This window comes from Pseudomonas sp. NPDC086278 (assembly GCF_050280905.1).
Classification (GTDB): Bacteria; Pseudomonadota; Gammaproteobacteria; order Pseudomonadales; family Pseudomonadaceae; genus Aquipseudomonas.
The window spans coordinates 1-57233 of record NZ_JBNNWE010000004.1; the positions used below are offsets into that span (position 1 = coordinate 1).

A 57233-nucleotide genomic window follows, 5' to 3' on the forward strand; every position below is an offset into this window, starting at 1 on the left:
ACCATGATCCGAGGAATCCGTACCATGTTGCTCTTTAGGAACTGTGGCGACTGATCTGACGCGCCAACGGCCTCGCTGTTGGCTGGCGGGAACCTGTAGCGCCCACGACAGCCCAACCCGCTGTCGCGAAGAATTAAGAAGAGGCAGGACCCATGGCAAACGTGCAAAGCGGGAAAATGATCGTCGGTCTCGATATCGGCACCTCCAAAGTGGTGGCGCTGGTCGGCGAGGTCTCGGACGACGGCACGCTGGAAATCGTCGGGATCGGCACTCATCCGTCCCGTGGCCTGAAGAAAGGCGTGGTGGTGAACATCGAATCCACCGTGCAGTCGATTCAGCGCGCAATCGAAGAAGCGCAGCTGATGGCCGGTTGCCGGATCCACTCGGCGTTCGTCGGCGTTGCCGGCAATCACATCCGCAGCCTGAACTCCCATGGCATCGTCGCGATTCGTGATCGCGAAGTCAGCGCCGCCGACCTCGAGCGCGTGCTCGATGCGGCCCAGGCTGTGGCGATCCCGGCTGACCAGCGCGTGCTGCACACCCTGCCGCAGGATTACGTGATCGATAACCAGGAAGGCGTTCGTGAGCCGCTGGGCATGTCGGGCGTGCGTCTGGAAGCCAAGGTTCACGTGGTGACCTGCGCCGTCAACGCCGCGCAGAACATTGAAAAATGCGTGCGTCGCTGCGGCCTGGAAATCGACGACATCATTCTTGAACAGCTCGCTTCCGCGTACTCGGTCCTGACCGACGACGAAAAAGAGCTGGGCGTTTGTCTGGTGGACATCGGCGGCGGCACCACCGACATCGCGATCTTCACCGAAGGCGCGATCCGTCACACCGCCGTGATCCCGATTGCGGGAGATCAGGTGACCAACGACATCGCCATGGCGTTGCGCACGCCGACCCAGTACGCCGAAGAAATCAAGATTCGCTACGCCTGCGCCCTGGCCAAACTGGCCGGCGCCGGCGAAACCATCAAGGTCCCAAGCGTCGGCGACCGGCCGCCGCGCGAGCTGTCCCGTCAGGCCCTGGCCGAAGTGGTCGAGCCGCGTTACGACGAGCTGTTCACGCTGATCCAGGCCGAACTGCGTCGCAGCGGCTACGAAGACCTGATCCCGGCCGGCATCGTGCTGACCGGCGGTACCTCGAAGATGGAAGGCGCGACCGAACTGGCCGAGGAAATCTTCCACATGCCGGTACGCCTGGGCGTGCCGCACGGCGTCAAGGGCCTGGACGATGTGGTCCGCAACCCGATTTATTCCACTGGCGTTGGCTTGTTGATGTACGGCCTGCAAAAGCAGTCCGACGGGATTTCGTTCTCGGGCATCAGCAGCCGTGACAGCTACAGCAATGAAGAACCGAAAGCCGCCTTGCTCGATCGCATCAAGAGCTGGGTACAAGGCAATTTCTAAAGATTTACCGTAGTACCGCTTCACATGCAGTAGGCGAAAAAAACTAGAGAACGTAAAGGAGAGGGAACATGTTCGAGCTCGTAGACAACATCCCCGCAAGCCCGGTTATTAAAGTTATCGGTGTTGGCGGAGGCGGCGGCAACGCTGTCAACCACATGGTCAAGAGCAACATTGAAGGCGTCGAGTTCATCTGCGCCAACACTGATGCCCAGGCGCTGAAAAGCATCGGCGCGCGGACCATCCTGCAACTGGGTACTGGCGTGACCAAAGGTCTGGGCGCTGGTGCCAACCCTGAAGTAGGTCGTCAGGCCGCTCTCGAAGATCGTGAGCGCATTGCCGAAGTCCTGCAGGGCACCAACATGGTGTTCATCACCACTGGCATGGGCGGCGGCACCGGTACCGGCGCGGCGCCAATCATTGCTGAAGTGGCCAAGGAAATGGGGATCCTCACCGTTGCGGTGGTGACTCGTCCGTTCCCGTTCGAAGGCCGCAAGCGCATGCAGATCGCCGACGAAGGTATCCGTCTGCTGTCTGAAAGCGTTGACTCGTTGATCACCATTCCCAACGAGAAGCTGCTGACCATCCTCGGTAAGGACGCCAGCCTGCTGTCGGCTTTCGCCAAGGCCGACGATGTACTGGCCGGTGCCGTTCGCGGTATCTCCGACATCATCAAGCGTCCGGGCATGATCAACGTCGACTTTGCCGACGTACGGACTGTCATGAGCGAAATGGGCATGGCGATGATGGGCACTGGCTGCGCCAGCGGTCCGAACCGTGCACGCGAGGCCACCGAAGCGGCCATTCGCAACCCGTTGCTCGAAGACGTGAACCTGCAAGGTGCACGCGGCATCCTGGTGAACATCACCGCCGGTCCTGACCTGTCCCTGGGTGAGTACTCCGACGTGGGTAGCATCATCGAAGCCTTCGCTTCCGAGCACGCGATGGTCAAGGTCGGTACTGTTATCGATCCGGACATGCGCGACGAGCTGCACGTAACCGTGGTTGCCACCGGTCTGGGCGCAAAAATCGAGAAGCCTGTGAAGGTCATCGACAACACCATGCACACGTCCGTGGCATCGCAGCCGCAGCAACAAGCGCCTTCGCGTCAGGAAGCGCCTGCTGTGAATTACCGTGACCTGGACCGTCCGACCGTCATGCGCAACCAGGCTCAGGCCGGTGCTGCGACTGCCGCGAAGATGAATCCACAGGATGATCTGGACTATCTGGACATCCCGGCATTCCTGCGTCGCCAGGCCGATTGATGGAATGTATCAGGGCGATGAAGGTGATTGGTGTTCAGCAAAGGTCTGGTCTGCTATCATCGCCAGCCTTTGTTGATACCAGTTCGCAATTTGCGCTGAAGCGGCCCAAGCCATGATTAAACAACTCACACTGAAAAATATTATCCGTGCCACAGGTGTAGGCCTGCACTCCGGGGAGAAGGTATACCTGACCCTCAAGCCAGCACCTATCGACACCGGCATTGTGTTTGTTCGTGCCGATCTGGACCCTGTGGTGCAGATCCCTGCCCGCGCGGAAAACGTTGGTGAAACCACCATGTCGACCACGTTGGTCAGTGGTGACACCAAAGTGGATACGGTGGAGCACTTGCTCTCGGCCATGGCTGGCCTGGGCATCGATAACGCCTACGTCGAGCTCTCCGCGTCCGAAGTCCCGATCATGGATGGTAGCGCTGGACCTTTCGTATTCCTGATTCAATCGGCCGGCCTGGAAGAACAGGACGCAGCCAAGAAGTTCATCCGGATCCTGCGGGAAGTGACAGTGGAAGACGGCGACAAGCGCGCCACTTTCGTCCCTTTCGAAGGTTTCAAAGTGAGCTTCGAGATCGATTTCGATCACCCGGTTTTCCGTGACCGCACACAAAGTGCAAGCGTGGATTTTTCCAGTACTTCGTTCGTAAAAGAAGTCAGCCGCGCCCGTACCTTTGGTTTCATGAGTGATATCGAGTACCTGCGCAAGCACAACCTCGCACTCGGCGGCAGCGTTGAAAACGCTATTGTGGTCGACTCGGATGGCGTACTGAACGAAGACGGTCTTCGCTATGAAGACGAATTCGTGAAGCACAAGATCCTTGATGCAATTGGTGACCTCTACCTGCTGGGCAATAGCCTGATTGGTGAGTTCAAGGGCTTCAAGTCCGGACATGCATTGAACAACCAGCTGCTGCGCAAGTTGATTGAGCAGACAGATGCTTGGGAAGTCGTGACTTTCGAAGACGCCAGCACTGCACCGATCTCTTACATGCGTCCCGTCGCGGCCGTGTAAGTAAAAACCTCTCTAGTTTTTAAAGGCTGCCTTCGGGTGGCCTTTTTTTATGCCTGATCCGCTGTGCCGCCACACCCATTAGCTCAATGCGCAACCACTACCCGATTCCGCCCGCCTTCCTTGGCCTGATACAACGCCTTGTCCGCCATAAACAGCAACTGCTCCAGGCTGATTTCCTTGTCTGTCGTCCAGGTGCTAATGCCGATACTGACAGTAATCGGCGTTTCGTCGCCGGCCACCAACGGTAACTGTTCCACCGCAACGCGAATGTTCTGCGCAATCTGCTGCGCACCCGCGTCGTCCGTTTCCGCCAGAATGACCGAAAACTCCTCCCCGCCGTAACGCGCCACCAAGTCACCGGGTCGGCGCACGTTGGCGTTGATGACCTTGGCCAACGCCCGCAAGGCCTCATCGCCGCCCTGATGGCCATGGCGGTCGTTGAATGCCTTGAAGTGGTCGGCGTCGATCATCATCACCGATAACGGCTTGCCGGAACGCTGGGCCCGAAACCACTCATGGCGCAGGGTCTGGTCCAGGGTCCGGCGATTGGCCACACCGGTCAGGGCATCGGTGGCCGCCAGTTGCGCCAGTTCCTGCTCGGCGTTATGGCGCAGGCGCAATTCGCGGCACAGCAGCCAGGTCAACCACAGCAGGCCGATGCACAACACCCCGGTGGCGCCGCTGATGACCACCGCTGTGCGCTTCCAGGTGGCGAACACTTCATTGCCGGAAAGGGCGACGATCACCGTCAATGGCAAGTTGCCGACTCGGGTAAAGGTGTACAGGCGTTTCTGATGGTCGATGCTCGACACACTGCCGAAGCTGCCACTGCCCTCGCGCAAGATGCGTACGACATTCGGCCGACTGGCGAAACTCTTGCCGATCGATTCATTTTCCAGGTAAGGCTTTTGTGCGAGCAGAATGCCGTCGTCGTTGATGATGTTCAGGATGCTGCCGTTGCCGATGTCCAGGCTGTTGAACAGTTGCTCGAAGTACGCGAGGCGCATCGATGCCACGGCCACCCCCAAAAACTCACCGCTCGACGAGGAAATGCGCCGGCTGAAACTGATGCGCCATTCGTCGCTGTCGTCGCAGTCGCAGCGCGGCTTGAACGGACGGCTGATGAACATGCCGGTGTCGCGGTTGGCGACATGCGCCAGGAAGTAGTCGCGGTCTGCGAAGTTGCCAGGCTTGGGCTCCACCAGCGATGAATCGGCGAGCACGTCGCCGTGTTTATCCAGCAACAGAATGTCGCCCTTGAATCGCGCGGTGGTGGAACGATCAAACAGCACCAGATGGCGGATTTGTGCCGAGACCTGTTTCAGGTCCTCGCGCTGCGACGCGGCAATCAGGCCCTGGAGGGTCAGATCGTAAAGCTCGACGGTGCGTAACACATCCGCGTCGATCAACTGCGCGACGGTCGTCGCGCTGCGAGTAGCAACCTGCTGGGCGTTGGCGTGTTCGCGGATCAGCAGAAAGGCGACGATGCTGACAATCGCGATCACCGTCAGTGAGCTGCCGAGAATCACCATCAACTCGGGGCGGCCGGTCTTGCCTGAAAGATGTGCGGGGTGGCTCGCGGGCATGGGGCTGAGATCTGCTTGAGGCGCATCCAAAAGGTCAGCGAGGTGCGCTGGCCTTTACTGATTCAAGCGTAGAAGACATTGGGCGGGTAGTCGACGCTCACCCCGTATCCGACGGGATGCGTGTTCGCATCAGACAGGCAGGTGGATGCCGAATGTGTTCATCCCGTGATCACTGCGCACGAACACGTCCCCGCCATGCATCAGCGCAATGGCTTTAACGATGGCCAACCCCAGGCCATGGTTATTGCCGCTGTTGCTGCGCGAGGCGTCCACCCGATAGAAACGCTCGAACAATCGCGGCAGGTGTTCGCTGGCAATCGGCGACCCCGGGTTCGCGACGCCGATGCTGACCTGATGCGCCTCGACCTCGATGTGCACCTCAATCACTTGCCCAGGCTCGGTGTGCTGCACCGCGTTGCTCAGCAAGTTGATCAGCGCCCGGCGCAGGTGTGCGATCTCGATCCGCACCTGGGCATCGCCACTGACCCGCACCTGAACCTGTGCATCCTCAAGAATGAAGTCCAGGTATTCCAGGGTCGTCGCCACTTCATCGGCCAGCGAGGTCGCCGTCAGTTTGGTGGCCTTGCTGCCCTGGTCGGCGCTGGCCAGGAACAGCATGTCGTTGATGATCGAGCGCAAGCGTTCCAGCTCTTCAAGGTTCGATTGCAGCACCTCGAAATAGTGTTCCGCCGAGCGCCCGCGTGTCAGGGCGACCTGGGTCTGGCCGATCAGGTTGGTCAGCGGCGAGCGCAATTCATGGGCGACATCGGCGTTGAATGACTCCAGCCGCGAGTACGCCTGCTCGACGCGCTCGAGCGTGGAGTTGAACGAATTGACGAACTGATTCAGTTCCGGCGGCAGCGACGACAGGCGCAAGCGCCCGGAACGCAGGGGCGGCGCCAGACGCTGGGCTTCCTGCGACAACTTGATCAGCGGCTTCAGGCCGATTCGTGCCACCCAATACCCCAGCGCCGAGGCCAGTAACACCCCAACAATCGCCAGGCTGATCAGCGCGATCAGCAAGTGATGCTGAGTCTGCCGAAACGTCTCGGTGTCGATGCCGATCATGAAACGTAGTGGCGGACGCTGGTCCTTGGCCGGGAACTGACTGACCAGGACTTTCAGCGGCGAAGCATGGTCCGGCAACTGCAAGTCGCGCCGACCCAGCGGCCCTTCGGCAAACGCGCGGATCTGCGGGGTGATGTGGCCGTATTCGTACTGCGCATCGCCGCTGATGATCCAGAAACTGATGCGCTTGTCTTCTTCGCCCAGCAGCTTGAGCTTGTTGTTGATCTTCACCCAGTGCTCGGGCGTGCCGTAACGGCCGATGGTGGATTCGAGCACGCTGTAGCGCGCGTCCAGTTCGGCTTCGGGCAGCAGACCCAGGCCTTTGTCGACCTGCTGATATAACGCCCAGCCGATCAACAGGAACACCAGCAGCGCCACCAGCGTGAACATTCCACTGAGGCGCAGGGCAATCGAATTACTGGACACCACGGCTCTCCAGCACATAACCCATGCCGCGAATGGTGTGCAGCAGTTTCTCGTCGAACGGTCCGTCGAGCTTGGCGCGCAGGCGTTTGATCGCGACTTCGACGACGTTGGCGTCGCTGTCGAAGTTGATGTCCCAGACCATCTCGGCGATGGCGGTTTTCGAGAGAATTTCACCCTGGCGCCGCGCCAACACGCTGAGCAGCGAGAACTCCTTGGCGGTCAGGTCCAGCCGCGTGCCGGCACGGGTTGCCTTGCGGCTGATCAAATCGATCCACAGGTCGGCGATGCTCACTTGCACCGGTTCATGGCCGCCACTGCGCCGGGTCAGCGCTTGCAGGCGCGCCACCAGCTCAAGGAAGGAAAACGGCTTGCCCAGATAATCGTCGGCGCCGTCGCGCAGGCCCTTGATACGGTCTTCGACCCGCTCGCGGGCGGTGAGCATGATCACCGGGGTCTGCTTGCGCGCCCGCAAGGCACGCAACACGCCGAAGCCATCGAGGCCCGGCAACATGACGTCGAGGACGATCACCGCGTAGTCGCTTTCCAGCGCCAGGTGCAGGCCTTCAACGCCTTCGCGCGCCACGTCCACGGTGTAACCCTGTTCCGTCAGACCGCGGTGCAGGTAATCCGCGGTTTTTTCCTCGTCTTCGATAATCAGAACGCGCATGACCCCGCCTCAGTCTGTGGTCGCCAGCGCCGGCACGGGCGCAGGCGCTGGTGGGTGGGAGTGTCTGTGGAACAGTCGCTCGAGCCACAAGTATATGACCGGCGTGGTAAACAGCGTCAGCGCCTGGCTGACCAGCAAGCCGCCGACCACCGCGATGCCCAATGGCTGGCGCAGTTCGGCGCCGGTGCCGTAACCGAGCATCAGCGGCAACGCGCCGAGCAGCGCGGCGAGGGTGGTCATGATGATCGGTCGGAACCGCGTAATACAGGCCTGGAAAATCGCCTCTTCCGGTGGCAGGCCACGGTTGCGCTGAGCGTCGAGCGCAAAGTCGATCATCAGGATGCCGTTCTTCTTCACGATCCCGATCAACAGCACCAGCCCGATCAACGCCATGATCGAAAAGTCCTGCCCGCAAATCCACAGCATGATCACCGCCCCGAGCCCGGCCGAGGGCAGCGTCGAGATGATGGTCAGCGGATGGACAAAGCTCTCGTAGAGCACGCCGAGAATGATGTACACCGCCACCAGCGCCGCCAGAATCAGCCACGGCTGACTGGCCAGCGAACTCTGGAACGCTTGCGCCGCGCCCTGGAAGTTGCCGCTCATGGCGGCCGGCATGCCGATGTCGACCTTGGCTTGATTGAGCATGATCACCGCATCGCCAAGTGCCACGCCGGGCGCCAGGTTGAACGACAGGTTGGCCGCCGGGAACATGCCGTCATGGGCAATCGACAACGGACCAATGGTCGGCGCATCGAACTTGGCCAGCGCCGACAGCGGCACCATTTCCCCGCTCAAAGGTGAGCGCAAGTAGAAATAGTTGAGGCTTTCGGCTTTGCCGCGCTGCTTGGTGTCCAGTTCCAGAATCACGTTGTACTGGTTGATCTGGGTCTGGAACTCGTTGATCTGCCGCTGGCCGAACGCGTCGTACAGCGCTTCATCGACATCACTGGCGGTCAGGCCGAAACGCGCGGCGGCGCTGCGGTCGATGCTGATGTGGGTAATGCTGCCGCCCAGTTGCAAGTCGTTGGAAATGTCACGGAACGCCGGGTTGCTGCGCAGTTTTTCCGTCAGGCGTTGCGTCCAGGTGCTGAGCGTCGCGCCGTCGTTGCTCTTGAGCACGTATTGATACTGCGCGCGGCTCGGGCCGGAGCTGAGGTTGATGTCCTGACCGGCGCGCAAGTACAGGACGATGCCCGGCACCTTCATCAGTTTTGGGCGAATCCGGTCGATGAACTGGCTGGCCGAGACGTCGCGGTCAGCGCGTTTTTTCAGCGAGATCCAGAACCGGCCGTTGGCGATGGTCTGGTTGCTGCCCGAGACGCCCACTGAGTGGGAAAACGCTTCGACCGCCGGGTCCGCAGCGACGATTTCGGCCATCGCCAAGTGTTTTTTCACCATGTCGCCGTAGGAAATATCGGCAGCGGCCTCGGTGGTGCCGAGGACAAAACCGGTGTCCTGCACCGGGAAGAAACCCTTGGGGATGAAGATGTAACCGGCAATCGCCAGGCCCAGTGACAGGCAGAACACCCCGATCATCAGCTTCTGGTGGGCGAGGGCGCGGCGAAGCAGTTTTTCGTAGCCGGCCAGCAAGCGCTCGCCGAAACCCGGTTTGTCGTGGGGATGGTGAACCGGCGCACGCATGAACAGCGCGGCGAGGGTCGGCGCCAAGGTCAGCGAGACCACCACCGAAATCATGATCGTCGAAGTCGCGGTCAGGGCGAATTCCTTGAACAGCCGCCCGACCACACCGCCCATGAACAGCAGCGGAATGAACGCCGCCACCAGCGAGAAACTGATCGAGACCACGGTAAAACCAATCTCGCCGGCGCCCTTGATCGCCGCCTCGCGCATGCCGTCGCCGGCCTCCAGGTGGCGGTGGATGTTTTCGACCACCACAATCGCATCGTCGACCACGAACCCCACGGCCACTACGATCGCCACCAGCGTCAGGTTGTTCAGGCTGAAACCCATGATGTACATCAGCGCGAAGCTGGCGGTCAGGGAAACGCCCAATACCGCGGACACAATCATCGTTGCCGACCATTGGCGCAGGAACAGCGCCATCACCGCCACCACCAGCATGATCGCGATCAGCAGGGTGATTTCCACTTCGTGCAGCGAGGCGCGGATGGTTTGCGTGCGGTCGACCAGCACCTTGACCTGCACCGAGGCCGGCAGCATGGCTTCGAGGCCGGGCAGGGCGGCCTGAATGCGGTCGACCGTTTCGACAATGTTGGCGCCCGGTTGCCGCGAAATCACCAGGTTCACCCCGGGTTTATCACCGGCCCAGGCTTGCACGTAGGCATCTTCCGAGCCGTTGACGACTTTGGCGACGTCCCTGAGGTGAACCGGTGCACCGTCCTTGTAGGAAACGATGAGTTGGCTGTATTCCTCGGGGTGGAACAACTGATCGTTGGTCGACAGCGTCGAGATGCTCGACTCGCCGTACAGCGCACCTTTGGCCAGGTTGAGGCTGGTTTGCTGGATCGCCAGACGGATGTCCGCCAGCGTCAGGCCGATGGCCGCGAGTTTGTCAGCCGAGGCTTGAACACGGATCGCCGGACGTTGCTGACCGGTGATGTTGATTTGGCCTACACCGTCGATCTGACTGATCTGACGCGAGAGCAGGGTTTCCACCAGGTCACTGAGTTCGGTGCCGGGCATTTGCGTCGAGTTGACGCTGAGGATCAGCACCGGGCTGTCGGCCGGGTTGACCTTCTTCCAGGTCGGCAGGGTCGGCATGTCCTTGGGCAGCTTGCCGGCGGCGGTGTTGATCGCCGCTTGTACTTCCTGGGCGGCGGTGTCGATGCTTTTGTCGAGGGTGAATTGCAGGGTCAGCAGGCTCGAACCCAAGGCGCTGCTCGACGTCATCTGGGTCATGCCGGGGATGGCGCTGAATTGCACTTCCAGCGGCGTGGCCACCGACGACGCCATGGTGTCGGGGCTGGCGCCGGGCAATTGCGCGGACACTTGAATGGTCGGGAATTCCGCTTCCGGCAACGGCGCGACGGGCAGGCGCGGGAAGGCAATGACGCCCAGCAACACCAAGGCAAAGGTCAACAGGATGGTGGCGACCGGGTGATCGATGCACCACGCGGACGGGCCTCTCATTGTTTCGGCTCCGTTTGCACCACTTGCGGCGGCTCAGTCAGTACCTGCACGGTCGAACCGGGCTTGAGCCGCGACTGGCCATCGCTGACCAACACATCGCCGGGTTTCACGCCGGTGATGATGTCCTGACCGCTGCCCTGATAAACCATCTGCACCTGGACCACCTCGACCTTGTCGCCGTTGACCCGGTAAACGAAATGTTGATCGAGGCCGCGCTGTACGACAGTGGGCGGCACCACCAGCGCATCTTTATCCAGCGCTGTCTGAATTTTTACCGTCACCAACAGGCCCGGCCAGAGCTTCTGGCTTGCGTTGTCGAATTCAGCCTTGGCCCGGATGGTCCCGGTGTTGGCGGCAATCTGGTTATCGATCAGCGTCAGGTGGCCTTCGCCCAGCAGGTTGCCGGTTTCGCCGTCGGTGTCGGCACCAATGTAGGCCTTCACTTGCGCGTGTTGCGGGTCGTTGATCAGGCCTTGCAGGGTCGGCAGCATTTGCTGGGGCAGGGAGAACTCAACGGCAATTGGGTCGATCTGGGTCACGGTGAACAGGCCTTGGGCGTCGGCCATGCGCAGGAAGTTGCCTTCATCGACGGTGCGAATACCGACGCGACCGCTGACGGGGGAGTGAATCTGTGTGTAGGAAAGCTGCACCTGTGCCGCGTCGATTGAAGCCTGATTGCCTTGGGCGGTGGCTTTGAGCTGGTTGACCAGCGCTTGCTGCTGGTCGTAAGTCTGCTTGGAAATGCCGTCGTCGACGGTCAGCAGTTTGTAGCGCTTGAGGTTGACCAGTGCCACTTGCAGCTGGGCCTGGCTTTCGCCGAGTTGCGCGCGGGCCTGGTCGAGGCTGGCGCGGATCGAGCGGTCATCGATGGTGGCCAGCAGGTCGCCCTGTTTCACCAGTTGACCTTCCTTCACCAGGATTTTGGTGAGAATGCCGTCGATTTGCGGACGCACCACTACGCTGTGCAGCGACAACACCGAGCCGATGCCGCTGACGAAGCGCGGCACGTCTTTTTCGGTGACGTTGACCACCCGAACCGGGATTGCCGTGGGCGCGGCGAGTTTGGCCGTCGCGGGCTTGCTGGCGTACCACACGCCCAGCGCTGCCAAAACGATCAGAAGGGCTGCAAGCAGGGCGGGTTTTTTCTGAATTCGCATGCGAGTGGGGCGCCAGGGCTGGGGTGGTCGGAATTGTGTCAGGTTTATACCGTCCTTTATAAACCCGCGCGCGGGTCAGGAAGGTGACTGCTAACTGACGGCGCTGTCAGTTTGGGGCTCGAATTGCCGTGGAAGCGAGCCTGCTCGCGATGGCGTCAGCTCAGTCAACATCGAACCCGCTGACCGACTACTTGTCGCTTGACGCTCACCGCTTGCAGCTTGCAGCGCCTCATCCAGTTATACTTGCGCCTTTCGCGGTCCACCCACCGGACCCGACTTTTTCAGCATCACCCGGAGCTTTCATGACTTCCCCGACACAACCGCCGGTTGCCGACGCTTTGAGCGACAACCAGGCAGAGCTGCCAGACAGCGTCGACTCCAACGCAGACAGCGAAACCAAAGCCGCGATCCCGGCGTTCAAATTCCCGTTCAAACCGGGGGATTTGGCCGCCGCGAAAAATGCCAGCCAGCCCTGGTACAAGAATGGCGCGAAGAATGGCCATACCAAGACGCCGGGGGCTGCGCCTCCGGGGACGCGTCGCTCGATGGGCAAGCGCTGATCGCCGGCCGTTGTTCTGACCGGTAAGTGTTCCGCTTTTTATCGAGAAAACTCCCACAAGGATGAGCGATTCTTCCTCTGGGAAAGTCGGCGGCCTCTCGTCGAAGATTCACGCCCGTGAATTCGATGAAGGCCGCTTATATGCGTCTGATTAAAATGTTTTCTGTGCTCTCGCTGATGAGCCTCACCACCGGTTGTGTTTCGTCCGCGGTCGATCCGCAGATCCGCTTTGGCGTGGAGGCCCTGGTTCCGCCGTTCGAGAGCCGTAGCGACAGCGGTGAATTGGTCGGCTTGAACATCGAGTTGGGCAACGCCTTGTGTGCTGAACTTCAGTCCCGTTGTGTCTGGATCGATCAGGATTACGCCACCAACCTGCATGCCCTTGAAGCCGAGCGTTTCGATGTGATCATGCCGATGACCGCTACACCGGCACGGCGCGAGCGCGTGGACTTCACCGACAATCTTTATCCCCTGAGCAGCCGACTGGTAGCGCGCAAAGGCTTGAGCCTGGCGCCGGATGTGCAGTCACTCAAGGGCAAGCGCGTCGGCGTCCTGTCGGGCACCAGCCGCGAAGCATTCGCCAAGGCGCGTTGGGCGGAAGCCGGGGTCACGGTGCGCAGCTTTCAATTCAACGAGCAATTGATCGCCAGCCTGTTGGCCGGTGAGATCGACGCGACGCTGCAGGATTCCATTGAAATCAGTCATGCGTTCTTGAACCAGCCTTCAGGGCAAGGTTTCGATTTCGCCGGGCCCGCGCTCGACGACCCGATGCTGGGCACGGGTGTGGCAATGGCGGTGCGCAAAAACGACACCGTGTTGCGCAACAACTTGAATGCCGCGCTTGATCGTCTCAAGCAGAACGGCCAGTACCAGGCAATTACCCGGCGCTACCTGCCCGCTTCGACAGCCGAATCGCTGCGTCATGTTCCTAACGCTGAAGGGCTGGCGTTTTCCGATGCGGTACACCTCGGCAACACGGTTTACTTGTCTGGCGTGGTCGGCCTGGGGCGCGATGGCAAATTTGTGAAGGGCGGCATCGGACCACAAACCACCCAGACGATGGAGAACTTGCGTACCACGTTGCAACAAAACGGTTCGTCCCTTGAGCAGGTGGCCAAATGCACGGTGATCCTGGCGGACATCAGGGATTTTTCCGCGATGAGTGCCGTGTATCGCAGTTACTTCCCCGCGGATCGCCTGCCTGCCCGTACGACGTTTGCCGGCAAGTTGGTTGAGGGGGCGAAAGTAGAAGTGGAGTGCCTGGCGGTGACGGCCGGCTAAGCCTCATGGCGACGAGCCATTGCGCAACAGCGTTGCGCAGTGGCTTTCACGGCCGGGGCGGCCTCTCAGGCTGCCCGCAACGAAATAAACGCATAGTTTACCGGCGCGTCCGTGGCCACCTGCGCACCGGCCGCTTGCACTTGTCCGGCCACGTCCTCGCCCGACACATGAAACAGCCAGTCACCGTCCGGCGCCATCAGCGGTTGCGCTGTCACCTGGTCAATGACCGTGGCAAACGCGTGCATGTCCGGCAGATAGGCGGTAAACCCGTCGCCCTTCAGCGCGGTCGTCCGGATTCCCAGCAATGCACAAATTGCATCCTTGGTCTGAATGTCATCGCGATCCGCCTGCCGGGAGCGCTGGATCAAGTGCGCGAGTTCCTGATCCACCAGCTCACCGCCAATGATCAAATCCGGTCCTTGCTCCCACGACTCGGGCGGACAGTCTTTTGTCGCCGGGTTCAGCGAGATGTGCGGATTGATTTCCGCCGGGTAGATGCGGCACACCAAGGGCCGGCGTTCGTAGATGCGGCAGAGGTTGTCTTCGTCAAGATTTCGGCAGGGACCGACGTTGTACGCGGCAAAAGTGATAGCGATGTGCGCCTCGGACGTGCCGCTTCGGACCAGCACCGAACGACGTTCGGCGTGCTCGCGTTGCTGCACCGGCAGGCCCAGGCCGTTGCTCAGGAAACCCTCCACCAGCACGATCACCTGACCGCCGTCAGCCGCCCACATCCGGGCTTCGGCCAGGGTCAGGGGCACATGATGGTCGTTGCAGCACTTGCCGCAGCCTACGCAGGAAAACGTCGTATTCATGGGGTGTTGAGTCGCAAGTAAAGGCATGACGCGGTGCCGGAATGTCACCGCACAGGCTGGCACCGAAGCAAGTTATGCGCCATTCACTGTTTTTTGATGGTGGCGCGGATGGAATCCCATTCGGTCACGTAGGCGGTTTTGGTCTTCTTGTTGTAGAGGCACAATTCGGTGCCCGGCGCGCCTTTCATGTGCTTTTGCGGGTACTGGCCTTGCAGCAGGAGCGCGGTGTAGTCGACGCGGTCGTCGAATTGCGCCGGCTTGCCGACAGGTTTGACGTTTTTCAGGCCGCTGGCCTTGGTGCAGCTGGCGATCACGGCTTTGTCGTAAGCGGCCCAGGCGTCAGGGCTGGAGGCGTGGGCCTGGGTGGCGAGGGCGGTGAGGCAGAGGAAGGTCAGGGTTGCGGCTTTCATGGGGCAGGCATCCTTTTCGTCGAGTTGGCCGAGGGGGAGTATGCCTGATGGTTTTGGGTGGGATGTGTCGGCCCCTTCGCGAGCAAGCCCGCTCCCACATTCGACCGAGTCATGTCTGGGGAATGCGATCGATGTGGGAGCGGGCTTGCTCGCGAAAGCGGTGTATCAGGCTGGAACAGGTTCCCGGCGGACCACATACATCCCGGCGCTTTCATACAAGCGCTGCGCCCGTACGTTGTCTTCCAGCACCTTGAGGTCCACAAACCCTTCGCGGCGCTCCTGAAACACCTTGAACGCATGCAGCAGTAACGCCCGGCCCAGTCCAGTCCGCTGGGCTCGCGGATGCACCACCAGATTCTTGATGTAGGCGCTGGTCCAGCACTGGCAGACGCCGACAATGCCGTCGGCGTCGAGTGCGATGAAGCACAGGCTCGGATCGTATTCCGGGTCGGTCTCGAAGCGTTGTTGCCAGACGTCCAGCGTCGGCACACGACCGCCGCCTTCGCGATAACCGAGTTCCATCAGTTGGTGCACGGCTTCGGCTAGTTCGGGGTGGTATTGGCGTCGTTCAATGCCGGTTGGCCAGGCGATGGCGGGCACCGCCTCGACGAGGTTGCGCCGCAGCAGAAAGCAAAACCTGTCGGCCAACTCAGTGACCTTGCTCGGCGACAGCCTTGGCCGCCTCGATCAAGCACTTGGTCAGTTCCGGCGAGGAGAACTTGGTCAGCACGGCGTTGGCCCCGGCCAGTCGCGCCTTTTCGCTGTTCATCGCGCTATCGAGCGAGGTGTGCAGCAACACGTACAGGTGCGAGAAGTCCGGTGTTTCGCGCAGGGTGCGGGTGAAGGCGTAGCCGTCCATTTCCGACATCTCGATGTCCGAGACGATCAGGTTGATCTGCTGCGCCGTGCCTTGCAGGTCCAGCAGGCAGTCGATGGCGTCCTTGGCGCTGCGGGCGGTGTGGCATTGCAGGCCGAGGTTGCGCAGGGTGTGCACCGATTGTTGCAATGCGACCTGGCTGTCATCGACCACCAGAATCCGCGCGTTGCCCAGCACTTCGGCGTCTTCCATGCTCAATTCGGTCGGCGCCGTTTCGATCTGCGCCGGGGCGATGCCGTGGATGACCTTTTCGATGTCCAGCACTTGCACCAGGGTGCCGTCGACCGAGGTCACACCGGTGATGTACGAACGCACACCGCCGGAGCCGAAGGGCGGCGGGCGGATGTCGGTGGTCAGGCAATGGACGATCTTGCTCACCGCTTGCACATGCAGGCCCTGCTTGGAGCGGCTGACGTCAGTGACGATCAGGCAGCCACCGTTCGGGTCTTCCAGCGGCCGTTCGCCAATCGCCCGGCTCAGGTCGATCACCGACAACGAGGCACCGCGCAGGGTGGCGATGCCTTTCACGTGAGGGTGCGACTCGGGCAGCTTGGTCAGCGGCGGGCAGGGGATGATTTCACTGACTTTCAGCAGGTTGATCGCCATCAGCTTGCCGCTGCGCAAGGTAAACAGCAGAAGCGAAAGTGAGTCTGCGCGGGCTTTGGTGATGGACATAAAAACCTTCTGTCGAAAAAGGTGATGGGCGTTGGTGAAGCCGCCCAAAGCTACTAATGCCGGGTTATCGACTTGTTGGGGGCAGGCTTTAGCACTTTGGCTGAATGCCAGGGCCCCTTCGCGAGCAAGCCCGCTCCCACAGGGGATTGCCAGTGTTCAAAAATCCCCTGTGGCCAGGCGGCTTGCCTGGGGCAAGGGTGGTTGCCGGTGGTCAGGGGACTTGCCTGTGGCTGGAGGGCTTGCCTGTGGTCAGGGGCCTTGCCTGTGGGGAGGGGCCTTGCCTGTGGCGAGGGGGCTTGCCCCCGTTCGACTGCGCAGCAGTCGCAAACCCGCAGACATGCAACACCTGACACAACGCCTCGCTGATTCGCTATTTCATGCCCAGGCGTTTGGCCATCCGCCCAAGATTCGCCCGATCCAGCCCTAACTCACGCGCCGCACTCGCCCAGTTGTTGTGATGCCGCTCAAGGCAGTCGTTGATCAGTCGACGCTGATAATCCTCGGTCGCCGCCCGCAAGTCACCCGCGACTAAAGCCACAGGACTGAGGGTCGGTTGTTCGACAGGCACTTCAACACTGCCATGGGGCAAGTCCAGATCCGCCGCGCCCAGGCTGAGAATCTTCGGCCGTTCCTTGCAGTTACCCAGCGCTTTCAACGCGCTGCGCCCAATCAAATGCTCCAGCTCCCGCACATTTCCCGGCCAGCCATACGCCAATAACGCCGCCTGCGCGTCGCTGTTCAGGCGCAAGCTGTTCAGGCCCATGCGCGAGCGATTCTGTTCCAGAAAATATCCGCTGAGCAGCAACACATCCCGCCCGCGATCGCGCAGCGCCGGCACCAGCAGCGGGTAAACGCTCAGCCGATGGTAGAAGTCGGCACGGTAGCGCCCGCTGCGCACTTCCTCGGCGAGGTCGCGGTTGGTCGCCGCGATCAGACGCACATCGACCTGATGCTCTTTATCCGAGCCCAGGCGCTGCAACTGCCCGCTTTGCAGGACGCGCAGCAACTTGGCTTGCACGGTCAGCGACAGTTCGCCGACTTCATCGAGAAACAACGTGCCGCCGTTCGCCAGTTCGAACTTGCCGCGCCGATCATTCGTCGCTCCGGTGAAGGCGCCGCGCACGTGGCCAAACAGTTCGCTTTCCACCAGGGTGTCCGGCAGCGCGGCGCAGTTGAGGCTGATGATCGGTTTGTCGGCCCGGGGCGACGCGGCGTGAATCGCTTGCGCCACCAGTTCCTTGCCGACCCCGGTCTCGCCGGTGATCAACACCGTCAGGTCGCTGCCGCCGACCAGGCTGATCTCCTCCACCAAGCGTTTATGCGCTTTGCTCTGGCCGATCATTTCACGGTTCTGCTGACCGCTGGCCTGACGGTAGACCTCGGCGCGCTGGTGTTCGTCTTCGGCGCGGTTGGACAGACGCTGGATGCGTTCGGCGGCGTTGACCGTGGCGGCGGCGAGGCTGGCGAAGGCTTGCAACGCGTCCAGTTCGATCGGTTCAAATTGTTCGGGGTCGAGGGCGTCGAGGGTCAGCAGGCCCCACGGGCGTTCGTCGATGAACAGCGGGCAGCCCATGCAATCGTGGACTTCCAGGTGTTCGTCGAGGCCATCGACCAAGCCGTCGTAGGGGTCCGGCAAGTCGCTGTCGGCGGCGAAGCGAGTCGGGCCGGGGCTGCTGAGCAACGCTGCGAAGCGCGGGTGTTCGCTGACTTTGAAGCGCCGGCCGAGGGTGTCGGTGCTCAAGCCGTCCACGGCCAGCGGCACCAGCCATTCGCCGTCGAGGCGCAGCAGGGCGGCAGCGTCGCAGGGAAGCAGGGCGCGCATGGCTTCGAGCAGGCGGCGATAACGCTCGCCTTCCGGCAGTTCGCGGGAGAGGTCGGAGACCAGTGGCAGTAACGTTGTAAGCAAAGTTTTTGCAGTCATAGTGACTCCGTGTAGTCGGTATGACTATAAGCCGATCTGTGTCTAAATGACTAACACGTTTATAAGATGTTGATTTTAAACGTTTAAATACTTGGCACAAAAGCTGATATGCCTAGGGTAATCACTTAGTAATCCAAGTAGCCCAGGAGTCACCTTATGCTTAGCGCTCAAGACCGTGCAATCGTCAAATCCACCGTGCCGCTGTTGGAGAGCGGTGGTGAAGCGTTGATCACGCATTTCTACCGCATGTTGCTCTCCGAATACCCGGAAGTGCGCCCGTTGTTCAACCAGGCCCACCAGGTCAGCGGTGACCAGCCGCGCGCACTGGCCAACGGCGTGTTGATGTATGCGCGGCACATCGACCAGCTCGACCAGTTGGGCGACCTGGTGGCCAAGATCATCAACAAGCACGTGGCCCTGCAAATCTTGCCTGAGCACTACCCGATTGTCGGCACCTGCCTGCTGCGCGCGATCTCCGAAGTGCTGGGCGACGAAATCGCCACGCCTGAGGTGATGAGCGCCTGGGGCGCGGCGTACGGTCAATTGGCGGATATTCTGATCGGCGCCGAAACCAGCATCTACGACCAGAAGGAGCAGGCGATTGGCGGCTGGCGCGGGGCGCGGGAATTCATCGTCGCGGCCAAGGTCGAGGAAAGCGCGGAAATTACCTCGTTCTATTTCGCACCGGCCGACGACGGCGAGATTCTGGCGGCTGAACCGGGCCAGTACATCGGCATGAGCCTGTTCCTCGACGGCGAGGAGATTCGTCGCAACTATTCGCTGTCGGCGCTGGCGAACAAAGGTCAGTACCGCATCAGTGTCAAACGTGAAAACGGCGGCCGCGCGTCCAATCACCTGCACGACCAGCTGCATGTGGGTTCCAGCATTCAGCTGTTCCCGCCATCGGGCGAGTTCACCCTGACGCACAGCGACAAACCCCTGGTGTTGATCAGTGGCGGCGTCGGGATCACCCCGACGCTGGCGATGCTCGAAGCGGCGTTGACGACCGAGCGGCCGGTGCACTTTATTCATTGCGCGCGCAACGGCAGTGTTCATGCGTTCCGTGACTGGATTGACGGGTTGGCGGCGCGTCACCCGCAGTTGAAGCACTTCTACTGCTACGACGAAGACGATGGCGTCAGCCCGCCGGCGCACAAGATTGGATTGTTGAGCCAGGAACAGCTGCACGAATGGCTGCCTGAGCAGCGCGACCTGGATGCTTACTTCCTTGGGCCCAAAGGGTTCATGGGGGCGGTCAAGCGCCACCTCAGGGCCTTGGGTGTACCGGAGAAGCAGAGCCGGTATGAATTCTTCGGCCCTGCCTCGGCGCTGGAGTAACGGGTTGCGGTGACTCAGGTAAACCGAGTCGCTGCCTTCGCGAGCAAGCCCGCTCCCACATTCAATCGCGTTCAGTCAGAGGAACGCGGTCGAGTGTGGGAGCGGGCTTGCTCGCGAATGGCTTCACCAGATCTCAATTCTTGTAAAACATTCAAAAGTTAATCCCTTCTTAACCGGCCTGTCGTCTATTTCCCGACCTCTACCGGCGCTCGCCAGGCTCTCAACCAGCAAGGTCTGCGTGTAGACTTCCGGCAATCGACACTCAAAAGGGAAACGCGATGAGCGAGGAAACAATGCGGTTGGGCCGTGAGCGGCGCTATTTGGTGTTGCTGGGCATCATCTGCCTGGCGCTGATTGGCGGCGCGCTGTACATGCAAATTGTGCTGGGCGAGGCGCCATGCCCGCTGTGCATCCTGCAGCGTTATGCGCTGTTGCTGATCGCGCTGTTTGCTTTCATCGGCGCAGCGATGCGCACCCGTCGCAGCATCACGGTGTTTGAAACACTGGTAGTGATTTGCGCGCTGGCCGGCGTCGCGGTGGCCGGGCACCACGTTTACACCCAGTTCTACCCGGCGGTGAGTTGCGGCATCGATGTGCTGCAACCGATTGTCGACGGTTTGCCACTGGCGAAGATCTTCCCGCTGGGCTTCCAGGTTGACGGTTTCTGCTCGACGCCGTATCCGCCGATCCTTGGTTTGTCCTTGGCACAGTGGGCGTTGATCGCCTTTGTGCTGGTGGTGGTATTGGTGCCGTTACTGACGTCGCGCAACCGCAAAACCCTGCGCTGAGGTCATCTGCTGCTTCGCGGCATTACCGAAAAAGCAACGCCCCGGCCTCGATAAGAGGACCGGGGCGTTTTGCATTTCAGAGCCCAAGTGAAAAGACCGTGACGAGCGGCAAGGCAGGGTGTGACACGTGTGCGGCATGTTGTCACAGCGAGAGTGTCGCAAGTCATTTCAAGAGTGCTGATCGGTGCATAGCTACGCAACGAAATTGGTCTCTTCAGTCATCTTCCGATTTAAACGCCAACTGGCCTAATCAGGCAGTTTTAACAGCGGCTGGCGGATTGCCAGAGCCCTTGCTTCACAGGGGGTTGGGCATGATCAGGCGTAGGCCGAAACGGCCGAAAGCTGTCTGAACTGCGGCTGGTAGACCTACTATTTTTGGTGTTTTTGTTGAGAATGAATTTCGATAAGATGCCGCGCTTTTGCAAAAACCGTTAATGATTGTTGCTGGGACGGATAAAAATTATTTCGGGATGAGACATGGTTTATGAATCGTTACATATCTACAATCGCCCGCACTGAATTCCCGGCACTGCTCACCCTTACTCAGGTTCACGAGCGGTAATCGGATGTCGAGAAGCCCGATGGCTTCATGCGACTCCCTGGTGTCGGTGCCTTCCAACTATCCGCACCAAATGGAATTGGTCTGTAACAAGGCCTTTGACCACGAATTCGAATAAGAACTTACCGCTGGCCCAGGATTTGTCGAGCGTCTGACGCGCGACGGGCAGCCCTTATTCAATCCAAGAAAAATGCCAACCCTTGGCAGGGTGAAGTGTTGGCGATCAAAACCCAACTGCATTGCGCAAGCTGCTTTAGAGGTCGTGAGATGAGTAAAAACAGGTACCCCAGATTACTAGGCTTATTGCCGCTGCTCGGCACGTTGTTGCTGGGAGGCTGCAACATGACCTTGCTTGATCCCACGGGCCAGGTGGGCCTGGATGAACGAAACCTGATCATCACCGCAACGCTGCTGATGCTGTTGGTCGTCGTGCCGGTCATCGTCATGACCTTCCTGTTCGCGTGGAAATATCGCGCGTCCAACACGAGCGCCACCTACACGCCGAAGTGGTCCCACTCCACCAAGATTGAAATCGCGGTGTGGACCATTCCGGTACTGATCATCATCGCCCTGGGTTACGTCACCTACGTGTCGACTCACGCGCTGGATCCGTATCGTCCGCTGGAATCCGACGTCAAGCCGATCACCATCGAAGTGGTCGCGATGGACTGGAAATGGCTGTTCATCTACCCGGAACAAGGCATCGCCACGGTCAACAAGATCGTGTTCCCGGCGAACACGCCCATCAATTTCAAAGTGACTTCCGACACCGTGATGAACTCGTTCTTCATCCCGGGTCTGGGCGGCCAGATCTACGCCATGGCCGGCATGCAAACCAAGCTGCACCTGATTGCCAACCGCAACGCTGAAATGGACGGGATCTCCGCCAACTACAGCGGCGCAGGTTTCACCGGCATGAAGTTCAAAGCTTATTCCACGTCGCAGGCGGATTTCGATGCCTGGGTCAGTGAAGTCAAGAAGGCACCTAAACAGCTTGAAAAAGCTGAATACGAAGCCCTCTCCAAACCAAGCCAGAACAATCCAGTAGAGCTCTACTCCTCGTTCACGCCGAACCTGTTCCAGACCATCCTCGACAAGTACGAAGGCATGAAACCGGGCAAGCCGATGCACCACGAGAAGAAAGAGCACGAAATGGCGGCCATGGAAGGTATGGACATGAGTTCGCATTCAGCTGCCGGGGCAGAGGAGTAAACGATGTTAGGTAAATTAAGCTGGGAAGCGATTCCGTTCCACGAGCCGATTGTGATGGTGACCATCGCCATGATCGCCCTCGGCGGGCTGGCGGTGTTCGCTGCAATCACCTACTTCAAGAAGTGGACGTACTTGTGGACCGAGTGGCTGACGTCGGTCGACCACAAGAAAATCGGCGTGATGTACATCATCGTGGCCATGGTCATGCTGCTGCGCGGTTTTGCCGACGCCATCATGATGCGTACCCAGTTGGCCATGGCCACCGAAGGTTCGCCTGGCTACCTGCCGCCTGAACACTATGACCAGATCTTCACCGCTCACGGTGTGATCATGATCATCTTCATGGCGATGCCATTCTTCACCGGCCTGATGAACCTTGCAGTGCCGCTGCAGATCGGCGCCCGTGACGTGGCCTATCCGTTCCTGAACTCCCTGAGCTTCTGGCTGCTGATGTCCGGCGTGGTGCTGGTCAACGTGTCCCTGGGTGTCGGCGAATTCGCCCGTACCGGTTGGGTGGCGTATCCACCGCTGTCGGAATTGGGCTACAGCCCTGGCGTGGGTGTCGACTACTACATCTGGGCGCTACAGCTATCGGGACTCGGGACGACGCTGACGGGGGTCAACTTCCTGGCCACCGTGCTGAAAATGCGTGCGCCGGGCATGAAACTGATGGACATGCCGATCTTCACCTGGACCTGCACCTGGGCCAACGTACTGATCGTCGCTTCCTTCCCGATTCTGACCGCGACCCTGGCGTTGCTGACGCTTGACCGTTACATGGATTTCCACATTTTCACCAATGAACTTGGTGGCAATCCGATGATGTACGTGAACATGTTCTGGGCCTGGGGTCACCCCGAGGTGTACATCCTGATTCTGCCGGCGTTCGGGATCTTCTCCGAAGTCATCTCGACCTTCTCCGGCAAGCGTCTGTTCGGCCACCACTCGATGGTCTACGCCAGCGGCGCGATCTCGATCCTGGGCTTCATGGTCTGGCTGCACCACTTCTTCACCATGGGTTCGGGTGCCAACGTCAACGCCTTCTTCGGTCTGGCGACGATGCTGATCTCGATTCCGACGGGGGTGAAGCTATTCAACTGGCTGTTCACCATTTACCAGGGCCGTCTGCGCATCACCAGCCAGGTGCTGTGGACTCTGGGCTTCATGGTGACCTTCGCGATCGGCGGCATGACCGGCGTACTGCTGGCCATTCCGGGTGCGGACTTCGTCCTGCACAACAGCCTGTTCGTGATCGCTCACTTCCACAACGTGATCATCGGCGGCGCGGTCTTCGGCTACATCGCAGGCTTCGGTTTCTACTTCCCTAAAGCGTTCGGCTTCAAGCTGCACGAAGGTTGGGGCAAGGCAGCGTTCTGGTTCTGGATCTCGGGCTTCTTCGTCGCGTTCATGCCGCTCTATGCACTGGGCTTCATGGGCATGACCCGTCGTCTGAACGCCACCACCAACCCTGAGTGGGTGCCTTACCTGTACGTCGCGATGTTCGGTGCGGTCATGATCGCCGTCGGTATTGCCTGCCAGTTGATCCAGCTCTACGTCAGCGTGCGTGATCGCAAGCTGCCAGAGAACATGTGCGAAGCCGGCGACCCGTGGAATGCCCACACGCTGGAATGGTCGACCTCGTCGCCACCGCCGTTCTACAACTTTGCGGTACTGCCGAAAGTCGACGGCATCGACCCGTTCACCGAAGCCAAGGAAAACGGCACTGCGTATCAGGCTCCGGCCAAGTACGAGCCGATCCACATGCCAAACAACACCGCGACCGGCCTGGTCATGGGTGCGCTGTTGACCGTGTTCGGTTTCGCGATGATCTGGCACATCTGGTGGCTGGCCATCTTCGGTCTGGTCGGTACGGTCGTGTACTTCGTGATTCACGCTGCCCGTGATGACCAGGGCTACATGGTGCCGGTCGATGTGATCGAGCGCATCGAAGCCGAGCAGCACAAACGTCTGGTAGCGGCCAAAGCAATTTCGGCCAACGCCACCCGTGTTGAAACCTCGTTGGAACAGGCTTAAACCATGTCGAACTTAGTGACCAATGCTGGACACACCCATGTCGATGAACATGGGCACGATGACCATCACCACGACTCGGGCGAGATGACCGTATTCGGTTTCTGGCTCTACCTGATGACCGACTGCATTCTGTTTGCGTCGATCTTCGCGGTGTACGCGGTACTGGTTAACAACGTAGCGGGTGGCCCGTCGGGCCACGACATCTTCGAGCTGCCTTACGTGCTGGGCGAAACCGCCTGCCTGTTGCTCAGCTCGATCACCTACGGCTTCGCCATGCTGGCGTTGTTCAAGGGCAACAAGAAAGCGGTGCTGGGCTGGTTGGCTGTTACCTTCCTGTTCGGCCTGGGCTTCATCGGCATGGAGATCAACGAGTTCCACATGCTGATCTCCGAAGGCTACGGCCCTAGCCGCAGCGGCTTCCTGTCCGGGTTCTTCACCCTGGTCGGCACCCACGGTCTGCACGTGACCAGCGGTCTGATCTGGATGGCGATCATGATGTATCAGGTCAATAAACACGGCCTGACATCCACCAACAAAACCCGTCTGAGCTGCCTGAGCCTGTTCTGGCACTTCCTGGACGTGGTGTGGATCTGCGTCTTCACCGTTGTTTACCTGATGGGGACTCTGTAATGGCTAACGCTCATTCCCACGATGGTCATGACGCCGGCCACGGCAGCGTCAAGTCCTACGCCATCGGCTTCATTCTGTCGGTTATCCTGACGATCATTCCGTTCGGCCTGGTGATGTACCCATCGCTGCCGAAAGTCTGGACGCTGTGGATCGTACTGGCCTTCGCAGTGATCCAGGTGCTGGTGCACCTGGTGTACTTCCTCCACCTGGACCGTTCGGCTGCCCAGCGTAACAACGTGATTGCGTTTGTGTTCGCTGCGATGGTGATCGTCCTGCTGGTTGGCTTGTCGCTGTGGATCATGTTCAGCATCCACACCGTCATGATGGCGCACTGAGGAAAGTCCGGATGTCCTTTAAGCACTTTATCCAAATCACCAAACCGGGGATCATTTTCGGTAACGTGCTTTCTGTGGCAGGCGGATTCTTCCTGGCCTCCAAAGGGCATGTCGATCTGGCCATCTTCCTGGCCGCCATGATCGGCACGTCCCTGGTCGTGGCCTCCGGTTGCGTGTTCAACAACTGCATCGACCGCGACATCGACCTGAAGATGGAACGCACCAAGAACCGGGTACTGGTCCAGGGCTTGATCTCCCTGAAACTGGCGCTGGTTTACGCGACTATCCTCGGTGTGGCCGGCGTTGCCTTGTTGTACAAGGTGGCAAACCCGTTGGCCGCGCTGTTCGCGGTGATCGGTTTTGTCATCTACGTCGGCTTCTACAGCCTGTACCTCAAGCGCAAGTCGGTTCACGGCACGCTGGTGGGCAGTCTGTCGGGCGCGATGCCGCCGGTGATCGGTTACGTTGCGGTCACCAACAGCTTCGACATGGCCGCACTGACGTTGCTGGTGATGTTCAGCCTGTGGCAGATGCCGCATTCCTACGCCATCGCGATCTTCCGCTTCAACGATTACCTGGCCGCATCGATTCCGGTGTTGCCGGTGAAGCGCGGGATTCAGGTCGCCAAGAAGCACATCCTGCTCTACATCCTGGCGTTCCTCGTGGCGACCTTGATGCTGACCTTCAGCGGCTACGCCGGCATGAGCTACCTCGCCGTCGCCGCGGCCATGGGCATGTACTGGTTGTACATGGCCTGGACCGGTTACAAGGCAGTGGATGACACGGTCTGGGCACGCAAGCTGTTTGTGTTCTCGATCTTCACCATTACCGCGTTGAGCGTGATGATGTCCCTGGACTTCAAAGTGCCGACCGAGCTGTTGCTGACGTACGCGCCTTAAGCGTCGGATGCCGTAAAAAAAGCCCCGCCTTCGAGAGAAGCGCGGGGCTTTTTGTTGGGCTCCTCATGACCCGCTGATCGGCGCCCCCCGAGCCTGTTGCGCTCTTGGTCGTCTCTCCTACTGCGGCGGTGCTGCGGTAACCCGTCTCATGAATTCGTCAAAAAGCGGTACCGTGAACGCGATGTGCGCATATTCGGGGCTGTAGATCATTCCTTTCTTGATCAAGCTGTCCCGCACCGGGCCTAGACTTGTTGCAGCTCGACCCAGGGCTGTCGCTACATCCGCCGAGCGTTGCGGCCCTTCGCCTAACTCAGCCAGACAACGCATGTAATCTCGCTCGGCAGGGGTCGTTCGGTCAAAGCGAACCCGAAAAAATGACTCGTCGAGCTTTCGAATGCTCTCTGCGGTGGCGGTACGAGCATCCTGTTCAGTGATGGTTTTTCCTTCGGCTATATTCCATGCGGTGTATCCCCATTCCTGAAGAAAATAGGGATATCCATGTGTTTTGTTGTAGATCTCCCTTAATGCTTCTTCTGATATTGCTGCGCCTTCGTCTTCCACCGGATCGCGAATCGCCTTCCAGGCATCAACCTCTAACAGAGCGCCTAGACGGGGGAATTCAAATAGCCGCTCAGCGTAGCTTTTGGCATCACCTGCTTGTCCAGCTAACTGCGGCAGACCCGCGCCAAAAAGAATCAACGGCAAGCCAGCCTGGTTGATGGCGTGCATGCCACGAATCAGGGCGCCCAATTCGTCTTTGGAAAGGTACTGCAATTCATCGATCAGAATGGCTACAGGTTTGCCTGCGTCTCTGGCAGCCTCGCCAGTTGCGATGAGGACATCTCGCAAATCATCTTCAAGGTTTCCGCTGTCCGCATAACCTGCTTCAGAATCACCTCCCAACGTAACCTCGGCACCTCCTGCGGCAATGGTGATATTGCCGATAAAGCTGCGCAGAACTCGGATACCTTTTTTTACCGTCTCCACAGTGTTTTGCATTCGGTCCAAGCGCAGTAGTAAACGACGCAGCACGGGAATCAGCAGCTGCTTGAGCTCTGAACCATCGTGGGCTTCCTGCATTTCGGCGAGGTAGTCCAGGCTCACCGCGCGCTCCTTGATTTGATTCAAAAGCACCGTCTTCCCAACCCCGCGCAATCCCAAAATCATCAGGGATTTCGCATGCCTGCCACGCTTGGTGCGTTCCAGTGCTGTTTCAGCACTTTCCAGCACCTCGGAGCGTCCCGCCAGCTCTGGCGGTGACACACCAGCGCCAGGGCTGAACGGGTTAATGTTTTTATCCACGTCTTGAACTCATAGGAAGTTATATATAGTTATAGTGATAATCTTGTATAACTGGCTAGAAACCTCAAAGGCAGGCGGCTGAAGCCTGGCCTACGCTTTTGGCTCTGCATGAAAAGCCCGACGTTTCGGGATAGATGATCTGGGGCGTGCGGCGACGACTGAAGTTAGCGTGCGGCGTTTGGGAGCCGCAATCGTAGCGATCTGGTGGCTGGGAATGGCATGCCGCCAGCAAACCTTTCGTTGAACGCCTGATTTGTGGCGAGGGGCGCTTGCTTCCGTTCGGTTGCGCAGCAGTCGCAAAGCCTGTCAGTGCTGCGTTTCTCATGAAGTGCAGGGGGAGCGCTTCGCACTTCAGCGGGAGCAAGCGCCCTCGCCACGGAGACGGTGGGTGGTTACGCTTTGTAATAGTCGAGCAATTTAAAAAACCGCTCGCGCACCTGTGGATCATCACTGTGCGCAACGTTGAATCGCAGGTAGTTGTTGGCATCCGCCGCTTTGCTCAGCAGCGTTCCAGGCGCCAGCACCAGGCCGTTATCCAAGCCTTTGGCAGCCAGCGTTTCGGCATGCAAACCTGCGGGCAAACGCGTCCAGATGAACAACCCTTCCCCCGGCAGCGATGACACCGAACACCCGGCTTCGACCAGCCAGCGCGCCACCCGGCTACTCGATTCATACAGGCGATCAACGGTTCGTCGCGTGTGTTTGGCGTAGCTGCCATTGCTGAGCATCGTGCAAGTGATTTGCTCCGCCAGTTCCGACGTCACGCCGCCGCAGCTCATTTTCAGGGTGGTTATTCGGGCGGCGAGTTGCGGCGATAACGCGGTATAGCTGACCCGGCTGTTGGCCGTCAGGGTCTTCGAAAACCCGGACACATAACTGACATTGTCCAGGCCGCTCGCGGCCAGGCGCGGTGTGCGTCGTTGCTGGAGGTCGCCGTACAGGTCGTCCTCAACGATGTGGAAGCCATAACGGTGGCTCAGTTCCAGCAAGCGATACACCTGCGCGGCGGAAAAAGAGTGCCCGGTCGGGTTGTGCAGCGTGCTGTTGGTCATGTAGAGCACGGGTTTGTGGGCAATCACCCGTTGCTCGAAAGCGTCGAGGTCCAGGCCTTCGCTAGTGCGGGCAACGGTGATGACGTTGGCGCCATGCAGTGCGAGGTTGGTGTGCAGGTTGAAATAGCACGGGTCGTCAAGCAGCACCGTGTCGCCAGGTTTTATCAACAGGCGCATCAGCAAGTCGATCGCCTGCATGGTGTTGGACGTGGTGATGATCTGCGCCACCGGCACCTCGATGCCGACGGTCGCCAGCTTGACCCGCAACGCCTCGCGCAACGGCAGGTAACCGCCGACCTCCCCGTATTCGCCCATGCGCAGTGAGGTTGCGCGAAGGGTGCCGCGCACGGCTTTGAGCAATTCTTCGGCGGGCAGCCATGAACCGGGCAGAAAGCCGCAGCCGGGACGCAGCGCGCCGTTGTCTTGCAGCACGGCGCGGCGCACCCGACTGAGCGTGTCCTGGGATTGCAGATGCTGGTCCGCGGCGGTTTGCGTCTGCACATTGGCCCGGTGCACGTAATGCCCCGAGCCCTGGCGCGAGACCACCAACCCCTTGGCCCGCAAGTGATCAAGTGCATCGACCATCGTGGATTTGCCGACGTTCAACAGCTCGCAGAGTTCACGAATCGGTGGCAACTTGGCCCCGTGCGGCAGCGTTCCCTGGCTGATCGCGAACGACAGATGATCGACGATCTGCTGGACCAGCGGCACGCCGGGCTGGAACTCGAGGGCCGCGATCACGGCGCGCTGAACCTGCATTTTACTGGTCTCCCTGGCAGTAAAGTTCGCTGGATTCTATACGAACTTGCCCTGATCAAGAGAGGCGTCTGTCTCTACCATCGACGACGCGGTCTGCAAGATTGATTAAGAGGGTTCGGTGGATGAGTAAGCAAATGAGGCGCGATGAACGTTTTCTCGCAATGGCCAAAGAACATGGCTTTGATATCTACGACGAGAACGCCGCCGGAGGGCATTACGCGCCACTGCTTCGGCATAACGATGAACTGTATGTCAGTGGACTGGTGCCGCGCATGAACGGCAAGATTCAATACCCCGGCCGGGTCGGTCTGGAACTGAGCATGGCCGATGCGCAAGAGGCTGCCGCCATCAGCGCGATTCGCGGGCTGGCGCTGATCCGTGAAGCCCTCGGGACGCTGGATAACGTTAAGGCGCTGCTGCGCATCACGGTGTACGTGAAATCCACGTTTGATTTTGTCGACCTCAGTGAAGTGGCCAACGGTGCCTCGGATGTGTTCACGCACGTGCTGGGCGACGCCGGTAAACACACCCGCACGACGGTTGGCGTTTACCAGTTGCCAAAAAACGCGCCAATTGAAGTCGACATGATTGCGGCCCTCCATGCGTCGATATAAATCCCGCGGGCAATAAAAAGCCCCGCGGCAAGGGCGGGGCTTTCAGCTGAAGCGTGTTACTGCGCGGTGATGGTGTAGCCATCGAACGCGGTTTGCTGCTGCAACGCGGTGATGATGTTCTTGCGGTTGACCGCTTGTTCGGCGCCGCTGTTGTCCACGAAGGTCTCGCTTTCCAGCTCCGCTTCTTCGCCTTCACCGACGAAGGTCAAACCCAGGAACTCCAGCGCTTCACGGTCGACGTTCAGGCGCGAACGCGGGGTGCGTAACGGCAGCGTGACACTGCTGCCGTCCTTGCTGATGGTGAACACTTCGACGTCTTTCTTGGCGCGAGCGACTTTGCTCTTGCCGCTGCTCGGGTTGCTGATGGCTTGATGCGTCTGGTTCAGCACCTTCAGCGCCAGGCCGTAGACGACTTCCTGAAACGCCGGGTCATCCTTGAAGCTGGAGAGAATCCGGCCAATCGAGAATTTGCTGCTCAGGTCTTCCAGGGCGGCAATGTCAGCCGCTTCGGCGTCCTTGAGTTGCTTGAGTTCACCCATCAGCTCATAGGCTTTATCGTCGTCGAAGCTGTCGTGCGCCTGGCGAATCGCCGCGCGCAGCTCGCGGATCTGGTCGCTTTCGCGGGAGGATTGAAAAGCGTCCAGAACCATCTCGCTGATGGTTTTGGCCTGGGGCACATGCTGTGAAAGATTGATGGAGTTTTCGTATTCCGCTTTGGACGACAAGGTGACTACGGATTCAGCGGTGTTGGAATCGGACATTGAAATTTCACTACTTCTTTAACTTGAATTGAGGCGAGAAAGCGCGGGGCCTTTTCCGGCCGCCTAATCTATTGGACCGAGGCGGCGTTGTCACGGCTGTCAGACAAAAGACCTGCCAATCCCTGCGGCAGCTGCTACACAGGCGCGAGCTTCAGGGCGCGGAACGCTTGATAAAACCTGATCGAACGCCCGCAAAACAAACCACTCGCAAAACCCGATGCGCAAGCCTTGAGCAACACCATTGGCAGCGTGGCCGAATACTCCGGGTTGACCTCGGCTTCGTAGCCGAAATAATAGTTAACCGCGAAAAACAGCAGGTAGATCACCAGGGTTTTCGCCGTGCCCGGTACAACCACCCCGGTTTGCGCTTGATCGAGTTCGAGACCGTTGCGCGAAAAAATCACCAGGGCAAGGACGCTGCCCACGGCCACAGCCGCCAGCCAGCAACTGATTGACAGCGTTGGGTTGAGCGTCAGATTCAGTGAATACAGCGACCAAACCAAAAAAATCGGCGGCGTCAGCATTAATGAAGTTTTGCTTTCGCGGGTCGGGGAGAGGGCCTTGATGCCGATATAGCAGAGCAACAAAAAGACCGCGTAAACCCACAGCGGGGTGTTTTGCAGGGTATTGAGCATCGCGCAGCGTCCGTGCCGAAATCAGGAGCGGCGATCATAGCGGTTGTTACCGGGGGAGTCAGTTATTGCTCGGTCATTCGCTGTAACTGCAATGCATTGGCCGTCGCCGCGCCGCTGGCGGTGTTGTCGAAAATGCACCAGACGGGGTTGCGGTCGCTCGGGATTTGTAACCGTTGCGCCAGCGCTTCCAGCCATGGCTTTTCGTAGCTTGAGTAGTAAATGCGCGGTGATCCATGCAGTCGAAAATAGCGGATGCCGGGCCAGGCACCCGGTAAATCACCGTTGGGCAGCGGCGATGGGTCAGCGGCCACTTGCCCGATTCGATGCTCGATCAACAAGCCTTGCGCCTCAGGTGTCTGCCAACTGCCGTGTCTTGGTTCGAGCACTGCAAATCCGTCGTAACGCGAACGAAATGCGCCGAAGAAGCGGCGTGCGGTGTTGCCGTCAAAGGCCAGGGTCGGCGGCAGCTGGATCAACAGGCACCCAAGCTTTTGCCCCAGGTGAACGCATTGGCCGATAAAGTCAGCGAGCAATTGTTCACAGTCCAGCAAGCGAGCCTCGTGGGTGATTTGCTTGGGGACTTTGACCGCGAACCGAAAGCCTTCAGGTACGCTGTCGGCCCACTTCGCATACGTTGCCGGGCGGTGAGGCCGATAGAACGAGCTATTGATTTCCGCGCAGGAAAATCGTGCTGCGTACCGCTGCAAATGCGTGCCTTCGTCGGGAAATGCCGTCCATTGGTCGCGGGGCAGGCTCCAGCCGGCACAGCCGATGTACAGCGGCGTTCTGGCAGTCAGCAACATGTTTCACCTCCGCGTCGGGTTCCAGGTTGTGACCGCAGAAGCGGGGTTATTTCCCCATTGAATTCAAATTCATTGAACGTACAGCCCATTCCTCCGCCGTTTGCATATCCACCGGCAAGGTGAAGCGGAAGGTCGCGCCACGCCCCGGAACGTCGATCAACTGGATGTCGCGTCCGTGCAGTTGCAGGATTCGATGCACGATGCGCAACCCTAGCCCGCCATCGCGCCGTGCCCCACCGATGTTGAACGGTCGCAGGAACAGCCCTTCGCGCAATTCGGCGGCGATACCGGGGCCCGTGTCGCTGACGGTGACTTCGATAAAAGCCCCCTGCGGACGCAGGCTCAGTTCGATTTCTCCGCCCTGGGGTGTATCGCGCAGGGCGTTGTCGAACAGATTGGTCAGTACCCGCTCGATCAGCCCCAGGTCGGCGCAGGCCACCGACACATTGGGCGCGAAGTCTGCCTTGAGTTCGATCTGGCGCGCCTCGGCGGTCAGTTCGAATTTCTGGAAGATGTCCTGCACCAGATCGGTCATGGAAAAACGTTCAAGCACCGGTTGGACAAAGCCGTGTTCCAGCCGCACCAACTCCAGCAGCGCTTGCGCTAGCCCGCCGACCTTGCGGCTTTGATCCAGAGCAATGCCCAGATAACGCCGGCGGTCGGCGGGGGACAGGGTGGAATCCTTGAGCGACAGGGTTTCCAGGTAGCCATGCAACGAGGCCAGTGGCGTGCGCAGATCGTGGGAAATGTTCGCCACCAGCTCGCGGCGCTCCTGATCCTGTCGGGTCAACGAGCGCCACTGCTCACTGAGGCGGGTTTGCATCTGGCGGAAGGCGGCGTCGAGTATCGCAATCTCGTCGTGACTGGCGGCTTTTTCCACCGGTTGCGGTGCGGGAGATGTGCACGGGACACCGTCAATGTCGAACTGGCTGACTTTTTCAGTCAGGCGACGCAAGGGGCGAGTGATCAGGGCAAATGCGCTCAGACCTGCGATCAGGCAGAGCAGGGCGACCAACGCAATGGAAAGCAGCGCGGTATTAAGGGCCGCGCTGGTAGCGCCGCGCTCGGCCAGGCGATCGTGGTCTTCGCCGAGCAGCACCACGTAAAGATAACCTGCCGGCTTACCGTCGACTTTCAGCGGTGCGGCGCTGAACACCTTGCGCCCATCAAGGCTGCGCGGGTCGTCGCCGAGAATCGGCAGCGTATCGCCCTTGAGCAGGCGCTGGAGGGGCGCGAGGTCCACCCGTTCACGACGAATTCGGCCTTCGGGGGCGGCGCTGCCGACGATCTTGCCTGTGGTGTCCAGCAGATAGACCTCGACACTGGGGTTGACCAGCATCAGTTGGCTGAACAAATCGCGCACGGCGCCCGGCATCAAGCCTTTGGTGTCCATCAGCACCGTATCGGCGGCGATATGTTGGGCAAGGTCGCGCGACAAACCTTGCACCACTTCCTGTTCATGCATCTGATTGGAGCGCACCTGCATCCAGGCCGATGTGCCGCAGCACACCAGCAGCAGCACGGCAAAAACCAGAGACAGGCGCTGTGTCAGGGTCAGCCTCATGGCTGCTCCTCCCGGGACGCGAATTTATAGCCGCGACCCCATACCGTGAGGATGCGAGCGGGTTGCCCCGGATCGGTTTCGATTTTCGCCCGCAGGCGATTGATATGGGTGTTGACCGTGTGTTCGTAGCCTTCATGGCTGTAACCCCACACCGCGTTGAGCAGGTCCATGCGCGAGAACACCTTGCCGGGCTGGCGGACGAAGAAATACAGCAAGTCGAACTCCCGTGGCGTGAGGTCCAGGCGACGGCCGTCGAGGGCGACATCGCGAGTGATCGGGTCGATGGACAGCCCCTCGGTGATCAGGCTTCCGGCGTCCATTTTCAGGTTGCGGGCCATGGCATCGACCCGTCGCAACAGCGCTTTGACCCGCGCCACCAGTTCCAGCATGGAAAAAGGTTTGGCCAGGTAATCGTCGGCGCCGAGTTCCAGCCCAAGAATGCGGTGGACTTCACTGGAGCGCGCACTGGTGATGATGATCGGTGTGTAGCGGGCCATCGCCCGCGCCCGGCGGCAGATTTCGAGACCATCGACGCCGGGCAGCATCAGGTCGAGGATCAGTGCGTCCCAGCTTCCTTGCTGCAGCAGTCGCATGCCTTCATCACCGTCGGCGCAGTGCACCACCTCGAACTGCTCATCGCGAAGATGCAGGCAGATCAGGTCGGCGATGTGAAGGTCGTCCTCGACCACCAGGACACGTTTGTTCGGTTCCATAAAGCTCAATCCTTTGTAGCGCAATGGCCGCATTGTGCGGGTTTTCCTCGGCCGGAGTTATCACGAATTGTTTAACTTCCCGTGAGGATTTGGCGATCAACCCAAGCCTAGGCTGTGTTCCAAGACAGGCACCTGGATTTTTTGGAGACCACCATGTTTTCACGGCGACAGTTTCTATTAGCGAGCGGCGGGCTGGGCGCTGCAGCCCTGGTCATCGGTGTGTTGCCAAAATTTGCCGCGACGTCCGCGCTGGTGAGTGATGCCAGTGCCGAGGAGGCGTTCGAGGTGACGCACAGCGACAGCGAATGGCGCGCCATGCTCAGCGCCGAGCAATACGAAATCCTGCGCGAGGAGGGCACCGAACGGGCCTACAGCAGCGCGTTGAACAACGAACATCGCACGGGCACATTCGCCTGTGCCGGTTGTGATCTGCCGCTGTTTTCCTCCGATACCAAGTTCGACAGTCGCACCGGTTGGCCGAGCTTCTGGACACCTTTGGACAAAGCCGTGGCAACGCGCCAGGACCGTTCATTCGGCGTCGTGCGCGAGGAGGTCCACTGCCGGCGTTGCGGTGGGCACCTGGGGCATGTCTTCGACGATGGGCCCAAACCCACCGGACTGCGTTACTGCATGAACGGCACGGCAATGAAGTTCGAGCCCCGGACCGCTTGATCCACGGTTTACTCCACTCATCTGATGCAGGTCGACGCTATGTGGCTTCTGGTTCTCGCTTATCTCGGTGGGGTGCTGACGATCGTCAGTCCGTGCATTCTCCCGGTTTTGCCTTTTGTCTTCGCGCGCACCGGGCAACCGTTCATGAAAAGTGGCTTGCCGTTGCTGGCAGGCATGGCGCTGACCTTCGCGCTGGTCGCGACGTTGGCGGCGGTGGGTGGCGGCTGGGTGGTGCAACTCAATCAGTACGGGCGCTGGCTCGCGTTGCTGTTTGTTGCACTATTCGGGTTGACGCTGCTGCTGCCTCGCCTGGCTGAACGCCTGACGCGACCCTTGGTGGCGGCCGGCAGCCGACTGTCGGAAGCGGCGGGCGCCGATGCCCGGCCGCGTCCCGGTGCTTCGTTCCTGATCGGCGTTGCCACGGGGTTGCTCTGGGCGCCGTGTGCCGGACCGATTTTGGGCCTGTTGCTGACGGGCGCGGCGCTGCAAGGGGCGAGTGTCGCGACCACCTTGTTGTTGCTGGCTTACGCCCTGGGCGCCGCGACTTCCCTCGCCGTGGCGTTGTTGCTGGGCGGTAAAGTGTTCGCGGCGATGAAGCGCTCCATCGGTGCCGGCGAGTGGGTCCGCCGGGCTCTTGGGGCGGCGATGCTGGCAGGCGTCGCGGCGATTGCACTGGGGCTGGATACCGGGATCCTGGCGCGGTTTTCCAGTGCCTCGACCGGCGGTATCGAGCAAGCATTGGTCGGGCGATTGGCCGGCAAGTCAGCGTCTGGCACGGGGGCAATGGCGGCACAGGTGCCTGCCAGCGCAGGCGCGATGACCGTCGCTGACAAAGCGCCGGGCGCGTTGCCGATTGAAGGCAATCTCCCCGAACTCGATGGCGCTGTGCAGTGGCTCAATTCGCCACCGTTAACCGCACAGGCATTGAAAGGCAAAGTGGTGCTGGTGGATTTCTGGACCTACTCCTGCATCAACTGCCTGCGCACCTTGCCGTATGTGAAAGCCTGGGCCGAAAAGTACCGTGATCAGGGACTGGTCGTCATCGGCGTGCATGCGCCCGAGTTTGCGTTCGAGCGCAACGTGAACAATGTCACCAAAGCCATGAAAGACCTGGGCATCAACTACCCGGTGGCGATCGATAACGACTTCAAGGTCTGGCGTGCGTTCAACAACGAATACTGGCCGGCGCACTACTTCGCCGATGCTCAGGGACGCATTCGTTATCACCACTTCGGTGAAGGCGAATACGCCGAATCGGAGCGAGTCATTCAGCAACTGCTGCGCGAGGCGGGCGCTTCCAAAGTCGCCGATGGCCTGATCAATGCCGATGCCAAGGGTGTCCAGCTCGCCCCGGACATGAACGAAGTGCAATCGCCGGAAACGTACGTCGGCTACCAGCGTGCCGAGCATTTCGTGCCTGAAACCAGCCTGGTGCCGGACCAAGTGTCTGCCTACACAGCCCCGCCACAACTGGCGCTCAACGACTGGGGGCTGGAAGGGCAATGGAATGTCGGCTCGGAGCGAGCCACCTCAGGCGCCTCGGCCAGTCGCATCGTTTACCGCTTCCACGCTCGTGATTTGCACTTGGTGCTGGGGCCTGGCGCCGACGGCAAACCGGTGCGGTTCAAAGTGCTGATTGACGGGAAGCCACCCGGCGATGCCCACGGAACCGATGTGGCCGCCGATGGTAGCGGCAGCGTGACAGAACAGCGTTTGTACCAATTGGTGCGCCAAAGCGGCGGTGTGACGGATCGGACTTTCACCATCGAGTTTCTCGATCCGGGGGTGTCGGCGTATGCCTTTACGTTCGGTTGATCGTCCTTCATCTATTCAGGAGTCAGTTTCATGAAAAGTCCATTTACCTGGCGGCGCACCCTGTTGGGCCTGGTTGCGGCCGGTGTCATCGGCCAATGCGCTGCGTTTTCTTTCGGCAGCGCCGAGGATGCAGTCGCCATCCCGCCGCCGACCCTCGATGAAAAAAGCCAGGCGCACAGCGAAACGGCAGTTTTTGCCGGCGGTTGCTTCTGGGGCGTTCAAGGGGTGTTTCAGCACGTCAAAGGCGTGAAGAAAGCCGTGTCCGGTTACGCTGGCGGCGCTGCCAATACCGCTCAATACGAGCGGGTCAGTGAGGGCGACACTGGCCATGCCGAATCGGTAGAGGTCACGTTCGATCCGACGCAGGTCAGTTACGGCGCCTTGCTGCAGATCTATTTCTCGGTGGCGCATAACCCGACCGAACTGAACCGTCAGGGGCCCGACAGCGGGACTCAATATCGGTCGGCGATTTTCACTGAAAACGCTGAACAGCAGCGGGTGGCCCAGGCCTACATCGCCCAGCTCGACGCGGCGCATTCGTTCAGCAAACCGATTGTCACCAAGCTGGAAAGCTACAACGGTTTCTATCCGGCAGAGGATTACCACCAGGACTTTTTGACCGAACACCCGACGTATCCGTACATCGTGATCAACGACATGCCGAAAGTGGCGCAGTTGAAGCAGTTGTATCCGGATCGGTATCAGGAGAAACCGGTGTTGGTGAAGGCGGGGATATAAGGGTTGGGGTGGTTTCAGCGGCGTGGACGTTCCATCGCGATACTTGAAGTTTCAAAGCCGAGCCTTGAAAAGAAATCCGAGGCGCCTTCCCTACCGGATCGCAATACCCAGGTAATGGCGGTGTTGTCGCCCATGACGTGCTCAACCAGTGCGCGACCAATGCCTTCGCGTCGATGGTGTCCACACACGACGACCATCGACAGATACCCGTTGGATATTCCGTCGGTGATGGCGCGGGCAAATCCGACGATTTCGCCATCCTTGAGGGCAAGGGCGGTGCGCTGAGAGTGGGTAACCAACTGCGCAAAATGCTCCGTCGAGCCCGTGCGGTGAGCCCATCCGTTGCGCCCGAGAAACAGCCGAATCGACTCGATATCCGAGGGACGCACGTCAGCTACAGACAGGGTGCCGCTCATCCCGAAATCACATTCTTGCCGGCGATCTTCGACCGATACAGCGCCTGATCGGCCCGGCCCAGCAGGCCGGTTTGCAGTTCTTCTTCAAAGCGCTGCACCACGCCGAAGCTCATGGTCACTTGAAATTCGCCCACGGACGGCAGGATCGACAGGCCTTGGCGGATGTTCTCGGCGAAGGTTCTGGCGTCGGTCAACGAAGTATTGGGCAGGATCAGGATGAACTCGTCACCGCCCCATCGCGCCAGCAGATCGCCGTCGCGCGCGAATTGCTTCACGCTTTGGACCACCTGCACCAACGCAGCATCGCCCAACGCATGGCCATAGTGATCGTTGATGATCTTGAAGTCGTCGATGTCCATGGCGATCAGGGACAGCGGCTGGCGAAAGCGCTGGGCGCGCTCGCATTCCTGGGGCAGGGTTTTTTCCAGAAGATAGCGGTTGGCGATTGATGTCAGGGCATCGGTTTCGGCGAGTTTGCGGTTCTCTTCGAGTTGAGCCTGAAGCTGCTGGTTGACCCGGGAAAGCTCTCGGGTGCGTTCTTCCACGACGGCTTCGAGGGATTGATTGCGTCGTTCCAGCGCTTCGAACAGGCGTCTTTTGTCTTCGATACTGCGGTGCGCACCGACCATGCGCGCCACCGATCCGTCGGCATTGCGCGCCAGCACGTAACCGCGATCTTCGATCCAGGTGTAGCTGCCGTCCTGCATGCGGCAGCGATACTCGGCCTGATAGCTGGGTGCTCGCTGGTTCAGGTAATCATCAAATACCGCCATTACCCGAGGGTAATCGTCGGCGTGAATCACGTTTTCCCAAGTGAACACGGTGTTGTCGAGGGAGTGGGCCGCGTAGCCGAGCATTTCATACCAGCCGGGGTTGCGGTAGACAAACCCGGTATTGGCGTTCCAGTCCCAGATGCCGTCACTCACCAGTTCCAGAATGGTGTGCAGCATGTTTTCGTTCAAATCCGACACATTGAGTTTCAACGGTTCGATATTCGATGCTTCCCCCATCACCGCTCTCCCTGCTGAATTGACGACATCAAAGTGACTCATCAGTCGCGCAGATTAAGGCATGGCGCCTCGTTGCGGCTAGTGCTTGCCCCACCTCTGCGTGGCGAAGTCGACGAAGCGTCGAAGTTTCGGCGAACGGTAGCGATCCGGGGCGTACAAACTGGTTCATGGGGCGACTGGGCAGTTGGTAGTCCGGCATCAGCGCGACCAGTTTGCCATCGAGTAGATCTTGCTCCACCAGGGCGTCGGGCAGCATCACAATGCCCATGCCCGATCAGGCGCCATTGTTTTTTACACGGAGTGCCAGTCGTCTCCACGCCCGTGGGAGCGATTTCTGCAGCTCCTACGGAGCGTAGTAAATACTGGCGCTTCGCTCAGTAGTGATATCGGCACATCACAATGCTCACCACTGCGTCGTCAATCGAATAAACCAAGCGATGTTCAGCAGTAATCCGGCGCGACCACAAGCCACCAAAATTGTGTTTGAGCGGCTCAGGTTTTCCAAGCCCGGCAAAGGGGTCACGCTGGATCGATTTAATCAGGAGATTGATTCTTTTGAGTCCGGCCTTATCGTTTCGTTGAAACCATAAATAGTCGTCCCAACCGTCAGGAGTGAACTCAATTTTCATTCTTCAATTAATTGTCTGGGCTGAGTGATCCCCGCACGCAGATCGCTGACCGACTTAATCAGCCGTTCAGCGTTGGCAGGGGAGCGCAACAGATAGGCAGTTTCTTCGAGGGCGTTGTACTCCGCCAGGGACATCATCACCACCGGTTCGCCTTTTTGACGCGTGACCAGCAGTGGCGCGCGGTCTTCATTGACCCGATCCATGGTTTCCGCCAGATGGGCCCGTGCGGTGGTGTAGTTGATGGTTTGCATGTCGTATTCCTCGCTGGGTGCAAAGAACGTACAGAAATGAGTACAGGATGACAAGTTGATACCTACGAGTGATTGATGCGCAAACGGCATATCTGCGCGTGACTCGAGTATCGCTGAAGTGTCCTCAGGACATTTCCGTCATCGATGTAATCCCATTCCGATAATTCTGCCGTTTCACGATGGTCGGTTTTCTCTGGCGGCGCGTTGCTGTGCTGTTCTCGCATCACGCACCTTCACCCGCCAATGCCGAATCAACGCAATCGCCACCGCCAACACCAAAACCCCCAGCGCAATCGGCAAGCGATAGGGTTTCAGGTTGCCGAGCATGCTTTCAAGCGCTTCCCCGGCCCAATAACCGGCGCTGGCAAACAGCGTCGCCCACACCACGGCGCCCAACGCGTTCAACAACGTGAAACGGATCGGCGACAGGCCGCTGGCGCCAATCACCACCGGTCCCACCAAGCGCATGCCGTACAGAAACCTCACCGCGAACACCGAGGTCGACGGGTAGCGGGTGATCATGCCGTTCACGCGCTCGATGGCCGCTTGTTGACGCTGCAAGCGCGGTAGCAGGCGTGCGCCGAAATAGCGCCCGCTCCAGAACAACAATTGGTCCCCGAACATGCCACCCAGACTGGCCCAGCCTATCACCGGCCACAGATGCAGCAGATGCTGATGGGCCGCCATGCCGCCCAGTATCAGGATGGTTTCACCCTCAACCAGACAGCCGAAGAACACCGCCCCATAGCCGTAAGTGGCGAGCAGATAATTGAAATCCAGGTGTTCAAACAAGGGCGTGTCCCCACAGTGTTCGCTAACGAATGGCGAGGTGAGCCTAGCCGGGTTATGACGCGATGTTCGCTTTCATCACAGTAAAGTCAGTCGTCGTGCTCAGGCGCCACCATCCGCGTCTTGGGCGAACCGTTTGAGTTGTGCTGGAAGATCGCCTCAGGCTGGCCCTTTTCATTGAAGAACACCTGCCCGATGCCCGCCGAGTTCCACAGTCGCTCACCCGCTTCGGCGTGTTCGGGAATGTGCGGGATGATGCGCATGCGGCGGCGTTTGGTCAGCCAGTTAAGGGGCGAGCGCGGTGAGTAGAGCCAGCGGTTGAGGCGGTCGAACCATTCGAGCAGCCTCGGCGGGAACTCGTTCTTGATGCCGCTGCTGGTGATCTGCCAGATGCGCGGACCGGCCTTGCGGTGGCGGATCAAGACTTCGTAGACGAAGGAATAATGCACATCGCCTGACAGCACCACGTAGTTACCCGGTGTGCGCGAGTGCCGGAAAATGTTCAGGATCACCTGCGCCGCGCCGCGATGGGCCATCCAGTTTTCGGCGTCCACCAACAGCGGATAACCGCACCAACTGAAGACTTTTTGCACGGTTTCGATCAGTTTCACGCCGAACACCGGCGCCGGCGAAACGATGATCGCCGACGGATGATCCAGCAGTTCCTGCTGCAATTCGCTGAGCGCTTCCCAGTCCAGCAGGCCCGAGGGTTGCTTGAGGTTCATCTCGCTGCGCCAGCGACGGGTGCGGGTGTCGATGACCACCAGCGCCGGGCTCGTCGGCAGTACGTAATGCCACTGTTGAAAGCCCAGCAGTTCATCGATCAAGCCGTCCTGCACCGGACTGTCGAGGTAACGGTCGTGCCCGGTGCCACTCAACAAGCGGGTTCTTTCCAGCAATGCGGCAAACGCATCCGGGTTATTGCCCCAGCCCTGACACAGCATGTAAGCGATCAGCGCATTGCCAATGATGCGTTTGGAAAACGGATGGCCGTAGGCGGTTTCCTCCCACTGCGCGGACAGATTCCAGTCATCGGTGATGTCGTGATCGTCAAAAATCATCAGGCACGGCAGATGCGCCATGGCCCGCGCGACGCCACCCAGCCCGGCCTTGAAGCCATCGATACGCGTTTGTTCCAGGGCGTAACGCTTGCGCCTTTCGGGCGTCAGCACGGGCGGTTGCGGGTTGATCAGCGTCCAGGGTGTCGGCGACCAGACCAGCAAGTACATGGCCAGCACTTCAGCGAGCGTCACCAGATGATTGTCGGCGCTGCTGCTGGTGAAAATCGGCTTGCGCGCCCCGCCGAAAAATCGCTCGCGCAGGGTTTTGTTGCTTTCAAGCGCCGGTAACAAATCCGCACGATGGTAGTAACTGGCGGGGTGTTCGTAGAGTTTGGCGCTGTCACTGACCACCGCGCCTTCAAGGTGTTCTTCGAACAGTCCGAGGCGCGCGATCAAGGCATGAATGGCGCGCAACATCGGCCCGGCAACATCGTCGGCGTAGACCTGGTCGCCGCTCATCATCAGCAGGGCCGGGCGCTCCGTCGCGTCATGGGGGCTCGCCAGCAATTGATCGACACAGAGCAAGCCGTCGGTGGCCGGGTGATGGGGTTTGCGGCAGGAACCGTGCAGCAACTGATCGATCCGTGAGCGCAACACGAAGTTCGGCGAGCGCGCGTCGCCATACAACAGGTGCGGCGCCCAGTCGGCAATGCCGCTCGCCGCGTCATCAATCAGCAGGTCGTATTCGATCAAGGTGTCGCAGGACAGGGCGGTCGCCAAGGGCACGTCGATCAAATGGATAAACGCGTGCGTGCCTATCGGGATGACGCTGCACTGTCCGCCATCCAGGCGCATGTCCTCACGGTTTTGCAGGCGCAAGGTCAGCGACAGCGGCCGTGATCCGACCAGCCACAACACCAGCCGAGCCGGCTCCAGCCGCCGCAAGATCGGGCCGGCCAGAACCGGTGGCAGCGAGGGGCAATCGTCAGGTAATGGCAGAGAGAGGGACATCCGGGTTCACGGTTCCTGGGGCACAGAGCGGGCGATGATAACGCAGCCAGCGGCAAGGGTTGTCTGATTGCCACTGGCTTGCCGCTGGTGTGCCGCCGAAATTTGGTGGGGGCAGGGGCGCGATCACTTCGCTGGAAAGATCGTCGCCCACGCCACTAACGCGATCAATGCCGCCACCAGACCGCAGGAACCGCCGATCAAATGGCGCCCGACCGGACGTTCCTCCGGCTTGAATCTGCCGACAACCAGCAGCCATGTGCCGACGAACGCGCCGATGATCAGCATGAACGAGTAGAGAAAGTAGGCCGGTGCCCGTGTTGTCGCTTGGTCGGAGCCAATAAAAATCAGCACGAGAATCCCGATCATGAAACTGGCCAGCGCCCCGGCCAGGTTGGCCAGCCACAGATTGAAGCTGCCACGGTTGCGCACGATCCAGAACCAACTCCCGGCCGACGCCGCGAAAAACACCAACATGCCGATGAGTACCATCCAGTCTTCCTTGTAAACAACAGTTTCAATTTTCTTTGAGGTGAGGCGATGGCGCGCACGATAGCAAATCAATAGCGTGGTGTACCCTCGCCTCCGGTTTAGATGATTCCGAGCTGGAGATTTATTTCTCGTCGCTGGGCAAGGTGAAGTTCGAATTCACCGGCAAGACATCAATGGTAGAAATCTCGAAGTTGATCTCCAGGCATTTGCTCTGACAGGCGCGACCAAAGGCCCCGAAAAAAACTCGGGGCCAGTGCGCGATTTATCGGGTGATCAAGGCTTGAAATCGACCTGCTCGTACACCGGCTTCACGCTGTTGAAGGACGCGACGTGGGTCTCGGCCTCGGCACGGGTCGCGAAGCAGAACTGGCCGGCCATTTGATCGGCCTTCAACAGCGACTTTTCGCCGTTGGCATAGCAATAACCCACCTGCGGCGAGCACTGCTCGGGCGCGAAGGTAAAGGGCCGCCACTGCTCCGGTTGTTCCTGCCGCACTTGGGCGACGAACTTCGCCAGCGACGCGATCATCACCGACGAGGTCTGGTTATCGCTGGTGGTCTGGAAAATCGACGACTGCCAGCCGCCAGGCTTTTTCACCACATAGATATAGGCGTGACAGAACGGCTTGCCGTCAGGGACCGTGGCTTGTGCCGGGGCCACCGTCGACGCCACTGTCGGCACGCTCGGTGCTGGCGCAACCGGTTGCAACTTGGCCACCGTTGCGGGTGCCACGGCGCCGGCCGGAATCACCAGGCTCACCTCGTGACTGCCGCGATCACGCCACACGCCGAGGGTTGCCTTGTAACCGGCACGCAACTTACCGGTAATCGCCTGCACATCGCCTGGCACATTGACCTGTTGCCCGGACACATCCTGGATCACGTCCATGGCTTTGATCCCGGCCTTGGCCGCCGCGCTGCCCGGCGTCACGTCGACCACCCAGGCACCGCTGCTGTCTTTCAGGCCCAAGGCCTTGACCAGTTCGGGGTTGGGGGTTTCCAGGGTCAGGCCGAGGCCTTGGGCCTCGACGTTGTTGCTGGCCGTGGCGGTCGCCGTGGAGGTTTTGCCTGGCACCGACGCCGGGGTTGTGGCGACGGCGGCCTTGGGCGCCTTGACCATCGGCGGCGGGGTCCAGGGCACGTGCACCGTGCTCCAACCGATGATCATCGTGGTGATATTGGCCGTGCGCTCCATGGCCGCTTGCGCCTTGGCCGGGCTGTCTTCCATCACACAGCCGCCACCGCTGCCCGTGTAGCCGTAGGTCGACCGCAACATCGTGGTGAAGGCCGCCGATTCCGCCGCGGCGCCGTCCGAATAGAAATCGCCATAGGTAAACACCGGCGTCACGTAGACATGCTCTTCGGTGCTGGTCGTGCAATAACCGTAGGCCGTCACCTGCCCCGAGGCCGGCACCGTGGCCCCGGCAGTGCCGGCGATACAGCCCTGTTCGGTGCGCACCTGACGGATCGCATCCATTTGCCACCCGGTGATCTTGACCAACTGCGTATCGCCCTTGGCCACCGCTTCCTGTTTTTGCCCGGCCATGTTGGCTTCACTGAATTCCAGGGTGGCGCAGGACTTGCCACGCCAGGTGGACGTGGTGACACCGACCGTTTCCGGGGTCATCGACGCTTCGAAAGCGGCATTCAGCGCCTGAGCGACGCACCCCGACAAGGAGGCGCCCATCAATGCCACGGCGCCCAGACGAACAATCTTCAGCCGCTGATCATTCATTTTTCAGCACCACCTGCACGTCACGTTTGGCCTGGTTGCGCCACACACTGACCGTGGCCTTGTAGCCCACGCGCATCTTCGAGGAGATATCGGCCATGTCCTGAGCGCTGGCGACTTCCTGGCCGCTGACCTCGACGATCACATCCAGCGGCTTGATTCCGGCCTTGTCCGCCGGGCTGCCCTTGACCGTGTCAATCACCCACGCGCCCTGCGCCGATGGCAGACCCACGGCCTTGGCGTAGGACGCTGTTACCGTACCGAGGTTCATGCCTTGCAGGCTGGAGGTGGAAGTGTTGGCACTGGCACTGGCACTGGCCTTCGCCGACGGGGCGCTCGCCGGCAGCATCGATACTTGCGTGCCCCCGGCCCCGACCACGACCGGCACCGTCTGGAACGCCAGGTAGCGCCAGACCTTGAGCCTGACCGTGGAGCCCAGCGGCGCCTTGGCCACCAGCACGCGGAAATCGATAGAGTCGGCAATCGGCTGCTCATCCACCGCCACCACCACGTCATTGGGCAGGATGCCGGCCTGCTGCGCCGGACTGCCGGCGACGGTGCTGTAAATCACCACGCCGGAGGTCGGTAGCCCGGACATCGCGGCTTTCTGCGCGTCGATGGTTTCCATGGAAATCCCGACCTTGCCACTGGGGAAATTGCCGGAGGTGCAGCCTTTTTCCAGCCAGACCTGGCTGGCCGCGACTTTGCGCGCTTCGCCGGCCTGCTTCAGATAGGCGTTGGTGCTGCTCTGGTAACCGGGGACTTCGGACAGGGCCATCTCGATGTAGTCACAATTGCGCGGACGATAGCGGTCCGGGACTTCCCGAGTGATCATTTTTTGCAGATTGGCGCTGTTGTCGGCCTCCGACAGCGACGCCGCCGACCCCGCGGCCGCCACCGGGGTGTCATCGTCGCCAGCACTGACCGCGGCACCGATCAGATACACCGGGTCCAGGATGCAACCGCTCAAGGACGACATCAGCAGCACCGCCCCGGCTATTTTTCCCGCACGTTTCCACTCTGCGCTCATGCTGCTCCCCCAAAAAAATACGGCTCAAGTGCCCTGAAAACGGGCCTTCTGAGGGGCAAAGTAAACCAAGGTGATAGCACCGCGCCACTGTGTTTTTTTGACGCCTGAAAACGGTTTCGAGACGTTTGCCTTCCAGCGACCAGGGGCGATGCTCATTGAATGTCTTGCGGAGTGTCAGTCATCCTCATTTCGCCTGACACTCCGCCTCGCAAGCAGGTTCGCTGCTACAGCTTTTCAGCAGGGCTCAAGAAGACTAAGCCTCCCAACCCGCGCCACTGACGGCCGCCTGCGCCAACGGATGCAGATCCGCCCCATGATGCTCCGTCTGCCAGGCCAGCAATTCCTTGCGCATGCCCGGCGTCCAGTACATCTGCAGATGATTGCGCACGCCGAGCACGGCCGTTTGCTCGTCCGGTTCGCTGGCGAAATACTGCGCGATCTGGTTGGCCATCTTGATCAGATTGTCCGTACTCATCGGCGCACCTCGGCTTTAGCGCCACGAGCCTGACGGCGATCCTTGAGCAAACGATCCTGTTCATCGCTGAACGCCTGGTAACGTTTTTGCCATTCCGAAGGGTGGTAGACGCGGCTGACTTCCACGGCCGTGACTTTGTACTCCGGACAGTTGGTGGCCCAGTCGGAGTTGTCGGTGGTGATGACGTTGGCCCCCGATTCCGGGAAGTGGAACGTGGTGTACACCACGCCCGGCGCCACGCGTTCGGTGACCCGCGCACGCAGTACGGTTTGCCCGGCGCGGCTGCCAATGCCGACCCAGTCACCTTCGTTGATGCCACGACTCTCGGCGTCGGTAGGGTGAATTTCCAGACGGTCTTCGTCGTGCCAGGCGACGTTCTCGGTGCGCCGGGTCTGGGCGCCGACGTTGTACTGGCTGAGGATGCGTCCGGTGGTCAGCAATAGCGGATAGCGATTGTTGACCTTCTCTTCGGTGGGCACATAACCGGTGAGCATGAAGCGGCCCTTGCCGCGCACAAATTGCTCGATGTGCATGGTCGGCGTGCCGTCCGGTGCCGCCGCGTTGCACGGCCATTGCAGGCTGCCGTGGCTGTCCAGGGCGGCGTAGCTGACGTTGGTGAAGGTCGGCGTCAGGCTGGCGATTTCATCCATGATTTCTGATGGATGCCGGTAGTTCATCGGGTAACCCAGCGCGTTGGCCAGCGCGACGGTGCCTTCCCAGTCAGCCTTGCCGCCCAGCGGTTCCATGACTTTGCGTACCCGCGAAATGCGCCGCTCGGCGTTGGTGAACGTGCCGTCTTTTTCCAGAAACGAACTGCCCGGCAGGAACACGTGGGCGAACCTGGCGGTTTCGTTGAGGAAAATATCCTGCACCACCACGCATTCCATGGCCGACAGTGCCGCCGTCACATGCTGGGTATTCGGGTCGCTCTGGGCAATGTCTTCGCCCTGGCAATACAAGCCTTTGAAACTGCCGGCGAGCGCCGCTTCGAACATGTTGGGAATACGCAGGCCGGGGTCGGGTTGCAAGGTGACGTTCCACGCCTGTTCGAACTGCGTGCGCACCACTTCGTTGGAGATGTGCCGGTAGCCAGGCAACTCGTGCGGGAAGGAGCCCATGTCGCAGGAACCCTGCACGTTGTTCTGCCCACGCAACGGGTTCACGCCGACGCCTTCGCGGCCGATGTTGCCGGTGGACATGGCCAGGTTGGCAATACCCATCACCGCCGTGCTGCCCTGGCTGTGTTCGGTGATGCCCAGGCCGTAATAGATCGCGGCATTGCCGGCGCCCGCATAAAGGCGCGCGGCGGCGCGGATGTCGGCAGGCGCCACACCGCAGATCTCACCAAGCACTTCCGGCGAGTTTTCCGCGCGGCTGACAAATTCGCTCCAGCGCGTGAAATCGCTGCCCTCGCAACGTTCGTCGACAAAGGTCTGGTCGAGCAAGCCTTCGGTGACGATCACATGGGCCAAGGCGTTGAGCATCGCGACGTTGGTGCCCGGACGCAGGGCCAGGTGCAATTCGGCGCGGGCATGCACCGAGTCCACCAGGTCAATGCGTCGAGGGTCGATGACGATCAGCCGCGCGCCTTCGCGCAAACGGCGTTTGAGTTGGGAAGCGAACACCGGGTGCGCGTCGCTGGGGTTGGCGCCCATCACCAGGATCACGTCGGCCTGCATCACCGAGTCGAAACTCTGAGTGCCGGCAGATTCGCCCAAGGTTTGTTTCAGGCCATAACCGGTCGGCGAGTGGCAGACCCGCGCGCAGGTGTCGACGTTGTTATTGCCGAACGCGGCGCGTACCAGTTTTTGAACGAGGTAGGTTTCTTCGTTGGTGCAGCGGCTGGAGGTGATGCCGCCAATCGAATCGCGGCCATATTTTTGCTGCAAACGACGGAATTCGCTGGCAGCGTAGGTCACCGCTTCATCCCAGCTGACTTCCTGCCACGGGTCGTTGATGTGGCTGCGGATCATCGGTTTGGTGATGCGATCCGGGTGGGTCGCGTAGCCCCAGGCAAAGCGTCCCTTGACGCAGGAATGGCCGTGATTGGCCTGACCGTTCTTGTCCGGAACCATGCGCACCAGTTTGTCGCCCTTCATCTCGGCGCGGAACGAGCAACCCACACCGCAATAGGCGCACGTGGTGATGACGCTGCGTTCAGGCTGGCCGAGTTCGACCACACTTTTTTCCATCAGGGTGGCGGTCGGGCAAGCCTGCACGCAGGCGCCGCAGGACACGCATTCCGAATCGAGGAAGTTTTCACCACCGGCAGCAGAAACACGGGACTCAAACCCGCGCCCGGTGATGGTCAGGGCGAAAGTGCCTTGGGTTTCTTCGCACGCACGCACGCAGCGGTTGCAGACGATGCACTTGCTCGGGTCGTAATCGAAGTACGGGTTGGACGTGTCTTTCACATCGGCCAGATGGTTTTCGCCTTCATAGCCGTAACGCACTTCCCGCAGGCCGACCTGGCCGGCCACGGTTTGCAACTCGCAGTTGCCGTTGGCCGAACAGGTCAGGCAGTCCAGCGGGTGATCGGAGATGTACAACTCCATGACATTGCGCCGCAGCGTGGCGAGCTTCGGCGTCTGCGTGTGCACGCTCATGCCTTCCGTGACCGGCGTGGTGCAGGACGCCGGGTAGCCGCGCATGCCGTCGATCTCCACCAGGCACATGCGGCAAGAGCCGAAGGCTTCGAGGCTGTCGGTGGCGCACAGTTTCGGAATGGTGGTGCCCAGCAGCGCGGCGGCGCGCATCACCGAAGTGCCTTCGGGCACGCTGATGCTGCGGCCGTCGATGTTCAGCGTGACTTGCACTTGGCTCTCGCGTGCAGGCGTGCCCAGATCGATATCGGTGTTCGGGTCGAAGAGAGTAATCATTGGTCGGCCTCCGAAGATTGCAGACCGAAGTCGGCGGGGAAGTACTTGAGGGCGCTGATCACCGGAAAGGGGGCCATGCCGCCCAGCGCGCAGAGCGAGCCGTATTGCATCGTGTCGCACAGGTCCTTGAGGATGATCGCCTGCGCATCGCGACCGTTCTGGTCGGGTGCGGCGAGCATCCGGTCGATCACCTCGACGCCGCGGGTCGAGCCGATACGGCAAGGCGTGCATTTGCCGCAGGATTCCTCGGCGCAGAACTGCAACGCGAAGCGCGCCATGTGGGCCATGTCCAGGCTGTCGTCAGCCACCACGACACCACCGTGACCGAGCATCGCGCCGATGCCGGCGAACGCTTCGTAATCCAACGGTGTGTCGAACTGCGAAGGTGGCACCCAGGCACCGAGCGGGCCGCCGACCTGCGCAGCCTTCAGCGGCCGGCCGCTGGCGGTGCCGCCGCCGTAGTCTTCCACCAGTTCGCGCAGGGTCAGGCCAAAGGCCCGTTCCACCAAACCGCCGTGACGAATATTGCCCGCCAGCTGGAAGGGCATGGTGCCGAGAGAACGGCCCATGCCGTAGTCGCGATAGAACTGCGCGCCCTTGGCCAGAATCAGCGGCACCGAGGCCAGGGTCAGCACGTTGTGCACCAGCGTCGGCAAACCGAACAGACCTTTCAACGCGGGGATCGGTGGCTTGGCGCGGACGATCCCGCGCTTGCCTTCCAGCGAGTCCAGCAGCGCGGTTTCTTCACCGCAGATATAAGCGCCGGCCCCGACGCGCACTTCCATATCGAAGGCCAGGCCGCTGCCGCCGACATTGGCGCCGAGGTAACCGTTTTCCCGGGCAATCTGCAGCGCGTTGCGCAGGATGATCACGGCGTCCGGGTATTCCGAACGCACATAGATGTAGCCATAGGTGGCGCCGACGGTAATGCCGGCAATGGCCATGCCTTCGATCAGCAGGAAGGGGTCGCCTTCCATCAACATGCGATCGGCGAAGGTGCCGGAATCGCCTTCGTCGGCGTTGCACACAATGTATTTCTGCGCGGCCTGGGTGGCGCGCACGGTGCGCCATTTGATCCCGGCCGGGAAGGCTGCGCCGCCACGGCCACGCAGGCCTGAATCGAATACCGCCGTCGCGGTTTGTTCACCGCCAACGCTCACGGCCCTCGTTAAACCCTCGAAACCGCCATGGGTCCGGTAATCGTCCAGCGACAGCGGCCGGGTGATACCGGCGCGGGCGAACAGCAGGCGCTGTTGAGACTTCAGATAAGGCAATTCTTCCACCAGCCCCAAGGCCAGCGGATGCGCGGACGGCTCGCCGTGCAACGCATCGAGCACCGACGGCACATCGGCAGCGGTCAACGGACCAAAACCGATTCGGCCTTGCGGGCTGTCCACTTCCAGCAGCGGTTCCAGCCAATACAGGCCGCGCGAACTGGTGCGCTGCAACTCCAGCGGCAGATTGCGTTGCTGGGCCGCAGTGATAAGGGCCACGGCCACCTCATCGGCACCCACGGCACGGGCCAGCGAATCAGTGGGCAAATAAAGCGGCATCATGCGTCCTCCCGGCAAGCGTCGAGCAAGGCATCCAGACGCTCCGCGCTGAGCCGCGCATGCACCCGGCCATCCAGCTCCAGAGCGGGCGAACAGGCGCAGGCGCCGAGGCAATACACCGGGCGCAAACTGATGCTGCCGTCGGCGCTACTGCCGTGATCGTCCAGTTGCAGGCGTTCGCGTAACTGGGCTGCAAGCTGCTCGGCGCCGCGACTCTTGCACGACTCCGCCCGGCACAAACGCAGAATGTGTCGAGCCGGCGGCGCGGTACGGAAGTCATGGTAAAAGCTGATCACCCCGCGAATCTCGGCCTGACTCTGGTTGAGGGCGTGGGCAATTTCGGGGACGGCGGCATCGGGGATGTAACCGATGCGTTCCTGAATATCATGAAGAATGGGCAACAGCGCACCCGCAGAGCCCTTATGGCGCTCCAGCAGGCTGTTGACCATCGGCAGGTGCAACATCTCATCAGGCATTCAGCAATCCTCACGGTCACGGACAAACCAGAAGGTCGTCGGTCGTCCGAAAGTGTCGGCTGCGGCGTTCACCACGTCACGGCACGTGGATTTTCAGGCCGTTGGCCAGGGCACCCTTGGCGGGCATCTTGTTGTACCCGGCACGGTCTTCGCCGCACCTTTAAAGGGTATAAAAGTCAGATTGCCACGCGGCTGTTGATTTGACTGCACCAAAGCGACGCGTTCGGTTCTATCCACGACCTTTTATTGAGTCTAGAAGAACGTGGCCTGCATCAAGGTTTCAGGATGTTTCACAGTGGATCGCGGCAAGAAACAGGGCTGTCCCCTTTGCTGTTAGTGGACGGCAAGCAGGCAAAATAGTAGCGTCGCGCCACTTCATCTATGTAACGGACTACACATGCTCACTGTCGCTCCAGCCTCGCGCCTGTTATGCGCAATCACTTTCACCGTCGTGATGACCCCGGCGCTTGCCGACTTGGACTGGGAAGAAGACCCGGAATACGCCTGGAAGACCTACCTCGCCGATTGCGAGCACTTACAGCGGGCAATGACCGATGTGCAGGATGGGCGCAAGACGGCCAAGGACGTCTTGCCCACCATCGAGAGTCGTCTGCGAACCATCACCGTACATCGCAAGAACCTCGCCCAGCCGAGCTTCGGCTCCCCCGATTACGCCCGCTGTGAAAGTGTCATCTCGCAAGTGAAAGACGTAGCGGCCAAGGGCACTGCTGAATATAACGAGGAGCTGGATCAGTATTTCCGGCAAGCCCAGACCGATCACCTGAACTCCCCGGAATACAAGCGCGCTCGCTCTCTGGGCTTCAGCGACGTCGGCGATATCGGCGATATCAGCGATATCAGCGATATTGACGATACTGACGATATTGACAAGCATGCTGATCTGGCTGGCGAAGCGAATCTGAAGACCTTGATGATCAAAGTCGATTCTGGATGCGGCCGCTATTTGCGCGCCGTGCAATACGTCAAACCCTATGTGATCTACACCGCTCATCGTTCGGACGGCAACTGCGCCGCCAATAAGCGCGTCGCAGTGCTGGGCGGTAAAACCGTGGAGCGAGGCGACGAAATTGATGAGGACGGGATTTTTCGGTACGTGGGATGGAAGAAATTGCACGGAGCGGATGGATTTCCCATCGACATTCGAGTCGTAAAAGCGCTGGAGTAACCCGCAGGAATTTTTCTTCAAAGGAAGGATGAACGGATGATCGACTTCAACAACAAAGGCTTTTTCAAACTCAAGCAAAACGAAGAATACGCCCAACGCGTGGCCGACCTTTTGCTCGACGGCGAACACGTCATCGACGCCTACAAATCCATGCGCGACGGCGTCGTGTTCACCAACAAACGCATCATCTCCGTCAACGTCCAGGGCATCACCGGCAGCAAAAAAGACTTCACCTCACTGCCCTACAAAAACATCGTCGCCTACTCGGTGGAAACCTCCGGCACCTTCGACCTCGACTCCGAACTGGAAATCTACTTTTCGTCACTGGGCAAAGTGAAATTCGAATTCACCGGCAGAACATCGATGGTCGAAATCTCAAAACTGATCTCCCAACACGTCCTCTGACCCAAACACGAAAAAGCCCCGAAAACTCGGGGCTAAACACTAATGCCAGCCAGTGCACCCAACCCCTGTGGGAGCGAGCTTGCTCGCGAAGACGTCAGATCAGCCGACACCAATGCCGATACACAACCACCCTCCCAAGCAACTCACTCCCCCAGTCCTAAACCACTACCCCTCAGCCTTCTCCGCCGCCCGCTTAGGCGGCACGGTGTTAGGCCGATCCCGCGTCAACACCTTCACCGCATCATCCACCAACGCCTTACTCAACGACGTCAAATAATGCGCAGCCCAGGCATGACGGTCAGTGTCCCTGTCGTAGGCAGCCTCTTTGGTCAGCGATTTAGCCAAAAACAGAAAGTCCGAAGCCATGGACAACGCATCGCCGAGCGGTACATCGCGGGTTACGTGGAATAGGGGTTGGTCTGAGCAATAGATGGCCGGGGTTAGGCCGATGGTTTTGAGTTCGGGGTGGTCGGTCATTTGCCACCTCCGATGAGGGAGAGGCGGCGGGGAAGGGCGTTACGCGATTGGGAATTGCGTAGAAGGAATAGCCAAATTTTGTACGGATTTGTATTAGTCATGGGTCAACATCCTTGATTTGAGGAGCTGCCACGAGCCTTCTCACAGGCGTGGGTGACAGCTGTGCGCAGGGTGAGAAACCGGCAATCAAGGCAACCGGTAGACCCGAAGGTCTCCCACGCACAGCCGCCATAAAGCCATATCGCAGACGAAAAAAAACGCCACGATAGGTTTTGGGGCGCTTTGCGCCTTGATTGTTGCGGGCTCTCACACCCGGTCGCTGAATTGGCAGCGACGGTGGGAGGGTATCGTGCAGGCCCTTTTCCTGCAACCTTTGAGAATGATGGGTGGTTTTGTGGTCAGTCACTGTGGATATTTGATGAAGGCGAGGCGGCGAACTGGGGAAGGTGTACATGTGTCATGAAACGCATTGAAACAGATCAATACCATCTGTCTGTGGGTTACATATTTGCGCTTCGGGTCAATGAAAATTTACCTCATAATCGCGCGCTTCCATCGTCGGTAGCTCTGCTTCTCGACTAATCTGTAGTCGCTACTGACTTAAACAGCCAAGGAGAAAGGCAATGCCAGATTACTGGAACCAGCGTCAGTCGGCTGCATCTGCCAAGGATGCTCTAGAACGTTTGCTGGCCCCATCTGATTTGCCTGCGACCCTATGAGCCAAGCCGCCTTAGTCAATCCAAGCCTGCTCACATGGTCTCGTGAGCGCGCGGGTCTCTCCACTGAACAGGTTGCTAAAAAGCTACCTGTGAAACCTGATCGGGTAGAGGAGTGGGAGGCCGGTGAGACCAAACCAACATTCCTTCAGGCTCAAAAGTGGGCGAGTCTTGCTCACATCCCGTTCGGCTTCCTGTTTCTTCCGCAGCCGCCCGTCGAACAATTGCCTTTACCTGATCTGCGAACTGTCGGCGGGATCGCTCCTCAGCGTCCCAGTTTGGAACTGTTGGACACCGTCAGGGATTCCATACGTAAGCAAGACTGGTATCTGGAGTATCTGCAAAATCAGGAGCATCAACCGCTGGCATTTGTAGGTCGCTTTAGTAGCCGATCTCAAGTCGCAGAGGTGGTGGACGATCTCCGCCGGATCCTTGGTGTGAACCCTGACATTGCTCGATTGGATTATGACAAGTACAGCCGTGCCTTGATCGAAGCTGCTGAAGCGGTTGGCATTTTGGTGATGCGCAGCGGCATTGCGCTAGGGAATACTCATCGCAAACTTGAAGTTAGTGAATTCCGTGGTTTTGCCATCAGTAATTTCTTCGCACCTGTTGTGTTTATCAATAGTTCCGATGCTCCCACTGCCAGACTCTTCACCTTAATTCATGAACTGGCACATATTTGGATTGGTAGCAGTGGAGTATCTGACGGAAATACTGCAAATGGTCGAGACGAGGAACGATTCTGCAATGCGGTTGCCGGTGAGTTTCTGGCTCCCGAAGCCCAATTTCGTGTCCTTTGGAACGCAGATATTAACTGGGAAGACAACTTAGCTCCGATGGCCTCCCGGTTTCACATCAGTAAATTAGCTATCGGTCGCCGCGCATTTGATCTGGGCTATATAACCCAAGCACAGTACAGCGCTTACTATCGAATGATCCTTAAGGCTTTTCAGGATGACAAAGGTGGAGCGGGTGACTATTACCGTAACGCCACTGCGAAAAACAGCCCTCGTCTAAGCAAGGCAGTGCTGACTGAAGCAATGAGTGGCCGGATGCTGCTACGCGAGGCGGGAAATTTGCTCGGCGTGCAACCTGCTAAATTAAGGACTCTCGCGAGTAAGATTTCGGAATGAATCATTTACTAGACGCCAACACGCTGATCGAAGCAAAGAATCGTTACTATGGAATGGTCATTTGTCCTGGATTTTGGCAATGGTTATTACTTAAAAATAAAGCATTGGCTTTATCCAGTATTGCGCCGGTATTAGATGAGCTGACAAGAGGCAATGACGATTTGGCGGGTTGGGCGAAGGGCAATTCCGATTTTTTCCACTCCACCACCGATCAGGATACTCAACTGGCATTCGCGCACATTGCGGGGCTTGTAGCAGATCAAGCTCCTAAGATGAAGACAGGTGCTATGGAAGAATTTTTAGCAGGTGCTGATCCTTGGTTAATTGCGAAAGCGATGACCACAGGGGCTACAGTCGTTACTCATGAAGTGTTGAATCTCGATGCTAAACGAAAATTCATTATTCCCAATATTTGTAAGGAACTAAACATTCCTTTTTTGAATACGTTCGAGTTGTTGCATAGGCTTGAAGCAAAATTTGTGTTGCCTGCTTGAAATAAGTGAATTGGTAAATTGTGTGGGCTTGAAATGATTGTCAGAGTGGATGGAAATAAATCTGACCATTTTTTCTGCTTTTTCTAGCCTCTTTTTTTCTATGATTATCTCTGGGTTGAAAATTTGTAATGTCGTAAAGAGTCAGATTTGCTGTGTTTTTTGTAGAGATGCTTTGATGTAAGTATTGGTCTGGTGTTATTGGAGATTAACTAATTTTCTTTTGGGGAAAAGCAATTAGCAATAATTTTAAGTTAAGATTTGTTTGAATTAAGTATGCTCTAAAGATGAAGTCAGTCCAGTCGTGATTCAATAAGACTCCTCATTGGCTTGAGGTCGTCGCTGAACTCTTTCGAGATAACCCGACACATTTGTTGTAGTACCTGTTCTTTGTCCAGTCCTATGTGGGACGCTATTTCGAAAAACTCATTATGTTTTCCCGCCTGCAAGCCATACTCAAGAACCTCAAGTACTCGGTCTTCTTCTAAGTCTAGAGCAATAGACACAAGTGCGGGAGCTTCCATGCATTTTTGTATAATCCATGCTTCTGGCCAAGTATTGCCTGGTAAATATTCAGCTCTGCTGGAAAACCATTCCTCAAACTCTTTTGTAGGGTTTTCCGCCATCTTGCGCGCATGATTAAGATTGTCGGATCGTAAAGGTCTTTGATCTCCATCGAATATGGCAATTGTTGGTCTCTCCTCTCCACGCACATTTAATGCAGCAAGCTGTTTTGCTATCGCTGTAGCAGAGCCAATTACTGTTATTTTAATCCGCGACCGTACGTGAGATGGCAGACATGCCTGAACAAGCGCCCGAGCTACCTCATCTTCCACAAACAAATCCAGCTCTTGATTTTCTTTCGAGCCAAGCTTGGCGAAGGCAAATTCAGGAGAGATTCCAGGGGTTAATTTAGTCTTACCCCTTATCGACTCAATGAAGTACCTAGCGTCGTCAGGCAGGCATTGAAAAATTTCCTTTGAGTGAGTGGTGCAGATAACTTGAGTTCCAGTTTCTTTACAAACTTCCTTAAGCTTTGTCATAAAGTTTCGTTGTGCCTTTGCGTGCAGTCCGAGTTCTATTTCGTCGAGCACTAGAAGGGTGTTTCCTTGGCAAGAGTATATAGTTGAAAAGATTTCAAAAAGCGCGTTTTCGCCGGCGCCCATATTGAATCCAGAATAGGTTAGGTCACCTACTGTTACAACCGGTAAGCTATAACGAGCATGCTCCAAATGTATATACTCGTCGTATTTTTTTCCAAGAATAAACCCCACGGTATCTTTGACTTTTTCTTCCCAGCCTTTTGCAGCAATATTTTTAAATGATTTGGAATATGAGCGGGACTGGCTTCTTTCGGAGTGCGGAACTATTCGCTCGATACCCAAAAATACTACATTCTTATGAATTCTAGAGTCATAGTTGTTCCATTTGCCACCTTTATTCTTCTTTCTGATTTGATAGCCGATTCCTCTGCCGTCGGGAGTGCTTTCGTCTTTCGAAAGATAATCTAAAGCAAAAAAATAATGTATTTCTATGCCTTGCGGTGGAACTTCATTGGTGTGCTGTAAGAAAAAGTCAGAGAAGGTGTAATAGCTGTTTTTTCTC

General features: G+C 59.1%; 52 protein-coding genes and 2 pseudogenes (1 of these 54 running past the window's edge). 21 read left to right on the top strand and 33 right to left on the bottom strand.

Annotated elements, in window-relative coordinates:
* Positions 1-152 precede the first annotated feature (152 nt).
* The 3 genes from ftsA to lpxC all read left to right on the top strand — a co-directional run bounded on the left by ftsA (position 153) and on the right by lpxC (position 3698).
* Positions 153-1412 carry a cell division protein FtsA gene (gene ftsA / locus ACQKP4_RS02245; protein WP_427630006.1) on the top strand — a complete coding sequence of 420 codons (1260 nt, stop codon included), beginning with the start codon at positions 153-155 and terminating at the stop codon, positions 1410-1412.
* A gap of 68 nt (positions 1413-1480) precedes the next feature.
* Positions 1481-2674 carry a cell division protein FtsZ gene (gene ftsZ, locus ACQKP4_RS02250; protein WP_033061342.1) on the top strand — a complete coding sequence of 398 codons (1194 nt, stop codon included), beginning with the start codon at positions 1481-1483 and terminating at the stop codon, positions 2672-2674.
* 112 nt (positions 2675-2786) lie between these two features.
* Positions 2787-3698: a UDP-3-O-acyl-N-acetylglucosamine deacetylase gene (lpxC, locus tag ACQKP4_RS02255; RefSeq protein WP_427630008.1), complete on the top strand. Its 912-nt coding sequence runs from the start codon at positions 2787-2789 to the stop codon at positions 3696-3698.
* A gap of 83 nt (positions 3699-3781) precedes the next feature.
* Here the strand turns inward: lpxC and ACQKP4_RS02260 are convergent, their stop codons facing one another.
* The 5 genes from ACQKP4_RS02260 to ACQKP4_RS02280 all read right to left on the bottom strand — a co-directional run bounded on the left by ACQKP4_RS02260 (position 3782) and on the right by ACQKP4_RS02280 (position 11716).
* Positions 3782-5284: a sensor domain-containing diguanylate cyclase gene (locus ACQKP4_RS02260; RefSeq protein WP_427630010.1), complete on the bottom strand. Its 1503-nt coding sequence runs from the start codon at positions 5282-5284 to the stop codon at positions 3782-3784.
* 129 nt (positions 5285-5413) lie between these two features.
* On the bottom strand, positions 5414-6778 hold the full coding sequence (locus ACQKP4_RS02265; protein WP_427630012.1) for a heavy metal sensor histidine kinase: 1365 nt from the start codon (positions 6776-6778) through the stop codon (positions 5414-5416).
* Complete coding sequence (locus ACQKP4_RS02270; RefSeq protein ID WP_427630013.1) at positions 6768-7445, bottom strand: heavy metal response regulator transcription factor; 678 nt, start codon at positions 7443-7445, stop codon at positions 6768-6770. Before ACQKP4_RS02270 ends, ACQKP4_RS02265 begins: the two co-directional genes overlap by 11 nt.
* A gap of 9 nt (positions 7446-7454) precedes the next feature.
* Complete coding sequence (locus tag ACQKP4_RS02275) at positions 7455-10559, bottom strand: multidrug efflux RND transporter permease subunit (protein WP_427630015.1); 3105 nt, start codon at positions 10557-10559, stop codon at positions 7455-7457.
* On the bottom strand, positions 10556-11716 hold the full coding sequence (locus ACQKP4_RS02280; RefSeq protein ID WP_427630017.1) for an efflux RND transporter periplasmic adaptor subunit: 1161 nt from the start codon (positions 11714-11716) through the stop codon (positions 10556-10558). Before ACQKP4_RS02280 ends, ACQKP4_RS02275 begins: the two co-directional genes overlap by 4 nt.
* A gap of 302 nt (positions 11717-12018) precedes the next feature.
* Here ACQKP4_RS02280 and ACQKP4_RS02285 point away from each other — a divergent pair, with 302 nt between their 5' ends.
* Together ACQKP4_RS02285 and ACQKP4_RS02290 are read left to right on the top strand one after the other, a co-directional pair.
* On the top strand, positions 12019-12276 hold the full coding sequence (locus ACQKP4_RS02285; RefSeq protein ID WP_427630019.1) for a hypothetical protein: 258 nt from the start codon (positions 12019-12021) through the stop codon (positions 12274-12276).
* Between the two features lie 140 nt (positions 12277-12416).
* Positions 12417-13556, top strand: a complete 1140-nt coding sequence (locus ACQKP4_RS02290) for a transporter substrate-binding domain-containing protein (RefSeq protein ID WP_427630021.1) — start codon at positions 12417-12419, stop codon at positions 13554-13556.
* 65 nt (positions 13557-13621) lie between these two features.
* On the opposite strand, the gene ACQKP4_RS02295 is transcribed toward ACQKP4_RS02290, so the two are convergent.
* From ACQKP4_RS02295 to norR, 5 genes are all read right to left on the bottom strand, one after another.
* Positions 13622-14371: a YkgJ family cysteine cluster protein gene (locus ACQKP4_RS02295; protein ID WP_427630023.1), complete on the bottom strand. Its 750-nt coding sequence runs from the start codon at positions 14369-14371 to the stop codon at positions 13622-13624.
* Between the two features lie 83 nt (positions 14372-14454).
* Positions 14455-14781, bottom strand: a complete 327-nt coding sequence (locus tag ACQKP4_RS02300) for a hypothetical protein (RefSeq protein WP_427630024.1) — start codon at positions 14779-14781, stop codon at positions 14455-14457.
* A 165-nt stretch (positions 14782-14946) separates the two neighbouring features.
* A complete protein-coding gene (locus ACQKP4_RS02305) occupies positions 14947-15405 on the bottom strand; it encodes a GNAT family N-acetyltransferase (RefSeq protein WP_427630192.1) in 459 nt (152 codons plus the stop codon).
* Between the two features lie 25 nt (positions 15406-15430).
* Positions 15431-16333 carry a chemotaxis protein CheV gene (locus tag ACQKP4_RS02310; protein WP_427630026.1) on the bottom strand — a complete coding sequence of 301 codons (903 nt, stop codon included), beginning with the start codon at positions 16331-16333 and terminating at the stop codon, positions 15431-15433.
* Positions 16334-16703: 370 nt separating this feature from the next.
* Entirely contained in the window at positions 16704-18254 is a 1551-nt protein-coding gene (gene norR, locus ACQKP4_RS02315) for a nitric oxide reductase transcriptional regulator NorR (RefSeq protein ID WP_427630028.1), read from the bottom strand.
* A 156-nt stretch (positions 18255-18410) separates the two neighbouring features.
* On the opposite strand from norR, the gene hmpA reads away from it, so the two are divergent.
* From hmpA to cyoE, 7 genes are all read left to right on the top strand, one after another.
* A complete protein-coding gene (hmpA, locus tag ACQKP4_RS02320; RefSeq protein WP_427630030.1) occupies positions 18411-19592 on the top strand; it encodes an NO-inducible flavohemoprotein in 1182 nt (393 codons plus the stop codon).
* A gap of 278 nt (positions 19593-19870) precedes the next feature.
* Positions 19871-20380: a disulfide bond formation protein B gene (locus ACQKP4_RS02325; RefSeq protein WP_427630032.1), complete on the top strand. Its 510-nt coding sequence runs from the start codon at positions 19871-19873 to the stop codon at positions 20378-20380.
* Positions 20381-21206: 826 nt separating this feature from the next.
* Entirely contained in the window at positions 21207-22151 is a 945-nt protein-coding gene (gene cyoA / locus ACQKP4_RS02330) for a ubiquinol oxidase subunit II (RefSeq protein WP_427630034.1), read from the top strand.
* 3 nt (positions 22152-22154) lie between these two features.
* On the top strand, positions 22155-24185 hold the full coding sequence (gene cyoB, locus ACQKP4_RS02335) for a cytochrome o ubiquinol oxidase subunit I (RefSeq protein ID WP_427630036.1): 2031 nt from the start codon (positions 22155-22157) through the stop codon (positions 24183-24185).
* A gap of 3 nt (positions 24186-24188) precedes the next feature.
* Positions 24189-24815 carry a cytochrome o ubiquinol oxidase subunit III gene (locus ACQKP4_RS02340; protein WP_427630038.1) on the top strand — a complete coding sequence of 209 codons (627 nt, stop codon included), beginning with the start codon at positions 24189-24191 and terminating at the stop codon, positions 24813-24815.
* Entirely contained in the window at positions 24815-25150 is a 336-nt protein-coding gene (cyoD, locus tag ACQKP4_RS02345; RefSeq protein ID WP_427630039.1) for a cytochrome o ubiquinol oxidase subunit IV, read from the top strand. The genes ACQKP4_RS02340 and cyoD overlap by 1 nt, the downstream gene beginning before the upstream one ends.
* A gap of 11 nt (positions 25151-25161) precedes the next feature.
* Positions 25162-26049, top strand: a complete 888-nt coding sequence (gene cyoE, locus ACQKP4_RS02350) for a heme o synthase (RefSeq protein ID WP_427630041.1) — start codon at positions 25162-25164, stop codon at positions 26047-26049.
* A 117-nt stretch (positions 26050-26166) separates the two neighbouring features.
* Here the strand turns inward: cyoE and ACQKP4_RS02355 are convergent, their stop codons facing one another.
* On the bottom strand, positions 26167-27351 hold the full coding sequence (locus ACQKP4_RS02355; RefSeq protein ID WP_427630043.1) for an ATP-binding protein: 1185 nt from the start codon (positions 27349-27351) through the stop codon (positions 26167-26169).
* A 392-nt stretch (positions 27352-27743) separates the two neighbouring features.
* A complete protein-coding gene (locus ACQKP4_RS02360; protein ID WP_427630045.1) occupies positions 27744-29162 on the bottom strand; it encodes a PLP-dependent aminotransferase family protein in 1419 nt (472 codons plus the stop codon).
* A 122-nt stretch (positions 29163-29284) separates the two neighbouring features.
* Between ACQKP4_RS02360 and ACQKP4_RS02365 the strand changes: the two genes are divergently transcribed.
* Positions 29285-29776 (top strand): RidA family protein, encoded by a 492-nt coding sequence (locus tag ACQKP4_RS02365; RefSeq protein WP_427630046.1) that lies wholly within the window; start codon positions 29285-29287, stop codon positions 29774-29776.
* Positions 29777-29832: 56 nt separating this feature from the next.
* Here ACQKP4_RS02365 and ACQKP4_RS02370 read toward each other — a convergent pair whose 3' ends face one another.
* From ACQKP4_RS02370 to ACQKP4_RS02390, 5 genes are all read right to left on the bottom strand, one after another.
* Complete coding sequence (locus ACQKP4_RS02370) at positions 29833-30537, bottom strand: hypothetical protein (protein WP_427630048.1); 705 nt, start codon at positions 30535-30537, stop codon at positions 29833-29835.
* A 134-nt stretch (positions 30538-30671) separates the two neighbouring features.
* Positions 30672-31172, bottom strand: coding sequence for a hypothetical protein (locus ACQKP4_RS02375; protein WP_427630050.1), 501 nt, complete (start codon positions 31170-31172; stop codon positions 30672-30674).
* Positions 31173-31234: 62 nt separating this feature from the next.
* A complete protein-coding gene (locus tag ACQKP4_RS02380; protein WP_427630052.1) occupies positions 31235-31975 on the bottom strand; it encodes a DUF72 domain-containing protein in 741 nt (246 codons plus the stop codon).
* Between the two features lie 46 nt (positions 31976-32021).
* Positions 32022-33539: a HAMP domain-containing sensor histidine kinase gene (locus ACQKP4_RS02385; protein WP_427630054.1), complete on the bottom strand. Its 1518-nt coding sequence runs from the start codon at positions 33537-33539 to the stop codon at positions 32022-32024.
* Positions 33536-34252 (bottom strand): response regulator transcription factor, encoded by a 717-nt coding sequence (locus ACQKP4_RS02390; RefSeq protein WP_427630056.1) that lies wholly within the window; start codon positions 34250-34252, stop codon positions 33536-33538. Before ACQKP4_RS02390 ends, ACQKP4_RS02385 begins: the two co-directional genes overlap by 4 nt.
* Positions 34253-34405: 153 nt before the next feature.
* Between ACQKP4_RS02390 and msrB the strand changes: the two genes are divergently transcribed.
* Genes msrB through msrA form a run of 3 tightly spaced genes read left to right on the top strand, consistent with a single transcriptional unit; the run spans position 34406 to position 37477 of the window.
* The gene (gene msrB / locus ACQKP4_RS02395) at positions 34406-34924 is read left to right on the top strand and encodes a peptide-methionine (R)-S-oxide reductase MsrB (protein WP_427630058.1); all 519 of its coding nucleotides are present in this window, start codon (positions 34406-34408) and stop codon (positions 34922-34924) included.
* Positions 34925-34963: 39 nt separating this feature from the next.
* A complete protein-coding gene (locus ACQKP4_RS02400) occupies positions 34964-36739 on the top strand; it encodes a cytochrome c biogenesis protein DipZ (RefSeq protein ID WP_427630060.1) in 1776 nt (591 codons plus the stop codon).
* 30 nt (positions 36740-36769) lie between these two features.
* Positions 36770-37477 carry a peptide-methionine (S)-S-oxide reductase MsrA gene (gene msrA / locus ACQKP4_RS02405; RefSeq protein WP_427630061.1) on the top strand — a complete coding sequence of 236 codons (708 nt, stop codon included), beginning with the start codon at positions 36770-36772 and terminating at the stop codon, positions 37475-37477.
* Positions 37478-37491: 14 nt separating this feature from the next.
* Here msrA and ACQKP4_RS02410 read toward each other — a convergent pair whose 3' ends face one another.
* The 8 genes and pseudogenes from ACQKP4_RS02410 to ACQKP4_RS02445 form a co-directional block, all read right to left on the bottom strand.
* Positions 37492-37893, bottom strand: coding sequence for a GNAT family N-acetyltransferase (locus ACQKP4_RS02410; RefSeq protein ID WP_427630063.1), 402 nt, complete (start codon positions 37891-37893; stop codon positions 37492-37494).
* Positions 37890-38903, bottom strand: coding sequence for a sensor domain-containing diguanylate cyclase (locus ACQKP4_RS02415; protein ID WP_427630065.1), 1014 nt, complete (start codon positions 38901-38903; stop codon positions 37890-37892). Before ACQKP4_RS02415 ends, ACQKP4_RS02410 begins: the two co-directional genes overlap by 4 nt.
* A gap of 78 nt (positions 38904-38981) precedes the next feature.
* Positions 38982-39177 (bottom strand): annotated as a pseudogene (locus ACQKP4_RS02420) (LysR substrate-binding domain-containing protein); the annotation flags it as partial.
* Between the two features lie 100 nt (positions 39178-39277).
* On the bottom strand, positions 39278-39532 hold the full coding sequence (locus tag ACQKP4_RS02425) for a Txe/YoeB family addiction module toxin (protein ID WP_427630067.1): 255 nt from the start codon (positions 39530-39532) through the stop codon (positions 39278-39280).
* Positions 39529-39783, bottom strand: a complete 255-nt coding sequence (locus ACQKP4_RS02430) for a type II toxin-antitoxin system prevent-host-death family antitoxin (protein ID WP_427630069.1) — start codon at positions 39781-39783, stop codon at positions 39529-39531. The genes ACQKP4_RS02425 and ACQKP4_RS02430 overlap by 4 nt, the downstream gene beginning before the upstream one ends.
* 174 nt (positions 39784-39957) lie before the next feature.
* Positions 39958-40575 (bottom strand): DedA family protein, encoded by a 618-nt coding sequence (locus ACQKP4_RS02435; protein WP_427630071.1) that lies wholly within the window; start codon positions 40573-40575, stop codon positions 39958-39960.
* An 86-nt stretch (positions 40576-40661) separates the two neighbouring features.
* Entirely contained in the window at positions 40662-42584 is a 1923-nt protein-coding gene (locus tag ACQKP4_RS02440; protein WP_427630073.1) for an alkaline phosphatase D family protein, read from the bottom strand.
* A gap of 123 nt (positions 42585-42707) precedes the next feature.
* Positions 42708-43073 (bottom strand): hypothetical protein, encoded by a 366-nt coding sequence (locus ACQKP4_RS02445; RefSeq protein ID WP_427630075.1) that lies wholly within the window; start codon positions 43071-43073, stop codon positions 42708-42710.
* A 104-nt stretch (positions 43074-43177) separates the two neighbouring features.
* Here ACQKP4_RS02445 and ACQKP4_RS02450 point away from each other — a divergent pair.
* A pseudogene (locus ACQKP4_RS02450) lies at positions 43178-43288 on the top strand (PH domain-containing protein); the annotation flags it as partial.
* 58 nt (positions 43289-43346) lie between these two features.
* Here ACQKP4_RS02450 and ACQKP4_RS02455 read toward each other — a convergent pair.
* The 6 genes from ACQKP4_RS02455 to ACQKP4_RS02480 form a co-directional block, all read right to left on the bottom strand.
* Positions 43347-44807: a PDZ domain-containing protein gene (locus ACQKP4_RS02455; protein ID WP_427630077.1), complete on the bottom strand. Its 1461-nt coding sequence runs from the start codon at positions 44805-44807 to the stop codon at positions 43347-43349.
* Positions 44800-45834, bottom strand: coding sequence for a PDZ domain-containing protein (locus ACQKP4_RS02460; RefSeq protein ID WP_427630079.1), 1035 nt, complete (start codon positions 45832-45834; stop codon positions 44800-44802). Before ACQKP4_RS02460 ends, ACQKP4_RS02455 begins: the two co-directional genes overlap by 8 nt.
* Before the next feature lie 253 nt (positions 45835-46087).
* On the bottom strand, positions 46088-46309 hold the full coding sequence (locus tag ACQKP4_RS02465) for a formate dehydrogenase subunit delta (RefSeq protein WP_427630081.1): 222 nt from the start codon (positions 46307-46309) through the stop codon (positions 46088-46090).
* Positions 46306-49188 carry a formate dehydrogenase subunit alpha gene (fdhF, locus tag ACQKP4_RS02470; protein ID WP_427630083.1) on the bottom strand — a complete coding sequence of 961 codons (2883 nt, stop codon included), beginning with the start codon at positions 49186-49188 and terminating at the stop codon, positions 46306-46308. Before fdhF ends, ACQKP4_RS02465 begins: the two co-directional genes overlap by 4 nt.
* On the bottom strand, positions 49185-50744 hold the full coding sequence (locus ACQKP4_RS02475) for a formate dehydrogenase beta subunit (RefSeq protein WP_427630085.1): 1560 nt from the start codon (positions 50742-50744) through the stop codon (positions 49185-49187). The genes fdhF and ACQKP4_RS02475 overlap by 4 nt, the downstream gene beginning before the upstream one ends.
* Positions 50741-51217: a formate dehydrogenase subunit gamma gene (locus ACQKP4_RS02480; protein WP_427630087.1), complete on the bottom strand. Its 477-nt coding sequence runs from the start codon at positions 51215-51217 to the stop codon at positions 50741-50743. The genes ACQKP4_RS02475 and ACQKP4_RS02480 overlap by 4 nt, the downstream gene beginning before the upstream one ends.
* Before the next feature lie 397 nt (positions 51218-51614).
* Here ACQKP4_RS02480 and ACQKP4_RS02485 point away from each other — a divergent pair, with 397 nt between their 5' ends.
* Entirely contained in the window at positions 51615-52403 is a 789-nt protein-coding gene (locus tag ACQKP4_RS02485; RefSeq protein ID WP_427630088.1) for a hypothetical protein, read from the top strand.
* Positions 52404-52439: 36 nt separating this feature from the next.
* Positions 52440-52808 carry a PH domain-containing protein gene (locus tag ACQKP4_RS02490; RefSeq protein WP_427630090.1) on the top strand — a complete coding sequence of 123 codons (369 nt, stop codon included), beginning with the start codon at positions 52440-52442 and terminating at the stop codon, positions 52806-52808.
* Positions 52809-52973: 165 nt separating this feature from the next.
* Here the strand turns inward: ACQKP4_RS02490 and ACQKP4_RS02495 are convergent, their stop codons facing one another.
* Entirely contained in the window at positions 52974-53285 is a 312-nt protein-coding gene (locus ACQKP4_RS02495) for a DUF3077 domain-containing protein (protein ID WP_427630091.1), read from the bottom strand.
* Between the two features lie 715 nt (positions 53286-54000).
* On the opposite strand from ACQKP4_RS02495, the gene ACQKP4_RS02500 reads away from it, so the two are divergent.
* Entirely contained in the window at positions 54001-55137 is a 1137-nt protein-coding gene (locus ACQKP4_RS02500) for an ImmA/IrrE family metallo-endopeptidase (RefSeq protein ID WP_427630093.1), read from the top strand.
* Positions 55134-55631 carry a DUF4411 family protein gene (locus tag ACQKP4_RS02505; protein WP_427630095.1) on the top strand — a complete coding sequence of 166 codons (498 nt, stop codon included), beginning with the start codon at positions 55134-55136 and terminating at the stop codon, positions 55629-55631. The genes ACQKP4_RS02500 and ACQKP4_RS02505 overlap by 4 nt, the downstream gene beginning before the upstream one ends.
* 290 nt (positions 55632-55921) lie before the next feature.
* On the opposite strand, the gene ACQKP4_RS02510 is transcribed toward ACQKP4_RS02505, so the two are convergent.
* Positions 55922-57233: the 3' portion of an ATP-dependent nuclease gene (locus ACQKP4_RS02510; protein ID WP_427630097.1), read on the bottom strand. It continues 245 nt past the right edge of the window; only the last 1312 of its 1557 coding nucleotides appear in the window; the start codon falls outside the window, past its right edge; its stop codon occupies positions 55922-55924.

Coding starts and splice junctions, on each gene's coding strand:
- ftsA (WP_427630006.1), top strand. CDS start 153: ATGGCAAACGTGCAAAGCGGGAAAATGATCGTCGGTCTCGATATCGGC.
- ftsZ (WP_033061342.1), top strand. CDS start 1,481: ATGTTCGAGCTCGTAGACAACATCCCCGCAAGCCCGGTTATTAAAGTT.
- lpxC (WP_427630008.1), top strand. CDS start 2,787: ATGATTAAACAACTCACACTGAAAAATATTATCCGTGCCACAGGTGTA.
- ACQKP4_RS02260 (WP_427630010.1), bottom strand. CDS start 5,284: ATGCCCGCGAGCCACCCCGCACATCTTTCAGGCAAGACCGGCCGCCCC.
- ACQKP4_RS02270 (WP_427630013.1), bottom strand. CDS start 7,445: ATGCGCGTTCTGATTATCGAAGACGAGGAAAAAACCGCGGATTACCTG.
- ACQKP4_RS02275 (WP_427630015.1), bottom strand. CDS start 10,559: ATGAGAGGCCCGTCCGCGTGGTGCATCGATCACCCGGTCGCCACCATC.
- ACQKP4_RS02280 (WP_427630017.1), bottom strand. CDS start 11,716: ATGCGAATTCAGAAAAAACCCGCCCTGCTTGCAGCCCTTCTGATCGTT.
- ACQKP4_RS02285 (WP_427630019.1), top strand. CDS start 12,019: ATGACTTCCCCGACACAACCGCCGGTTGCCGACGCTTTGAGCGACAAC.
- ACQKP4_RS02290 (WP_427630021.1), top strand. CDS start 12,417: ATGCGTCTGATTAAAATGTTTTCTGTGCTCTCGCTGATGAGCCTCACC.
- ACQKP4_RS02295 (WP_427630023.1), bottom strand. CDS start 14,371: ATGAATACGACGTTTTCCTGCGTAGGCTGCGGCAAGTGCTGCAACGAC.
- ACQKP4_RS02300 (WP_427630024.1), bottom strand. CDS start 14,781: ATGAAAGCCGCAACCCTGACCTTCCTCTGCCTCACCGCCCTCGCCACC.
- ACQKP4_RS02310 (WP_427630026.1), bottom strand. CDS start 16,333: ATGTCCATCACCAAAGCCCGCGCAGACTCACTTTCGCTTCTGCTGTTT.
- norR (WP_427630028.1), bottom strand. CDS start 18,254: ATGACTGCAAAAACTTTGCTTACAACGTTACTGCCACTGGTCTCCGAC.
- hmpA (WP_427630030.1), top strand. CDS start 18,411: ATGCTTAGCGCTCAAGACCGTGCAATCGTCAAATCCACCGTGCCGCTG.
- ACQKP4_RS02325 (WP_427630032.1), top strand. CDS start 19,871: ATGAGCGAGGAAACAATGCGGTTGGGCCGTGAGCGGCGCTATTTGGTG.
- cyoA (WP_427630034.1), top strand. CDS start 21,207: ATGAGTAAAAACAGGTACCCCAGATTACTAGGCTTATTGCCGCTGCTC.
- cyoB (WP_427630036.1), top strand. CDS start 22,155: ATGTTAGGTAAATTAAGCTGGGAAGCGATTCCGTTCCACGAGCCGATT.
- ACQKP4_RS02340 (WP_427630038.1), top strand. CDS start 24,189: ATGTCGAACTTAGTGACCAATGCTGGACACACCCATGTCGATGAACAT.
- cyoD (WP_427630039.1), top strand. CDS start 24,815: ATGGCTAACGCTCATTCCCACGATGGTCATGACGCCGGCCACGGCAGC.
- cyoE (WP_427630041.1), top strand. CDS start 25,162: ATGTCCTTTAAGCACTTTATCCAAATCACCAAACCGGGGATCATTTTC.
- ACQKP4_RS02360 (WP_427630045.1), bottom strand. CDS start 29,162: ATGCAGGTTCAGCGCGCCGTGATCGCGGCCCTCGAGTTCCAGCCCGGC.
- ACQKP4_RS02365 (WP_427630046.1), top strand. CDS start 29,285: ATGAGTAAGCAAATGAGGCGCGATGAACGTTTTCTCGCAATGGCCAAA.
- ACQKP4_RS02370 (WP_427630048.1), bottom strand. CDS start 30,537: ATGTCCGATTCCAACACCGCTGAATCCGTAGTCACCTTGTCGTCCAAA.
- ACQKP4_RS02375 (WP_427630050.1), bottom strand. CDS start 31,172: ATGCTCAATACCCTGCAAAACACCCCGCTGTGGGTTTACGCGGTCTTT.
- ACQKP4_RS02380 (WP_427630052.1), bottom strand. CDS start 31,975: ATGTTGCTGACTGCCAGAACGCCGCTGTACATCGGCTGTGCCGGCTGG.
- ACQKP4_RS02385 (WP_427630054.1), bottom strand. CDS start 33,539: ATGAGGCTGACCCTGACACAGCGCCTGTCTCTGGTTTTTGCCGTGCTG.
- ACQKP4_RS02390 (WP_427630056.1), bottom strand. CDS start 34,252: ATGGAACCGAACAAACGTGTCCTGGTGGTCGAGGACGACCTTCACATC.
- msrB (WP_427630058.1), top strand. CDS start 34,406: ATGTTTTCACGGCGACAGTTTCTATTAGCGAGCGGCGGGCTGGGCGCT.
- ACQKP4_RS02400 (WP_427630060.1), top strand. CDS start 34,964: ATGTGGCTTCTGGTTCTCGCTTATCTCGGTGGGGTGCTGACGATCGTC.
- msrA (WP_427630061.1), top strand. CDS start 36,770: ATGAAAAGTCCATTTACCTGGCGGCGCACCCTGTTGGGCCTGGTTGCG.
- ACQKP4_RS02410 (WP_427630063.1), bottom strand. CDS start 37,893: ATGAGCGGCACCCTGTCTGTAGCTGACGTGCGTCCCTCGGATATCGAG.
- ACQKP4_RS02415 (WP_427630065.1), bottom strand. CDS start 38,903: ATGGGGGAAGCATCGAATATCGAACCGTTGAAACTCAATGTGTCGGAT.
- ACQKP4_RS02425 (WP_427630067.1), bottom strand. CDS start 39,532: ATGAAAATTGAGTTCACTCCTGACGGTTGGGACGACTATTTATGGTTT.
- ACQKP4_RS02430 (WP_427630069.1), bottom strand. CDS start 39,783: ATGCAAACCATCAACTACACCACCGCACGGGCCCATCTGGCGGAAACC.
- ACQKP4_RS02440 (WP_427630073.1), bottom strand. CDS start 42,584: ATGTCCCTCTCTCTGCCATTACCTGACGATTGCCCCTCGCTGCCACCG.
- ACQKP4_RS02445 (WP_427630075.1), bottom strand. CDS start 43,073: ATGGTACTCATCGGCATGTTGGTGTTTTTCGCGGCGTCGGCCGGGAGT.
- ACQKP4_RS02455 (WP_427630077.1), bottom strand. CDS start 44,807: ATGAATGATCAGCGGCTGAAGATTGTTCGTCTGGGCGCCGTGGCATTG.
- ACQKP4_RS02460 (WP_427630079.1), bottom strand. CDS start 45,834: ATGAGCGCAGAGTGGAAACGTGCGGGAAAAATAGCCGGGGCGGTGCTG.
- ACQKP4_RS02465 (WP_427630081.1), bottom strand. CDS start 46,309: ATGAGTACGGACAATCTGATCAAGATGGCCAACCAGATCGCGCAGTAT.
- fdhF (WP_427630083.1), bottom strand. CDS start 49,188: ATGATTACTCTCTTCGACCCGAACACCGATATCGATCTGGGCACGCCT.
- ACQKP4_RS02475 (WP_427630085.1), bottom strand. CDS start 50,744: ATGATGCCGCTTTATTTGCCCACTGATTCGCTGGCCCGTGCCGTGGGT.
- ACQKP4_RS02480 (WP_427630087.1), bottom strand. CDS start 51,217: ATGCCTGATGAGATGTTGCACCTGCCGATGGTCAACAGCCTGCTGGAG.
- ACQKP4_RS02485 (WP_427630088.1), top strand. CDS start 51,615: ATGCTCACTGTCGCTCCAGCCTCGCGCCTGTTATGCGCAATCACTTTC.
- ACQKP4_RS02490 (WP_427630090.1), top strand. CDS start 52,440: ATGATCGACTTCAACAACAAAGGCTTTTTCAAACTCAAGCAAAACGAA.
- ACQKP4_RS02495 (WP_427630091.1), bottom strand. CDS start 53,285: ATGACCGACCACCCCGAACTCAAAACCATCGGCCTAACCCCGGCCATC.
- ACQKP4_RS02500 (WP_427630093.1), top strand. CDS start 54,001: ATGAGCCAAGCCGCCTTAGTCAATCCAAGCCTGCTCACATGGTCTCGT.
- ACQKP4_RS02505 (WP_427630095.1), top strand. CDS start 55,134: ATGAATCATTTACTAGACGCCAACACGCTGATCGAAGCAAAGAATCGT.